Here is a 57,671-nt window from a genome sequence, read left to right on the forward strand (position 1 = left end):
CTGCTCGGGTGCTGCTCGGGTTCGGGGGCGTGCGGTCGGGCGGGTCCGGGGGGCCGGGTGGTCGGGCGGGTCCGCGGCTGTGGGGTCTGGCTCGTGTCCGCCGCCGCGTCCGGGGCGGCCGGCCCCTGCGAGGATGGGGGCGTGACTGTGACGCCCCGTGCAACGCCTGGTACGACCGCCGGAACCCTCGTGCTCGCCGGAACCCCGATCGGTGACGTGGCGGACGCGCCGCCGCGCCTCGCCGAGGAACTCGCCGCGGCCGACGTCGTCGCCGCCGAGGACACCCGGCGGCTGCGCCGGCTCACCCAGGCGCTGGGCGTGACGCCCAAGGGGCGCGTGGTGTCGTACTTCGAGGGCAACGAGGCCGCCCGCACGCCCGAACTGGTCGAGGAACTCCTCGGCGGCGCGCGGGTGCTGCTGGTGACCGACGCGGGGATGCCGTCGGTGTCGGACCCCGGCTTCCGGCTGGTCGCCGCGGCCGTGGAGAAGGACGTGCGGGTCACGGCCGTGCCCGGCCCGTCCGCCGTGCTCACCGCCCTCGCCCTGTCCGGGCTGCCGGTCGACCGCTTCTGCTTCGAGGGGTTCCTGCCGCGCAAGGGGGGCGAACGCCTCTCCCGGCTGCGCGAGGTCGCCGACGAGCGCCGCACGCTCGTCTACTTCGAGGCCCCGCACCGGCTGGACGACACCCTCGCCGCGATGGCGGAGGTCTTCGGCGCGGACCGGCGGGCCGCCGTGTGCCGCGAGCTGACCAAGACGTACGAGGAGGTCAGGCGCGGCCCGCTGGGCGAGCTGGCGGAGTGGGCGGCGCAGGGCGTGCGGGGCGAGATCACCGTGGTGGTGGAGGGCGCCCCCGAGAAGGGCGCGGAGGCGCTCGACGCCGCGGAGCTGGTGCGGCGCGTGCGGGTGCGCGAGGAGGCCGGCGAGCGCCGCAAGGAGGCGATCGCGGCGGTGGCGGCGGAGGCGGGACTGCCGAAGCGGGAAGTGTTCGACGCGGTGGTGGCGGCGAAGAACGCGGGGGCGTAGGGGCGGTCTCGTGCGCGGGTCCGCTGCGCGGGGCGGTCGCTCGGGTCTGTCGCGCGGGGCGGCTGCACGGGGGTGTCGGGCCGTGGGCGCCCGGTCGCGGGCGCCTGGGCGCGAATGCCGGTTCGGGCGCGGGCGTGGAGGGGTGCGTGCGGGCGCGCGCTGTAGTTCGTGCGCCGGGTGGTGCGGACAAGGGCGTGCGCGAGTGATCGAGCGCCCCTACGACGGCGCGCGCGCCGGGGGTCGTGCGCTGGTGGGCGGGCGTGCGCGCCCGGGGGCGGGCGCTGTTGTGCGCGTGGGTGCGCGGCGGCCCGAAAGTGGCGCGCGCCACTTCCGCGAATGCGCCTCTGACCTGCGCTTTATCCCCCTCTGAGCAGGCTGCCTCTCCCATGAGCGCACGCACCATGGCCGAGCAAAGGGGGCTCGCGATCAGGCAAAGCGAAGTGCGTCCGGACGGGTCGATTCGACAAGGAAAGTCCAAATCGGATCCAACACTCGACAGACCGGATGCATTCGGGCCGCGAGCGGCGTCAACTGGGATCCAGGGACGCACCCGTCCCTCGTCTCCGTCGGGTTCCGGGGGGAACCTCTCGTCGGAGGCGCTTGCCCAGCTGACTAGAGGAGCTGGCAGTGAGTGAGATCGCAGGGCGGACCGGCCTCCGCGGCGGCGCGACCGCCGTAGTCAACGAGTCGTACTCCTTCGCATGCATGCGGTGCGGGCACGGCTGGGAACAGGCGTACGAGATCGAGCACCACACCGACGGGGACGGCACCGAGTACGTGGTGTACGTCGCCGACGGAAAGATCGTGCCGTCTCCCCTGAGCCAGCCGACCTGCCAGAACTGCGACAACCACGTCGTGCGGATCATGCGCGCCGGTCAGGTGTCCTCCGTGCAGAGCCATCTGCGCCGGCAGGCGCAGCGCGCCTCGGCGCCCGGCGAGCCGGGCGGGACGGGCGAGCCGGCGGCGCAGGAGGCGACCGCGGTCGGTGCGCAGCACCACTGGCACCTGGCGGACCTGCTGCACCCCTTCCACCGCAAGGTGGGGTGACCCGGCCCCCGTGATCAGGCCGCGGTGATCCAGGCGCGCTGATCCACCCGCGCTGATCCACCCGCGCTGATCCACTCCGCGGTGATCCGCCTCCCCGGCGGCGAGGGCATGCCCCTTTCGTAGGATCGGGGCATGCCTTCCAACGCCGACAAGAACGCGGCGCCGCCGCTCCCGGAGCCCCTGCGGGTGCCGGTCGCCGACTCCCACACCCACCTCGACATGCAGGCCGGCACGGTCGAGGAGGGCCTCGCCAAGGCCGCCTCGGTGGGTGTGACGACGGTCGTCCAGGTCGGCTGCGACATCAAGGGCTCGCGGTGGGCCGCCGAGACGGCCGCGGCGCACGACAGCGTCCACGCCACCGTCGCGCTGCACCCCAACGAGGCCCCGCGGATCGTCCTCGGCGACTCCGACGGATGGTCGCGGCAGGGCGCGCGGGCGGCGGGGGGCGCGGGGGCGCTCGACGAGGCGCTCGCCGAGATCGACCGCCTGGCCGCGCTCCCGCAGGTCAAGGGCGTCGGCGAGACCGGCCTCGACTACTTCCGCACCGGCCCCGAGGGCAAGGAGGCGCAGGAGGCCTCCTTCCGCGCCCACATCGAGATCGCCAAGCGGCACGGCAAGGCGCTCGTCATCCACGACCGCGACGCGCACGACGACGTGCTGCGCGTCCTCAAGGAGGAGGGCGCCCCCGAGCGCACCGTCTTCCACTGCTACTCGGGCGACGCCGAGATGGCCGCGGTGTGCGCCCGCGCCGGGTACTACATGTCGTTCGCCGGAACCGTCACCTTCAAGAACGCGCAGAACCTGCGCGACGCCGTCGCCGTGGCCCCGGCCGAACTGCTCCTGGTGGAGACGGACGCGCCCTACCTCACCCCCGCGCCGTACCGCGGACGGCCCAACGCGCCGTATCTCATTCCCATCACGGTGCGCGCGATGGCCGCCGTGCGCGGGATGGACGAGGACGCGCTGGCGAGCGCCCTGGCGGCGAACACCGCCCGCGCCTTCGGTTACTGAACGTATTGCATTCATAACCGACGGATAACGCTCACCCGGGGTGTGCGCCGACCGCTCGCGCACCCTGGGTAGTCGCGCCGCTTTGGAGAGTGACGAAGGCTCCGCTAGGTTCTGGGCCCGATCCGGACCCCTCTGGCCCACTGGAGCGTGACGGCGTGAGCAACTCGCCCTATGAGACGTACGGCCCTGCCGTCGGCCCGGCACCGGCCCACGACGCCTACGGCGCGCTCGGGGCGCCGGAGGCGCCAGGGGCGCCCTCGGGACCCGGCGCGCCCGACGGGTTCTCCTACGACCTGCACAACGCGCCCACCGTGGCGTTCGGGACGGGCGGGATCGGCGGGACGGGCGGGGCGTACGGCGCCCAGGCCGCTCCCGGCGCGTACGGCGACACCTACCGGCCCGCGTACGAGCCGCAGATACTGGCGCCGACGCTCGTCGAACCGGCGCTCCCGCGCCAGACAGGGAGCGCGACCACGCAAGGGGCGCGTGACACGGGCGCGCGCGCCGGTGGCGGGCGGCGCGCCTCCCGCCGGCGCAAAACGCGATACGCGGAGCGCTCGGACTCGGCCGTGCGCCGTCTGCTCCCGCAGGCGCTGGTCGTCGCCTTCCTCGCCGGCGGCACCACCGCCTTCGTCGCCAAGGACAAGGCCGTCGAGCTGAGCGTCGACGGCACCCCGCGCACCTTGCACACGTTCGCCGACGACGTCACCGAACTCCTCGCCGAGGAGGGCGTCCGGGTGGGGGCGCACGACGTGGTGGCGCCCGCCCCCGGCACGGCGCTCGCCAGCGGCGACGAGGTCGCGGTGCACCACGGCCGCCCCGTACGGCTCACCATCGACGGGGAGCGGCGCGAGGTGTGGACGACGGCGCGCACGGTGGACGGCGCGCTGCGCCAGCTCGGAGTGCGCGCGGAGGGCGCGTACCTCTCCACCTCGCGCTCCCAGTCGATCGGGCGCGCCGGGCTCGCGCTCGACGTGCGCACCGAGCGCGCGCTGACGATCATGGCGGACGGCCGCGCCCGCACCATCCGCACCAACGCCGCGACCGTGGGCCGCGCCCTGGAGGAGGCGGGCGTGACGCTGCACGGGCAGGACACCACCTCCGTCCCGCCCGGGAGCTTCCCGCGCGACGGGCAGACCGTCACCGTGCTGCGGATCACCGGGGCGCGGGAGGTGCGCGAGGAGGCGATCCCGTTCGACGTGCGGCGCACGGACGACCCGTCGCTCTTCAAGGGCACGGAGGTCGTCGAGCGGCCCGGCCGGCCCGGACTGCGGCAGGTCACCTACTTCCTGCGCAGCGTCAACGGCGTGAAGCAGAAGCCGCGGCGGGAGAAGTCCGAGGTGGTCCGGGGACCCCGGACGCAGCTGGTGAAGGTCGGCACGAAGCCGCGGCCGAAGAACGTGCACGGAGCGGACCGGCTGAACTGGCAGGGGCTCGCGGCCTGCGAGTCCGGCGGCCGGCCGGGGGCGGTCGACCCTTCGGGGACCTACGGCGGGCTCTACCAGTTCGACGCGCGGACCTGGCACAGCCTCGGCGGCAGCGGGCGCCCGCAGGACGCCCCCGCGGAGGAGCAGACGTACCGGGCGAAGAAGCTGTACATGCGGCGCGGCGCCAGCCCCTGGCCGCACTGCGGCCTGCGCCTGCACGGCTGAGCGACGGCGGGGGCCCGACCGGTGGCCCCCGCCCGGACCCCCACCCCCGCCGTGGCACCCCCACCGCGGCACCCCCACCGCGGCACCCTCACCCCCGGCCCCCCACCCCCGGCCCCTCCCCGTGCCGCCCCTCACGGTGGACCCCCGCCGTCCCCCGCCCCGTACCCTGGTCCCGTGACTAGCAGCTCCACCCCCGACGCCCTTCTCGGGCCCGCCGACGTCCGCGCGCTGGCGGACGCCCTCGGCGTACGGCCCACCAAGCAGCGCGGGCAGAATTTCGTCATCGACGCCAACACGGTCCGCCGTATCGTGCGTACGGCCGCGGTCCGTGAGGACGACGTCGTCGTCGAGGTCGGCCCGGGGCTCGGGTCGCTCACGCTGGCGCTGCTGGAGGTCGCCGACCGGGTGACCGCCGTCGAGATCGACGACGTGCTGGCATCCGCGCTGCCCGCGACGATCGCCGCGCGGATGCCCGACCGCGCCGACCGCTTCGCGCTGGTGCACTCCGACGCCATGCATGTCGCCGAGCTGCCGGGGCCCGCCCCGACCGCGCTGGTCGCGAACCTGCCGTACAACGTCGCCGTGCCCGTGCTGCTGCACATGCTGGAGACCTTCCCGAGCATCGAGCGCACGCTCGTCATGGTGCAGTCGGAGGTCGCCGACCGGCTCGCCGCCGCGCCCGGTTCGAAGGTGTACGGCGTCCCGTCGGTCAAGGCGTGCTGGTACGCGGAGGTCAAGCGGGCCGGCGCCATCGGCCGGAACGTCTTCTGGCCCGCCCCCAACGTCGACAGCGGCCTGGTCTCCCTGGTCCGCCGCGCCGAGCCGCTGAAGACCACGGCGTCCCGGCGCGAGGTCTTCGCCGTCGTCGACGCGGCCTTCGCGCAGCGCCGCAAGACGCTGCGGGCCGCGCTCGCCGGCTGGGCCGGGTCCGCGGCCGCCGCGGAGACGGCGCTCGTCGCGGCCGGGGTGTCCCCGCAGGCCCGCGGCGAGGCCCTGACCGTGGAGGAGTTCGCCCGCATCGCCGAGCACGGGCCCCGGTCCGGCGGCGAGCACGGCACCCGGTACGACGCCTAGCGGCCGGTCCCGGCCCGCCCCCGCCCCGCGCGGAGCGACCCCCGGTCCGCCCCAGGCCCGCCCCCGCCGAGCAGCCACGAGCAGCCCCCGCCGAGCAGCCCCCGCGCAGCCCCCGAGCCGCGCACCCCACCCCAAGGAGCCCGTCCCCAGTGAGCGCAGCAAGCGTCACGGTCCGCGTCCCGGCCAAGGTCAACGTCCAGCTCGGCGTGGGCGCCGCCCGCCCCGACGGCTTCCACGACCTGGCCAACGTCTTCCTCGCGGTCGGCCTGTACGACGAGGTCACCGTGGCGCCGGCCGACGAGCTGCGCGTCACCTGCTCGGGGCCGGACGCCGCCCAGGTGCCGCTGGACGCCACGAACCTGGCGGCGCGCGCGGCGCTCGCGCTCGCCGAGCGGTACGGCCGCGACCCCGCCGTGCACCTGCACATCGCCAAGGACATCCCGGTGGCGGGCGGCATGGCCGGCGGCAGCGCGGACGGCGCGGCCGCGCTGGTCGCCTGCGACGCGCTGTGGGGCACGCACGCCTCCCGCGAGGAGCTGCTGGAGATCTGCGCCGAGCTCGGCAGCGACGTGCCGTTCAGCCTGGTCGGCGGGGCGGCGCTGGGCGTCGGGCGCGGCGAGCGGCTGACGGTCCTGGAGACCGGCGGGACCTTCCACTGGGTGTTCGCGATGGCCGAGCGCGGGCTGTCGACCCCGGCGGTGTTCCGCGAGTTCGACCGGCTGGCGGCGGGCCGGGACATCCCGGAGCCGGTGGCCTCGGCGGACCTTCTGGAGGCGCTCGCGAAGGGCGATCCGCAGGCGCTGGCGGCGGCCGTCTCCAACGACCTCCAGCCAGCCGCGCTGTCCCTGTTCCCGGAACTGGCCGACACCCTGGAGGCGGGGCGCGGGGCGGGCGCGCTCGCCGCGCTGGTCTCGGGCTCGGGGCCGACGACGGCGTTCCTCACGCGTGACGCGGAGACGGCCGAGAAGGTGGCTGCCACGTTGCGGACGTCCGGCACGTGCAGGGTCGTACGGAGGGCGGCAGGGCCGGTGGCGGGGGCGACGGTGGTCTGAGGGCCGGCCCCTCAGAGCTCGTCGATCGCCGTCAGGTCGATGTCGATGGGGTACGGCTTCTCGATCTTGATGCGGTCGCGATAGTTACCCGTCGACCGGTATGCGCCGGTGTCCTCGCACAGCTCGAAGACGTCGATGGCCGGGTGATGGTCCGGGCCGCTCATCTCGACGAGCCAGTAGTACCGGATGCCCGCAGCGGCGTACTTGTGCGTCTTGGTCAGTCGGTCACGGGCCTCCGACTCCGGTGAGATGACCTCGACGGCGAGCAGGACGTCCTTGCCCTCGAAATACGTCTGCTCCAGCCCTTTCCTTGCGGCCGCCCTGATCACGCAGAGGTCCGGTTCGGGGCCATTGCGCCGGTCGAGCACGACGGTCATCTCGCGCGCCACCTTCAGATCGGAAGGCAGAGTACGGCGCAGCCCATTGGCCAGCAGGTCGATCGCGGCGAAATGGAAATAACGCTGCGGGCTCACGAGGACCAGGCTCCCGTCGATCAGCTCGGTGTGTGGCGGGAGATCCGGCAGTGTCAGCAGGTCGTCGACGGTGTACCCGTCCAAGGGCGGCATTCGCCATCCGGACTGCTCAGCAGGCTGGGCTGTCATGGTTCCTCCCATGGACAAGATCCTGGTGCCTATTCCCTACGGTAGCGGCCCGTTCCCGATCACGTCATCACAATGAGTGACCATCCCCTCGCGCGCCGCCGCCACCCCGCAGGCCCTAGGCTAGAAGGCTGACCGACCCCCCTGCGCAGGAGTGAAATGGCCGTCAACCTGGTCAATGTCGAGAACGTCAGCAAGGTGTACGGCACCCGTGCCCTGCTGGACGGCGTGTCGCTCGGCGTGTCCGAGGGCGACCGGATCGGGGTGGTCGGGCGCAACGGCGACGGCAAGACCACGCTCATCCGGATGCTCGCCAAGCTGGAGGAGGCCGACACCGGACGGGTCACCCACTCCGGCGGGCTGCGCACCGGCGTGCTCACGCAGCACGACTCGCTCGACCCCGCCGCCACCGTCCGCCACGAGGTCATCGGCGACATGGCCGACCACGAGTGGGCCGGCAACGCCAAGGTCAGGGACGTGCTGACGGGCCTGTTCGGCGGGCTCGACCTGCCGGGCTTCCCCAAGGGCCTGGACACCGTGATCGGGCCGCTGTCCGGCGGTGAGCGGCGCCGCATCGCGCTGGCCAAGCTGCTCATCGAGGACCAGGACCTGATCGTCCTCGACGAGCCCACCAACCACCTCGACGTCGAGGGCATCTCCTGGCTGGCGCGGCACCTGCAGAACCGCCGCTCCGCGCTCGTCTGCGTGACCCACGACCGCTGGTTCCTCGACCAGGTCTGCACCCGCATGTGGGACGTGCAGCGCGGCGCCGTCTACGAGTACGAGGGCGGCTACTCCGACTACGTCTTCGCGCGGGCCGAGCGCGAGCGCATCGCCGCCACCGAGGAGACCAAGCGGCAGAACCTGGTCCGCAAGGAGCTGGCCTGGCTGCGCCGCGGGGCACCCGCCCGCACGTCCAAGCCGCGCTTCCGCGTCGAGGCCGCCAACGAGCTGATCGCCGACGTGCCGCCGCCGCGCGACACCTCCGAGCTGATGAAGTTCGCCTCCTCCCGGCTCGGCAAGACGGTGTTCGACCTGGAGGACGTCACCGTGCAGGCCGGGCCCAAGGTGCTGCTGAAGCACATCACCTGGCAGCTCGGCCCCGGCGACCGCGTCGGCCTCGTCGGCGTCAACGGCGCGGGCAAGACCTCGCTGCTGCGCGCGATGGCGGATGCGGCGCGCAGCGAGGGCGAGGCGCAGCCGGCCGCCGGCCGGGTCGCCGTCGGCAGGACCGTGAAGCTCGCCTATCTCTCCCAGGAGGTCGCCGAACTCGACCCCGAGTGGCGGGTCCTGGAGGCCGTCCAGGCGGTGCGCGAGCGCGTCGACCTCGGCAAGGGCCGCGAGATGACGGCCGGTCAGCTCTGCGAGACGTTCGGCTTCACCAAGGAGAAGCAGTGGACGCCGGTCGGCGACCTGTCCGGCGGTGAGCGGCGCCGGCTCCAGCTGCTGCGGCTGCTGATGGACGAGCCCAACGTCCTCTTCCTCGACGAGCCCACCAACGACCTGGACATCGAGACCCTCACCCAGCTGGAGGACCTGCTCGACGGCTGGCCCGGCTCGATGATCGTCATCTCCCACGACCGGTTCTTCGTCGAGCGCACCACCGACCGGGTCTTCGCCCTCCTCGGCGACGCCACGCTGCGGATGCTGCCGCGCGGCATCGACGAGTACCTGGAGCGGCGGGCCCGGATGGAGGAGACGGTGGCCGCGTCGGCCGCCGCCGCGCAGCCCCGGCCCGCGGCAACGGAGCGCAGCGCCGCCGACCAGCGGGCCGCGAAGAAGGAACTCCAGCGGATCGAGCGGCAGTTGGACAAGGTCTCCGAGAAGGAGGCCACGCTGCACGCGCGGATCGCGGAGAACGCGACGGACTTCGCGAAGGTGGCCGAACTCGACGCGGAGCTGCGCGGTCTCGCCGACGAGCGCGACGAGTTGGAGCTGCGCTGGCTGGAACTCGCCGAGGACGCCTGACCGTCACGCACCGGCGCGCGGTGGGGGTGGCGTGCGCCGCGTGAAGGGGGCGTGAAGGCGCATAACGAGGGCATCACGGGCCGGTCCTCCCTTGGGAACAGGGGAGGGCGCGGCCCGCTTCGCTGTCGGTGCCGAGTGATAGAAAGAGCCGTCTGAGAACTGTCTGAGTCGACGCCGAAGCCGTCACGTATCTCAGGGAGTGGCCAAAAATCAGTGAATGAGGGGGAATTGCGCTGATGGCACAGCCGCCCGATCAGCAGCCGCAGCCGGGAGGCGCGGGAGCGCCGCAGGAACAGCCGCCCACGGGCGGCGCGTTCGGGCCGCCACAGCCCACGCCACAGCCCACGCCGCAGCCCGCACCCCAGGGCGCGCCGCCGCCCCCGCAGGGCCTGCCGCAGACCCCGCCGCCCCCGCAGGCCGCTCCGCCGCAGCCGGGTTACGGCTACCCCCAGCAGCCCGGACCGCAGCAGCCCGGCCCCTACGGCGCCCAGCCGGGCCCGTACGGCCAGCCGGGCCAGCCCTACGGCGCCGCCCAGCCCGGTCCCTACGGCGCCCAGCCCGGCCCGTACGCCCAGCCCCAGCCCGGCCACCCGCAGCAGCCCGGCCCGTACGGCGTCCCGCAGCAGCCCGGCCCCTACGGCGTCCCGCCGCAGCCCGGCTACGGCTACCCGCAGCAGCCCGGTCACCCCGGCGCCCCCGGCACCCCGCCGCCCGGCGGCCGCGGTCCCTTCAAGGGCCGTACGGCGGTGATCATCGGTGCCGCGGTCGCGGCCCTGCTGGTCGTCGGCGGCACCGTGTTCGCGTTGCAGGGCAACGGCGACGACGGCAAGAAGACCGCGCAGACCGGCGACGACGGCAAGCGGTCCGCCTCCGCGTCGGACAGCCCGGTCGACCCCGGTGACGGCAGCGGCGACGGCGGCGCGGACCCGGAGAACCTCAACGAGGGCCGCAAGTCCGGCGAGGCGAAGGTGCTCTGGTACAAGTCGGCGCCGGACGCGCCCGGTTCCGGCGCGGACGCCCCCGGCATGTGGATCACGGGGAAGACGGCCGTGAAGGCGGCGTACAAGCAGGTCTTCGGCTACAAGGTGGCGACCGGCGACCCCGCGTGGGACCCGATCACGCTGCCGCAGAAGATCTGCTCGGTCACGCCGGACGCGTCCGCGGACGGCAAGGTCGTGGTGGCGTACGAGAGCGGCACCAGCGACCGCGCCAAGTGCAACCAGCTCCAGCAGATCGACCTCGACACCGGCAAGAAGGGCTGGACCGCCGAGGTCGCCGACGGCGGCCTGTTCGACAGCGCGATCAGCGTCGAGCTGTCGGTCTCCGGCAAGACGCTGATGGTGGGGCGCTCCCAGTCGGGGGTCGCCTACGACATCGGCACCGGCAAGAAGCTCTACGACAAGAAGAAGTACGGCGACGCCTGCTTCCCGACCGCCTTCGCGGGCGGCGCCCGGCTGATCCAGGTCGCCTCCTGCGACGCGAGCGGCGCGAACGAGCACGACGAGATCCAGCAGCTCGACCCGGCGACCGGCAAGGTCCAGTGGACGCAGAAGGTGAAGAAGGGCTGGCAGGTCTCGCGGACGTACTCCGTCGACCCGCTGGTCGTCTACCTCACCAACGAGGACAAGAACGCGTGGAACATCTCCACGTTCACCTCGAAGGGCGCCTTCCGCTCGGAGGTCGTCGTCGACGAGGACTTCGCCCCCGAGTGCGGCTTCGCCATCCTGGAGCGCAATCTCCAGGGCTGCCAGGGCGTGGCCGCCGACGCCGACACCCTCTACCTGCCGACCAAGGCGACCAGCGGCGCCAACGAGATCGTGGCGCTGAGCCTCGCCAACGGCAAGGAGAAGTGGCGGGTGAAGTCCCCCGCCGACGAGTCGATGCTGCCGCTGAAGGTCGAGGGCGGCAAGCTCATCGCCTACGTCGAGCCGTCGTACGACGCGGGCGGCCAGGTCGTGTCCGTCCCGACCACGGGCAGCAGCCACACCACCACCAAGCTGCTCCAGAACCCGTCGGGCACGGCCGAGATCGAGAGCGGGTTCTACTCCCGGGACGTCGACTGGGCCGACGGACGCCTGTACATCTCCACGACCCGGCTGACCGGGAACGACGACACGAAGGAGAAGCTGATGCTCGCCTTCGGCAAGTGAGCCCCCGCCGCGCTTCTCCGCCCCCTGACAGCCCGTCACGCGAAGGTTTCCCCTCATGACCCAGCCGCCCCCTCCGCCCCCGAACCAGCCGCCGAACCAGCCGCCCAACCCGCCGCAGCCCGGGTTCGGCCCGCCGCAGCCCGGCCCGCAGCAGCCGGGCCAGCCGCCGCAGGCTCCGCAGCCGCCGCAGGTTTCCCAGCCGCCCCAGCCCCCGCAGGTCCCGCAGCCTCCGCAGGGCCCCGGCTACGGCTACCCGCAGGCACCGCCGCCCGCGGCCCCCCAGCCCGGCTATGGCTACCCGGGCCAGCAGCCGAACCCGTACGCCCAGCAGCCGGGCCCCTACGGCCAGCAGCCGAACCCGTACGGGCAGCAGCCCGGCCCCTACGGCCAGCCCCAGCCCGGCTACGGCTACCCGACCGCGCCCCAGTTCCCGGGCGCGCCCGGCACCCCGCCGTCCGGCGGCGGCAGGTCCAAGGCGCCGCTGATCATCGTCGTCTCCGCGGTCGTGGCGATCGCGCTGATCGTCGGCGGCGGGCTGTGGTACTCCAAGTCGTCCGGCGGCGGTGACAAGAAGGACACCACGAGCTCCAGCGGCGGCACCGGCAAGGACACCAAGGGCTCCACCGGCGGCACGACCGCGGGCGGCTCGGAGAAGGTGCCCGCCGACCCCGACTCCAAGGTCCTCTTCCAGGTCGCCATGCCCAAGGCGGACGACACCGTCGTCACCTCCGGCTCCTGGCTGACGGACAAGGTGTACGCGAAGAGCGGCGTCGCCGAGATCGTCGGCTACGACCGCGACAAGGGCACCAAGCTGTGGACGGTCAAGCTGCCGGGGCCGGTGTGCGAGGCGAGCGACCACACCACGAAGAACGACGTGACGGCGATCCTCTTCCAGCCGAAGATGCCGGCGAAGAACTCCTCCGCCGGATGCAGCCAGATCGCCGCGATCGACCTCGACGCGGGCAAGAAGCTGTGGACGAAGACCGTCGACTCCGGTGACGAGCCGATCAACTTCGAGAACGTCACGGTCGGCGCGGACACCGTCGCCGTCGGCTCCACCAACGGCGGCGCGGCCTTCGACATCACCACCGGCAAGAACCTGTGGAGCCCGAAGCCGGCCGACACCTGCTACGACGCCGGATACGCGGGCGGCACCAAGCTGGTCGCGGTGCGCAAGTGCGGCGAGTACGGCGACCGCCAGCTGCACATCCAGAACATCGACCCGAAGACCGGGAAGGTGATCGCCGAGTACAAGATGGCCCGGGGCATCGAGTACGCGAGCGTGGTCTCCACCGATCCGCTGGTGGTCGCCGCCGACGTCGGCGACAGCGCGGGCGACGGCAGCGGCATCTCCGACTTCTTCTCGATCGACAACAAGACCGGCGCGCTGCGCGCCCACATCTCGGCGCCGGGCGACAAGTACGCGGCCCGCTGCGACGGCATCACCCGGATCGAGGCGTGCACCGAACTGGCCGTCGGCAACGACCGGTTGTACGTGCCGACCGAGGAGCACGACGGCAGCGGCGACTACAGCAAGACCAACGAGATCGTCGCCTTCGACCTGGCCACCGGCAAGCAGACCGGCCAGCGCGCGGACGCGGGCGACGGCTACTCGATCGTCCCGCTGCGCATGGACGGCTCGAACGTGATCGCGTACAAGACCCCGCCGTACGACAAGGGCGGTCAGATCGTCAGCATCGACGGCTCCTCCTTCAAGGAGACCAAGCTGCTGGAGAACCCCTCGACGGAGTCGGTGCGCGACGCGGAGGCGACGATGCTGCCGGACTTCGCGGAGATCCTCTACGGGCAGGGCCGGCTGTACATGTCGGCGGTGTACGCCCACGCGCCGTCGTCCGGTGGCAGCAAGGAGTACCTGGTGCTCGCCTTCGGCACGGGAAGCTGACCCGAGGGGACTCCCCGGGGAATCTCCTCGGGGAGTCTTCCGAGGGAGATTCCCCAGGAGACTGTCACCGATACCCCCCTCATCACCCTCGAATGCCGGAAATTCCGTCGATCCGGGGCACTTCTCATCAGTAGGGGCAGCGCAACGTCGAACAAGCGTGTAGCTTCCCGGTGCATGAGGGGCGGGGTGCCGGGGGGCCCTCTGTCCTTGGGGGCCAGTGGGCATCCATAGTGGGGCATCCATTGGGGGGACTGGGGGGTCTCTATGGGAGTGCGGCTCATGGTGGTCGACGATCACCGACTGCTCGCCGAGGCGCTGGCCTCCGCGCTGAAGCTGCGCGGGCACCGGGTGCTCGCGGCGGCGGCGCCCGCCGCGGGCGCCGCCGAGCTGGTGATCACGCGCGCCCCCGAGGTGTGCCTGCTGGGTACGGCGACACCCGCCGAGCCGGGCATGTTCGACCCGGTGGTGCGGATCAAGCGGGAGCGTCCTCAGGTGGCGGTGCTGGTCCTGGGGCCGGTGCCGTCGCCACGCGGGATCGCCGCCGCCTTCGCCGCGGGCGCCTCGGGCTACGTACGCCACGACGAGCGCATCGAGGGCGTGGAACGGGCCATCATGAAGGCGCGGGCGGGCGAGGCCGCCGTCGCCCCGCAGCTGCTCCAGGGCGCCTTCAGCGAACTGCTCAACCCGGCCGCCCAGCCCGACGACGAGGGCCAGCGGCTGCTCCAGATGCTCACCCCGCGGGAGATCGAGGTCCTCGTGCGGGTCGCCGACGGGGAGGACACCCGGCTGATCGCGGCCGGCATGGGGATCGCGCCCAGCACGGCCCGTACGCATGTGCAGCGGGTGCTGATGAAGCTGGGCGTGGGCTCCCGTCTCGAGGCGGCCGCGCTGGCCGCCCGCACCGGCCTGCTGGACCGGGCGGGCCCGGTGCCGGGCCCGTCGGCCCCGCTCAACGGAACGGGACCTCAGGCGTAGAGCCGTCAGTCGTCAGTCGTCAGCTGCCAGCCGTCACCCGGCGTCCGGCGTCATCCCGGCGTCCGCGGTCGGCGTCCGCCGTCCGACGGTCCTCAGCCGTCACCCGGCTCCGCGTGCTCCCGCTCGCCCGGCGATCCGTCCTCGGGCAGCGGCGGCGGGGTCGGGCGCAGCTTCAGCCAGGACAGGAAGAACAGGCCGAGCAGCAGCATCCCGATGCCGGTCCACAGGTTGATGTTGACGCCCTGCGCCTTGTCGATCTCGGCGTCGGACGCGGTGATCCCGGCGATCGTGACGATGACGCCGTAGAGCACGAACAGGCCGCCGATGATGCGGCGCAGGTCGAAGATGCGCGCGGCGGTCGCCGACCTGCCCTCCAGCTCGGTGACCTCGCGCCGGACGCTCTCCTCGGAGTAGTCGGACATGGTCCCTCCATCCTTGCGCGGTCAGATCGAGAAGGGGAGGTAGCAGGCGGCGGCCAGGATCACCGCGCCCCATCCCAGCAGGGCCGGACTGCGGTACCAGGCGTCGTCCCCGGCCGCCGGCGGCTCGGACATGCCGGGGGACGTGGTGCCGTGGACGAGGCCCTGGAGGTCGCGTTCGGGCTTCGGCGCGGTGAAGAGCGACACGATCACCATGACGACGGCGCCCGCGACGAAGCCCGCGATCGCCGAGACGAAGTTGGCGCCCTGGTCGGTGGGGACGGCGACGATGTCCCGCTTGTACAGCACGAAGTAGTTGACCATCGCGGTCACGGTGCCCGCGAGCAGCCCCCAGAAGCCCGACCTCGCGGACGCCCGCCTCCAGAACATGCCGACGATGAAGACCACGAACATCGGCACGTTGAAGAAGGAGAACAGCGTCTGGAGGTAGCTCATGATGTTGGAGAACGACGAGGCGAGGAAGGCCGTGCCGATCGACGCGAGCACCCCGACGGCCGTGATGAGGCGGCCGAAGCGCACGTAGTAGGCGTCCTCGCGGCCCCGGACGACGTACTTGGCCCAGATGTCGGTGGTGAAGACCGTGTTGAAGGACGACACGTTGGCCGCCATGCCGGCCATGAACGCCGCCAGCAGGCCGGTCACCGCGATGCCGAGGACGCCGTTGGGCAGCAGTTCCTGCATCAGGTACGGGATCGCGTCGTTGTACTGGAGGTCCGAGCCGGCGGTGCCGATCCCCGGCACGAGCGCCGCCGCGACCAGGCCGGGGATCATCACCAGGAAGACGATGAAGATCTTCGGGTAGGCCGCGATCAGCGGAGTGCGCCGGGCGGCGGAGAGGTTCTTCGCCGACAGGGCGCGCTGCACCTCGGCGAAGTTGGTCGTCCAGTAGCCGAAGGACAGCACGAAGCCCAGACCGAGCACGATGGTCAGCCAGTTGGCGCCGAGCGGGTTGGCGCTGCCGATGCCGGTGCCGCCCCACGCGGTGACGAAGTCGTCCCCGTGGCGCGCGGTGAGCCTGTCGGTCAGCCCGCCCCAGCCGCCGGCCTTCCTCAGGCCGAGCACGGACAGCGGGATGAGCGCGGCCAGGATCACGAAGAACTGGAGCACCTCGTTGTAGATCGCGGAGGAGAGGCCGCCGAGGGTGATGTAGGCGAGCACGAAGAAGCCCGCGACGACGATGGCCACCCACTGCGGCCAGCCGAGCAGCGCCTCGACGACGATCGCGAGGGCGTAGAGGTTCACCCCGGCGATGAGGATCGCGGCGAGGGCGAACAGGATCGAACTCAGCAGGTGCGCCGCCCGGTCGAAGCGCAGCAGCAGCATCTCGGGGACCGAGCGGACCTTGCTGCCGTAGTAGAACGGCATCATCACGAGGCCCAGGAAGACCATGGCGGGGATGGCGCCGATCCAGTACCAGTGCACGGTGTAGGCGCCGTACTGGGCGCTGTTGGCGGCCATGCCGAGGATCTCGGTGGCGGCGAGGTTGGCCGAGACGAACGCGAGGCCGGTGATCCACGCCGGGAGCGAGCGTCCGGACAGGAAGAAGTCCAGACTCGTCCGCACCGATCTGCGGGCGGCGAACCCGATGCCGAGGACGACGACGAAATAGATGGCGAGAATCGTGTAGTCGAGTCCGTTCGTGGGGAGTCGGAGCTCCGTCGCGAGCTCGGTGCGGGCATATGTGGGGGTTTGCACCCGGCAATTCAACACGGCGGGTGAAGCCCTTTGTTTGATTGCGACGAGGGCTGTTGTGGTGAGTTGTGTTTTGGTATGTTCGTTTCTGTTGGAAGGGTGAGGAGCCCGGTACGCATGGCTGTTAGGGAGAGACCGCGGTGAAGAAGACCTCGACCCGGCTGGCCGACGGTCGTGAGCTGATCTACTACGACCTGCGGGACGACGCCGTGCGCGAAGCGGTGGACCTGCGTCCCCTGGAGCGGACGCAGACCACCGCCGAGATCCGCCGCGACCCGCTGCTCGGCGACTCGGTCGCGATCGCCTCGCACCGGCAGGGCCGCACCTACCACCCGCCGGCCGACGAGTGCCCGCTCTGCCCCTCGCGGGACGGCCGGCTCAGCGAGATCCCCGACTCGTCCTACGACGTCGTGGTGTTCGAGAACCGCTTCCCCTCCCTGGCCGGCGACTCGGGCCGCTGCGAGGTCGTCTGCTTCACCTCCGACCACGACGCCTCCTTCGGCAGCCTGTCGCACGAACAGGCCCGGCTCGTCCTCGACGCCTGGACCGACCGCACCTCGGAGCTCTCCCATCTCCCCGCCGTCGAGCAGGTGTTCTGCTTCGAGAACCGGGGCCCGGAGATCGGGGTGACGCTCGGTCACCCGCACGGCCAGATCTACGCCTATCCCTTCACCACCCCTCGCACCGCGCTCATGCTGCGCTCCCTCGCGGCCCACAAGGAGGCCACCGGCGGGGAGAACCTCTTCGACGCCGTACTCGAACGCGAACTCGCCGAAGGGCGGGTCGTCCTTGAGGGTGAACACTGGGTGGCCTTCGTGCCGTACGCGGCGCACTGGCCCTACGAGGTCCACCTGTACCCGCGCCGCCGGGTGCCGGATCTGCTCGCCCTCGACGAGGAGGCGCGCTCAGAGTTTCCCCAGGTTTATCTGGAACTCTTGAAGCGCTTCGACCGGATCTTCGGCGAAGGTGAGCCCCCCACGCCCTATATCGCGGCCTGGCACCAGGCCCCGTTCGGCGCGCTGGCGGAGTTCGACGGTGTCAGCCGCGACGACTTCGCGCTCCACCTCGAGCTTTTCACCATTCGCCGCACTTCCGGCAAGCTGAAGTTTCTCGCGGGTTCCGAGTCCGGCATGAGTGTGTTCATCAACGACGTGCCGCCGGAGCGCGCGGCCGAGCGACTGCGAGAGGTAGCAAGCGAACATGAGCGGTAAGTACCTGGTCACCGGTGGCGCGGGCTATGTCGGCAGCGTGGTGGCCCAGCATCTGCTGGAGGCCGGCCACGAGGTGACGGTCCTCGACAACCTCACCACGGGCTTCCGCGAGGGCGTCCCCGAGGGCGCCGACTTCATCGAGGGCGACATCCGCGACGCCGCCAAGTGGCTCGACCCCTCCTACGACGCCGTCCTGCACTTCGCCGCGTTCTCCCAGGTCGGGGAGTCCGTGGTGAAGCCCGAGAAGTACTGGGAGAACAACGTCGGCGGCTCCATGGCGCTGCTCGGCGCGATGCGCGAGCGGGGCGTGCGCAAGCTGGTGTTCTCCTCCACCGCCGCCACCTACGGCGAGCCCGAGCAGGTCCCGATCGTCGAGACCGCCCCGGCCCGCCCGACCAACCCCTACGGCGCCTCCAAGCTCGCCGTCGACCACATGATCACCGGCGAGGCGATCGCCCACGGCCTGGCCGCGGTGTCCCTGCGCTACTTCAACGTGGCGGGCGCCTACGGCTCCTGCGGCGAGCGGCACGACCCCGAGTCGCACCTGATCCCGCTCGTCCTCCAGGTCGCCCAGGGCCGCCGCGATGTGATCTCCGTCTTCGGCGACGACTACCCGACGCCCGACGGCACCTGCGTGCGCGACTACATCCACGTGGCCGACCTCGCCGAGGCGCACCTGCTGGCGCTGCGCGCCGCGACCCCCGGCGAGCACCTGATCTGCAACCTCGGCAACGGCAACGGCTTCTCGGTCCGCGAGGTCATCGAGACGGTCCGGCAGGTCACCGGCCACCCGATCCCCGAGATCCTCGCGCCGCGCCGCGGCGGCGACCCGGCGGTCCTGGTCGCCTCGGCGGACACCGCGCGCGAGCGGCTCGGCTGGAATCCGACCCGCGCGGACCTCGCGGGAATCGTCGCGGACGCCTGGGAGTTCGCGCAGAGTGTGGCGAAGGGATGATCTGTGGGCGTACGTGAGGACTTCGGGGCTCTCTACGGCGAGGCCCCCGACGGTGTGTGGGCCGCGCCGGGCCGGGTCAACCTGATCGGCGAACACACCGACTACAACGACGGCTTCGTGATGCCGTTCGCGCTGCCGCACCGGGCGACCGCGGCGGTGTCCCGGCGCACGGACGGGGTGCTGCGTCTGCACTCCGCCGACATGGCGGGCGGCGTCGTGGAACTGGCCCTGGACGCCCTCGAACCCGAGAGCGACCGCACCTGGACGGCCTACCCGGCCGGCGTGGTCTGGGCACTGCGCGAGGCGGGCCACGCCGTGACCGGCGCGGACATCCACCTCTCCTCGACGGTCCCGACGGGCGCCGGGCTGTCCTCGTCCGCCGCGCTGGAGGTCGTCGTCGCCCTGGCCCTCGACGAGCTGTACGGCCTCGGCCTGCCGCGCGCGCAGCTGGCCCGTCTGTGCCAGCGCGCCGAGAACGCCTACGTGGGCGCGCCCACCGGCATCATGGACCAGACCGCGTCGGCCTGCTGCGAGCAGGGCCACGCGCTGTTCCTCGACACCCGCGACCTCTCGCACCGCCAGATCCCCTTCGACCTGGCGGCCGAGGGCCTGCGCCTGCTTGTCGTGGACACCCAGGTCAAGCACGCCCACAGCGGCGGCGAGTACGGCAAGCGCCGGGCCGGCTGCGAGAAGGGCGCGGCCCTGCTCGGCGTCGACGCGCTGCGCGACGTCCCGCACGACACGCTGGACGCGGACCTGGCCCGGCTCGGCGACGACGAGGAGGTCGTCCGCCTGGTCCGCCACGTCGTCACCGAGAACCACCGGGTCGAACGGGTCGTGGACCTGCTGCGCGCCGGGGAGACCCGCGCGATCGGGCCGGTCCTCACCGAGGGCCACGCCTCCCTGCGCGACGACTTCCGCGTCTCCTGCCCGGAACTGGACCTGACCGTGGAGACCGCGAACGCGGCGGGCGCCCTGGGCGCGCGGATGACCGGCGGCGGCTTCGGCGGCTCGGCGATCGTCCTGGCGGAGGCCACCGACACGGACACGATCACCAAGGCGGTCGGGGAAGCCTTCACCGCGGCCGGGTACACCGCCCCACGCGTCTTCGAGGCGGTGCCCTCGGCGGGAGCCCAGCGCCTGTCCTGACGACCCTGCTCCTGCCCCTGCTGCTCCCTGCCTCTGCCCCCTGCGACGCGGGAGGCAGGGGCGGGGAGCGCTCAGGGGAGTTGCTTGGTCATCAGGTACTCCGTCAGGCCCGGTGGGTAGTCGGGGATCACGCAGGCCACCTCGTAGCCCTGCTTGCGGTAGAAGTCCGGGGCCTGGAAGTCCCAGGTCTCCAGGCGTACGGCCGCGCACGCGCGCTCCTCGCGGGCGATCCGCTCCGCCTCGGCGAGCAGCCGCGAGCCGAGGCCGGTGCCCCGGTGGCGGTCGTCCACCCAGAGGTAGGTCACGTGCAGCCACGCCGTCCAGGTGTGGCCGACCAGCCCGCCCGCCAGCGCGCCGGCGTCGTCGGACGCCCACACGTGCAGCGGCACTTCACGCTCGGCCGGGGTGCCGCGCAGCGCGCGCAGCACCGGGGAGGCCGCGGTGTTCGTGTCGAGCAGGCGGGAGCGGAGCAGATCCCGCCGCTCTCTGTCGACTTCTGCCTCGATACGAAACATGCGCCACACCCTAAACGGGCCGGGCGGTCAGTTCTGTGAATTGCCTTCCGCTCCTGGCCCCCGGCCGTACCCTGATGAGCAGCACCGGTGGGGGCCGGTGCCGATCAGGGGGCGAGACAGTCGGGTACGACGCCCGATGTGGGGGTAGAAGCAATGCCTGCGCGGCGGCGGCCGTGCGGCTGCGGCGTCCCCTGGGCGTCGTACCCGCGGCAGTCGTCGTTTCCCGGACGATGGGGTTTCCCCTGCTCCTGTCGGAGCCTGGGGAAGGGGGTTTCATGGTTCGCATCCGAGTCCTGGTCGTCGACGACCATCGCATCTTCGCCGAGTCGCTCGCCGCGGCACTGGCCGCGGAGCCGGACGTCGACGTCTCCGCCGCGGGCAGCGGTCCCGCCGCGGTGCGCTGCCTGGAGCGCGCGGCCGCCGAGGGCCGCCGCTTCGACGTGCTGCTCGTCGACGCCGACCTGGGCGGCGGGGTGCCGGGCGTACGGCCCGCCGTGCCCGTCCAGGAGGTCGGCGAGGACGGCCTCGTCGACGGGATCTCGCTGGTCGCGGGGGTGCGCTCGGCGCAGCCCGGGGTGCGGACGGTGGTGCTCGCCGAGAAGGACGACCCCCGGCGCGCGGCGCTCGCGCTCCAGGCCGGCGCCTCCGGGTGGGTCGCCAAGGACTGCTCGCTGTCGCGGCTGCTCACCGTCATCCGGGGGGTGCTGCGCGACGAGACGCATCTGCCGCCCGCCCTGCTCACCGGGGTGCTGCGCGAGCTGACCGCGGCCCGCAAGCACCGCACCGAGAGCGAGCGGCTGGTGGAGTCGCTGACCCCGCGCGAGCGCGAGGTGCTGCGCTGCATGGTGGCCGGGCTCGGCCGCAAGGCCGTCGCCGAGCGGCTGTTCCTCTCCCCGCACACCGTGCGCACCCACATGCAGAACGTCCTCGGCAAGCTCGGCGTGCACTCCACCCTCGCCGCCGTCGCGCTCGCCCGGCGGGCCGGGGTCGGGCCGGTGGACCTAGCCGGGGATGTTGTCGAACGGGGCGGTCAGCTGGCGTAGCAGCCCGGCCAGTTCACCGCGCTGCGCCCGGGACAGCTCGGCCAGCAGCGCGCGTTCCTGCTCCAGCAGCCCGGCGAGCGACTGGTCGGCGCGGTCGCGGCCCTCGTCGGTGAGCCGGACCAGCACCCCGCGCCGGTCGCTGGGGTCGGGCAGGCGCTCGACCAGGCCCTTCTTCGCCAGCCGGTCGATGCGGTTGGTCATGGTGCCCGAGGTGACCAGGGTCTGCGTCAGCAACTGCCCGGGGGAGAGCTGGTAGGGCGCGCCCGCGCGCCGCAGCGCGGTCAGCACGTCGAACTCCCAGGGCTCCAGGCTGTGCTCGGAGAAGGCCAGCCGGCGCGCACGGTCCAGATGCCGGGCGAGCCTGCTCACCCGGCTGAGCACCTCGAGCGGTTCCACGTCGAGGTCGGGGCGCTCCCTGCGCCACGCCGCGACCAGCCGATCGACCTCGTCCTCCATGACGATCAGTGTAGTGGTTGTGTCGATGTGAAGTCTCTTGAGGCCGAACCTCGCGACTGTAAATATCTTGATATCGAGCTTCTTCTCGACAAGGTCTCTTGACGTCGAGATAAATGCGGGGGAAGACTGAGGCCATGACCTCGCCGACCTGGGACCCCGCCCAGTACCTTCGTCATGCCGGCCACCGGGCCCGCCCCTTCGCCGACCTGCTCGCCCGCGTCCCCGACCTGCCCGGCGACCCGCCCCGCGTCGCCGACCTCGGCTGCGGCCCCGGCAATGTCACCGCCGTCCTCGCCGAGCGCTGGCCGGCCGCGCACATCACCGGCTACGACAACTCGCCCGCCATGCTCGACCAGGCGCTCACCGAGTTCGCGGGCCCGACCCCGGGCGGCGGCAGCCTGCACTTCGCCCACGCCGACCTGCGCGGCTGGACACCGCCCGAGCCGTACGGCCTGATCGTCTCCAACGCCGCCCTCCAGTGGGTCGACGGCCACCTGGACGCCTTCCCCGCCTGGCTGGACGCGCTCACGCCCGGCGGCACCTTCGCCTTCCAGGTGCCCGACAACATCGACGCGCCCCTGCACGCCCTCATGCGCGAACTCGCCGCCACCCCCCGCTGGAAGGGCCTGCTCGGCGACGTACTGCGCCACGAGACGTCCGTGCACACCCCCGGCGTCTACCTGGACCGGCTGGCCCGGCTCGGCTGCGAGGCCGACGTCTGGCAGACGACGTACCAGCACATCCTGACCGGCCAGGACCCCGTCCTCGACTGGGTCAAGGGCACCGGCCTGCGCCCGGTCCTCACCGTGCTCGGCGGCGACCCCGAGGCCCGCGACGCGTTCCTCGCCGCCTACCGCGACCTGCTGCGCGAGGCCTACCCGGCCACGCCCTACGGCACCGTGCTGCCCTTCCGCCGGCTGTTCGCCGTCGCCCGCAAGGGAGGCCGGCGATGATCGCCGCCGTGGACCATGTGCAGCTGGCCGCGCCGCCCGGCAGCGAGGACCTGCTGCGGGCCTTCTACGTCGACGTGCTCGGCATGACCGAGGTCGCCAAGCCCCCGGTGCTCGCCGCCCGCGGCGGCTGCTGGTTCCGGGCCGGGGCCGCGCACCTGCACCTCGGGATCGAGGAGGACTTCCGGCCGTCCGCCAAGGCCCACCCCGGGCTGCGCGTCACCGGCATCGAGGAGTACGCCGCCCGGCTCACGGCCCGCGGCGCGACCCCGGCCTGGGACGGCGACCTGCCCGGACACCGGCGCTTCTACTGCCTCGACCCGGTCGGCAACCGGCTGGAGTTCCTCGAACCCGAGAAGTGAGGGGTTTGCCCCGGCCCGTCCCGGTAACCCGCAGAAGTGACCACCGAAGTCCGAGCGACCTGGAGTGATTCACTGTGGCTCATGACCAGAAGGCCAAGGCCAAGGCGGAACAGGCCAAGGGCAAGGTCAAGGAAGCGGCCGGGCGCGCCGTGGGCAACGAGCGCATGACGGCCGAGGGCCGGGCCGACCAGGCAAAGGGCGACGCCCGCCAGGCCAAGGAGAAGGTGAAGGACGTCTTCAAGGACTGACGCGCCCGCGCAGGCTCGGGGACGAAGACCTGCGCAGCCTCGGGGGCGGACCCGCGCAGGCTCGGGGACAGAGAACTGCGCGGGCGCGGGGCCCGGAACCCCGCAGCCCCGGGGCAGATGACAGGAGTCCCGCACCCACCGCGGAAGCGGCAGGTGCGGGACTCCTCGTCGTCCCCTGCCGGGCGGGGCTCCTCGTCGTCCGTCGCCGGACGGGACTCCTCGTCGTCCCCTGCCGGGCGGGGCTCCGCCCGGGCTCCGGGCCCCGCCTCAGCTCTTGCGATGCCCTATCAGCCGCGGCTTCGCCTCCAGGCCGTCCAGGCCGTGCCACGCCAGGTTCACCAGATGCGCCGCGACCTCGGCCTTCTTCGGGCGGCGCACGTCCAGCCACCACTGGCCGGTCAGCGCGACCATGCCGACCAGCGCCTGGGCGTACAGCGGCGCCAGCTTCGGGTCGAAACCGCGGCTCTTGAACTCGCGCCCCAGGATGTCCTCCACCTGGGTGGCGATGTCCGAGATCAGCGAGGCGAACGACCCCGTCGACTGCGGGATGGGCGAGTCACGGACCAGGATGCGGAAACCGTCCGTGTACTCCTCGATGTAGTCCAGCAGCGCGAAGGCCGCCTGCTCGCACAGCTCCCGGGGATGCCCCGCCGTCAGCGAGCCGGTCACCATGTCGAGCAGCCGGCGCATCTCCCGGTCCACCACGACGGCGTACAGGCCCTCCTTGCCGCCGAAGTGCTCGTAGACCACCGGCTTGGACACCCCGGCCTTCGCCGCGATCTCCTCCACCGACGTGCCCTCGAAGCCCTTCGCGGCGAACAGCGTCCGACCGATCTCCAACAGCTGCTGACGGCGCTCGGCACCGGTCATCCGGGTGCGGCGCGCACGCCGCGGCTTGTCGGGGCTCGGGGTGCTTGAGTCGGTCGCCACGGCGTCAATCATGCCGCGTCGGCCGTCTCCGTCCGGCGCCGGGCGCCGTCTTCACCGGTGTTGCGGCGGGAATCGATACGCGAGCGTGACGGCCAGCGCACGTCGTACGCCCAGCCGAGCATCTCGCACCAGCGGATGATGCGGGCCGAGGAGTCCACCTGCCCGCGCTCCACACCGTGCCGCGCGGAAGTCGGATCGGCGTGGTGCAGGTTGTGCCAGGACTCGCCACACGACAGCACCGCCAGCCACCACACGTTGCCCGAACGGTCCCGCGACCTGAACGGCCGCTTGCCGACGGCGTGACAGATCGAGTTGATCGACCACGTCACATGGTGCAGCAACGCCACCCGGACGAGGGACCCCCAGAAGAACGCGGTGAACGCCCCCCACCACGACATCGTGACCAGCCCGCCGATCAGCGGCGGCAGCGCCAGCGACAACGCCGTCCACAGCACGAACTGACGGGAGATCGCCCGGATGACCGGGTCCTTGACCAGGTCCGGCGCGTACTTCTCCTGCGGCGTCTGCTCCTCGTCGAACATCCACGCGATGTGGGCCCACCACAGGCCCTTCAACAGCGCGGGCACCGTCTCGCCGAACCGCCAGGGCGAGTGGGGGTCACCCTCCGCGTCGGAGAACTTGTGGTGCCTGCGGTGGTCGGCGACCCAGCGCACCAGCGGCCCCTCCACCGCCAGCGAACCCGCGATCGCCAGCGCGATCCGCAGCGGCCGTTTGGCCTTGAACGAACCATGGGTGAAATAGCGGTGGAAACCGATCGTGATGCCATGACAGCCCAGGAAATAGAAGAACACCAGCAGACCGAGGTCCAGCCAGCTCACTCCCCAGCCCCACGCCAGCGGCACCGCGGCCAGCAGCGCGAGGAACGGAACGATGATGAAGAGAAGAAGGGTGATCTGCTCGACGGAGCGCTTCTGCTCGCCGCCCAGAGTGGCGCGGGGCAGGGGAGCGCCGTCGGTCGCCCGCGGTTCGTCGGCGATCACATCGGAGCTCGTGGTCATGGGGCGTCCCCTGTGGGGTCGAGGGTGGAGGCAGATACCGCGGTCGGCGGGATCGCACCGAACGGACACAGGCCGGGTGACCCGTTCCTACGGTTCCGTAACCTACGGCGACGTAAGTATGGCAGTGCGTCGCCTCGCGGCAAGGGCCCGAGAGCCTGCGCGTCCGCGCGGACACCTATCCTTGGAGTCGGTCGGACAGCGCGGTCCGCTCTGTTACTTCCCGGATGTCCGTCCCCTAAGCGGCACCCGCCGCGGCCCGGACGCCCGGTTCCCTCCAGACGAGCTTCACCACTGCAAGGAGCCGCACCTGTGAGCAGTGCCGACGACCAGACCACGACGACCAGCACCGAGCTGCGCGCCGACATCCGGCGACTGGGCGACCTTCTCGGCGAGACCCTCGTCCGCCAGGAGGGCCCCGAACTGCTCGAACTCGTCGAGAAGGTCCGCCGCCTCACCCGCGAGGACGGCGAGGCCGCCGCCGAGCTGCTGCGAGGCACCGAACTCGAGACCGCCGCCAAGCTGGTCCGCGCCTTCTCCACCTACTTCCACCTGGCCAACGTCACCGAGCAGGTGCACCGCGGCCGCGAACTGCGGGCCCGGCGCGCCGCCGAGGGCGGACTCCTCGCCCGCACCGCCGACCGGCTCAAGGACGCCGACCCCGAGCACGTACGCCAGACGGTCGAACACCTCAACGTCCGCCCCGTCTTCACGGCCCACCCCACCGAGGCCGCGCGCCGCTCCGTCCTCAACAAGCTCCGGCGCATCGCAGCGCTCCTGGAGACCCCCGTCATCGAGTCCGACCGCCGGCGCCACGACACCCGGCTGGCCGAGAACATCGACCTCGTCTGGCAGACCGACGAGCTCCGCGTGGTCCGCCCGGAACCCGCCGACGAGGCCCGCAACGCCATCTACTACCTCGACGAACTGCACGCCGGCGCCGTCGGCGACGTCCTGGAGGACCTCACCGCCGAACTCGAACGGGTCGGCGTGCGCATCCCCGACGCCACCCGCCCCCTCACCTTCGGCACCTGGATCGGCGGCGACCGCGACGGCAACCCCAACGTCACCCCGCAGGTCACCTGGGACGTGCTGATCCTCCAGCACGAACACGGCATCAACGACGCCCTCGACACCATCGACGAACTGCGCGGACTGCTGTCCAACTCCATCCGCTACGCCGGCGCCACCGAGGAACTCCTCGAATCCCTGCGCGCCGACCTCGACGTGCTGCCCGGCATCAGCCCCCGCTACAAGCGGCTCAACGCCGAGGAGCCCTACCGGCTCAAGGCCACCTGCATCCGGCAGAAGCTCGTCAACACCAAGCAGCGCCTGGCCACCGGCACCCCCCACGAGCCCCGAGCCGACTACCTCGGCACCGCCGAACTCCTCGCCGACCTGCGCCTCATCCAGAACTCGCTGCGCGAACACCGCGGCGGCCTGTTCGCCGACGGGCGCCTGGACCGCACCATCCGCACCCTCGCCGCGTTCGGCCTCCAGCTCGCCACCATGGACGTACGCGAACACGCCGACGCCCACCACCACGCCCTCGGCCAGCTCTTCGACCGGCTCGGCGAGGAGTCCTGGCGCTACACCGACATGCCCCGCGACTACCGCGCCAAGCTGCTCGCCAAGGAGCTCCGCTCGCGCCGGCCCCTCGCCGGCACCCCGGCCCCGCTGGACGCCGCCGGCGAGAAGACCCTCGGCGTCTTCCTCACCGTCAAGAAGGCCCTGGAGGTCTTCGGCCCCGAGGTCATCGAGTCGTACATCATCTCCATGTGCCAGGGCGCCGACGACGTCTTCGCCGCCGCCGTCCTCGCCCGCGAGGCCGGCCTGCTCGACCTGCACGGCGGCTGGGCCCGGATCGGCATCGTGCCGCTCCTGGAGACCACCGACGAGCTCAAGGCCGCCGACACCATCCTCGAGGAGATGCTCTCCGACCCGTCCTACCGCCGCCTCGTGGCACTGCGCGGCGACGTCCAGGAGGTCATGCTCGGCTACTCCGACTCCTCCAAGTTCGGCGGCATCACCACCTCCCAGTGGGAGATCCACCGCGCCCAGCGCCGGCTGCGCGACGTCGCCCACCGCTACGGCGTCCGGCTGCGCCTCTTCCACGGCCGCGGCGGCACCGTCGGCCGCGGCGGCGGCCCCTCGCACGACGCGATCCTCGCCCAGCCCTGGGGCACCCTGGAGGGCGAGATCAAGGTCACCGAGCAGGGCGAGGTCATCTCCGACAAGTACCTCGTGCCCTCCCTCGCCCGGGAGAACCTGGAACTGACCGTCGCCGCGACGCTCCAGGCGTCCGCCCTGCACACCGCGCCCCGCCAGTCCGACGAGGCGCTCGCCCGCTGGGACGCGGCGATGGACGTCGTCTCCGACGCCGCCCACTCCGCCTACCGCAGGCTCGTCGAGGACCCCGACCTGCCGACGTACTTCCTCGCCTCCACGCCGGTCGACCAGCTGGCCGACCTGCACCTCGGCTCGCGGCCCTCCCGCCGCCCCGGCTCGGGCGTCTCGCTCGACGGACTGCGCGCCATCCCCTGGGTCTTCGGCTGGACCCAGTCCCGGCAGATCGTGCCCGGCTGGTTCGGCGTCGGCTCCGGCCTCAAGGCGCTGCGCGAGGCGGGCCTCGACACCGTGCTCGACGAGATGCACGAGCACTGGCACTTCTTCCGCAACTTCATCTCCAACGTCGAGATGACGCTCGCCAAGACCGACCTGCGGATCGCCCAGCACTACGTCGACACCCTGGTCCCGGACGAGCTCAAGCACGTCTTCGACGCCATCCGCGCCGAACACGACCTCACCGTGCGCGAGGTCCTGCGGGTCACCGGGGAGAGCGAACTCCTCGACGCGCAGCCGGTGCTGAAGCAGACGTTCAGCATCCGCGACGCCTACCTGGACCCGATCTCCTACCTCCAGGTGGCCCTGCTCAAGCGGCAGCGCGACGCGGCCGCCGCGGGCGAGGAGCCCGACCCGCTGCTCGCCCGCGCCCTCCTGCTCACTGTCAACGGCGTGGCGGCGGGCCTGCGCAACACCGGCTGACCGGACACGGCGACACGACGCGCGGGTGCCCCGAGCAGGCGGGGGCGCCCGCACGCGGCGTTCGGGGGGAGAGAGATCAGGCGGGAGAGGCGCGGCGCGGTCAGTCGACGAGGGCGAAGGCCGCCGTCAGCAGGGCCACGCCCGAGCCGCACAGCGCCCACGCGATCCGGGTCCGGCGCAGGCCGCCCGCGACGACCAGCGAGGCCAGCAGCAGCGCACCGCCCAGCGGCACCCACGCGTACAGGACGCCGGCCGCACCCGAGCGGACCACCTGGTCGCTGTCCGGCTTCACGATCACGGTGTACGTACGCCCCTTGCGCACCGCGACACCCTTGTCGATCACGACCTGCCTGCGGGCCGTCGACCCCGCCGTCATCGGCGTGTACGGGCCGGTGCAGGTGTCCTCGGCGCACGCCGTGACCGCGAGCGTGCCCTGCTCGCGCCCCTTGGTGAGCATCACGTACTGGGCGGTGCCCCAGGACCCCCACACCCCGGCGACCAGGATCAGCACCGCGATCGCGCCCATCGCCGCGGCACGGCCGAACCGCAGCGCGGGGTGGACGCCCGGACGGGACCCGGCGGAGGCAGCAGCAGGCATGGCCGGGATCATTGGCCATGCCTTGGCGCCCGGTCAACTCGGCCGGGGTCCGACGGGCGACAAGTCAGGAGTTGTACGCGCTTTGCGCCCGCTCCAGGCCCTCCGTCACCAGACACTCCACCGCGTCCGCGGCCCGGTCGACGAAGTAGTCGAGCTCCTTGCGCTCGCCCGACGAGAAGTCCTTGAGCACGAAGTCCGCGACCTGCATCCGGCCCGGCGGCCGCCCGATCCCGAAGCGCACCCGGTGATAGTCGGGGCCCATCGCCTTCGTGATCGACTTCAGGCCGTTGTGCCCGTTGTCCCCGCCGCCGAGCTTCACCCGCAGCGTGCCGTAGTCGATGTCCAGCTCGTCGTGGACGGCCACGACCTGCGCGGCGGACACCTTGTAGAAGTCGCGCAGCGCGTTCACCGGCCCGCCGGAGAGATTCATGTACGACATCGGCTTTGCGAGGATCACGCGGCGGTTCGCGGGGCCCGGCGGGCCGATGCGGCCCTCCACCACCTGGGCCTGCGCCTTGCCCGCCCGCTTGAACTTCCCGCCGATCCGCTCGGCGAGCAGATCGGCCACCATGAAGCCCACGTTGTGCCGGTTCATCGCGTACTCCGGGCCCGGGTTGCCGAGCCCGACGACGAGCCAGGGGCCCTCTGCCGGTGTGGTCACGTCCTTGTCTCCTTGATACGGCACCAGCCGCCGCCCCCGGGAAGGAGGCGGCGGCTGGTGCGCGGACTGGCCGGCCGCCGACGGCGGCCGTGGGGCCGTACCGAGGATCACGCCTCGGCGACGGCCTCCTCGCCCTCGGACTCCTCGCCCTCGGGGGCCTCCTCGGCCTGCGCGGCCAGGACCTGCAGGACGACCGCGTCGTCCTCGACGGCCAGGGTCACGCCGGACGGCAGGGCGATGTCCTTGGCGAGGACCGAGGCACCGGCCTCGAGGCCCTCGACGGAGACGGTGAAGCCCTCGGGGATGTGGGTGGCCTCGGCCTCGACCGGCAGCGCGTTCAGGACGTGCTCGAGCAGGTTGCCGCCCGGGGCCAGCTCGCCCTCGGCGTGCACGGGGATCTCGACCGTGACCTTCTCGCCACGCTTGACCAGCAGCAGGTCGACGTGCTCCAGGTGACCGCGCACCGCGTCGCGCTGCACGGACTTCGGGATCGCCAGCTCGTTGGCCTTGCCGTCGATGTCCAGGGAGATCAGGACGTTCGGCGTACGCAGCGCGAGCAGCAGGTCGTGGCCCGGGAGGGTCAGGTGCTTCGGGTCCGTGCCGTGGCCGTAGAGGACGACCGGCACCTTGTGCGCGCGGCGGATGCGGCGGGCGGCACCCTTGCCGAACTCGGTGCGGGTCTCGGCGGCGAGCTTCACCTCGGACATGTTCACTCCTCGTAGATACGTGGGAATCGGATGGGTCACCCGGCCACGAACGGCCTGCTACGAAGAGCGCGTCGATAACGGACAACCGGTTCCGCGCAAACGGAAACGGCCTCCCTCGCCGAGCAACTTCAGCAGTCTACTCGGAGAGGGAGGCCGTCCCCAAAAGGATCAAGCGCGAGCGGTCCTGCGACCGCTCACGAGCGGAGGTTGCAGAAACCTCACTGCTCGTCGAAGAGGCTGGTCACCGAACCATCCTCGAAGACCTCACGCACCGCGCTCGCGATCGTCGGCGCGATCGACAGCACCGTGATCTTGTCCAGACCCTGACCCAGCTCCGCCGGCGTCGGCAGCGTGTTCGTGAACACGAACTCGCTCACCCGCGAATTCTTCAGCCGGTCCGCCGCCGGACCCGACAGCACACCGTGCGTCGCCGTCACGATGACGTCCTCCGCACCGTGCGCGAACAGCGCGTCCGCCGCCGCGCAGATCGTGCCACCGGTGTCGATCATGTCGTCCACCAGCACACAGACCCGGCCCTTGACCTCACCCACGACCTCGTGGACGGTCACCTGGTTCGCCACGTCCTTGTCACGCCGCTTGTGCACGATCGCCAGCGGCGCGCCCAGACGGTCGCACCAGCGGTCCGCCACCCGCACCCGGCCCGCGTCCGGCGACACGACCGTCAGCTTGTCGCTGTGCACCTTGCCGCCCACGTAGTCCGCCAGCAGCGGCAGCGCGAACAGGTGGTCCACCGGACCGTCGAAGAAGCCCTGGATCTGATCCGTGTGCAGATCCACCGTCAGAATCCGGTCCGCACCCGCCGTCTTCATCAGATCGGCGACCAGACGGGCCGAGATCGGTTCACGTCCACGGTGCTTCTTGTCCTGCCGCGCGTAACCGTAGAACGGCACGATCACGGTGATGGAGCGAGCCGACGCACGCTTCAGCGCGTCGATCATGATCAGCTGCTCCATGATCCACTTGTTGATCGGAGCCGTGTGGCTCTGGATCAGGAAGCAGTCCGCGCCACGCGCCGACTCCTGGTAACGGACGTAGATCTCGCCGTTCGCGAAGTCGAAGGCCTTCGTCGGGACAACCCCGACACCCAGCTCGTGGGCGACCTCCTCGGCAAGCTCGGGGTGGGCGCGGCCGGAGAAGAACATCATCTTCTTCTCGCCGGTCGTCTTGATCCCGGTCACAGCACAGTCTCCTCAGAGGGTGTCTCAGCTGGGTGCATCTATCACGGTACGCCCACTTGGGCGCACTCGTTTTCCCGGGGGTTCCGGTCAGTCCTGGCCCTCGCGACGCCCGTCCGCCGCCTCGGCGGCCTGCGCCGCCGCGCTGCCCGGACGCTTGCGCGCCACCCAGCCCTCGATATTGCGCTGCTGGCCGCGGGCCACCGCCAGCGAACCGGGCGGAACGTCCTTCGTGATCACGGAGCCCGCCGCGGTGTACGCACCGTCCCCGACCGTGACAGGCGCCACAAACATATTGTCCGACCCGGTACGGCAGTGCGACCCGACCGTCGTGTGGTGCTTGTCCTGACCGTCGTAGTTCACGAACACACTCGCCGCACCGATGTTCGAGTACTCGCCGATCGTCGCGTCACCCACATACGACAGATGCGGGATCTTCGTCCCCTCACCGACCGTGGCGTTCTTCGTCTCGACATACGTGCCGATCTTCGACTTCAGCCCCAGCCGCGTACCCGGCCGCAGATACGCGAACGGCCCCACACTCGCCTGCGGCCCCACATGCGCGCTCACCGCGACCGTGTTGTCCACCCGCGCACCCGCGTCCACCCGCGTGTCCGTCAGCCGCGTGTTCGGACCCACCTCCGCGCCCTCACCGATGTGCGTGACACCGTGCAGCTGCGTACCCGGGTGAATCAGCGCATCCCGCTCGAACGTGACCGTCACATCGACCCACGTCGACGCCGGATCCACCACCGTCACGCCGTCCATCATCGCCGCCGTCAACAGACGGTCGTTGAGAATCCGACGCGCCTCGGCGAGCTGCACACGGTTGTTGATGCCGGCGATCTCCCGGTGGTCCGCCGCCACCGACGCACCCACCCGGTGCCCCGCCTCACGCAGGATCCCGAGCACGTCCGTCAGGTACTCCTCACCCTGACTGTTGTCCGTCCGCACCTTCTTCAACGCGTCCGCCAACAACGGCCCGTCGAACGCGAACACACCGGAATTGATCTCCCGGATCGCCCGCTGCTCCTCGGTCGCGTCCTTGTGCTCCACGATCTCCGTCACCGCACCCGACGCCCCGTCACGCACGATACGGCCGTAGCCCGTCGCGTCCGGGACCTCCGCCGTCAGCACGGTCACCGCGTTGCCGTCGCCGCGATGCGTGTCCGCGAGCGCCCGCAGGGTCGCACCGGTCAGCAGCGGAGTGTCACCGCAGACCACCACCACGGTGCCGTCCACGTCACCGCCGAGCTGCTCCAGGCCGATGCGCACCGCGTGGCCCGTGCCGTTCTGCTCCTCCTGCACGGCCGTACGCGCCTCGGGGTCCGCCTCGGCGAGGTGCGCGCGCACCTGCTCCCTGCCGTGCCCGACGACGACGACCAGGTTCTCCGGGTCCAACTCGCGGGCTGCGGCGAGCACGTGGCCCACCAGGGAGCGGCCGCACAGCTCGTGCAGGACCTTGGGTGTGGCCGACTTCATACGGGTGCCCTCACCCGCTGCGAGAACGACGACGGCTGCCGGGCGCATGGAGCTCACGGGGTTGCCCTTCGGCTGGTGGTGCGGGGACGGACTACCGCAGAATACCGGGGCGTTTTGTGCGGGACATGCGAGTGGGCCCTGACAGTGCTGTCGGGGCCCACTCACGTCCGCGCTCCCGGGGAAGGATTCGAACCTCCATATGTGACACCAAAAGACACCGTCCTGCCCTTAGACGACCCGGGATCGCCTTTATGTCCGGTTCGATAGATCGCCCGGACGGACAGCCCCTACTATGCCGTACCACCAGCCCTCGATGCGACGGTATAGCTCGGCTCCGTCCCGCACGTCGACGCGCAGACATCCGTGATAGGCCTCGCCGGTGTTCTTCCGATTGGTGCTGGGCCTGTGTTTCTTCAGGGTCGTCTTCAGGAGTTCGGTGGGCTCGATGCCGACGTGTGACGCCCAGAACTGCTCGGCGGCCGCCACGTTCGCGGTCTCGTGGATGTGTACGGCGAACCTGAGCTTTTCTGGTTCCACCTGGAGCAGCCTCAGCCAGGCCAGGAAGACCGTCACCATGTCCGGGTCGCTGTTCACGAACGTCACGCGTTCCCTGCGGCTGTAGGACTTGCTCTTCGCTCCCTCGGCCCAGTACAGGCCCACGCCGAGCAGGAAGAGTTCGCGTTCACTCAGCCGCTCCACTTCGGCCATCGCGCATTGTTTCGTGCGCTGACGCTCTTCTTCGCGCAGCCGCATCTTGGCTTCCCAGCCCCGCTTCGCGATCGCCGAGGACTCCTCGCGGGTGCGCGTTTGCTTTGCGGGCTTCGGCAGGTCCCGTACCCACAGTGAGATCGAGCTCTTGGAGCAGCCCAGCTCCGCCTGGATCCGGTCGTACGTCCAGCCCTGGAGCCGTAGCTCCCGCGCCCGTTCCCGCATGTCGTCCTTCGCTCGTGGGCGCTTCGTCCACTCCGGGGGTGGTTCCCCCTTCACCAGGCGGTTGAGGAGGTCGTTGTTGAAGACCTTCAGCTCGTCGCAGATCTGGCGGCGGCTCTTGCCCGCCCGGCGCAGTGCGAGTGCCTGTTCGCGGAGGTTCTCGTAGTCGGCGTACCTGTCGTGGGGATGTGCCATGGGCATATCGTTCGAGCGGAATTGTGGCTTCCGGGGTCGAACGGGAGTGATTCACCAGTTCGAGGGATTTCGAAAGGTTTCGGGGCTGTTCCGTGGGGGTGTGGGGCCTGTACAGGGCGGTGAAACTCACCGGAAAAGACACACCCGGCGCCCGTAGGCTGGACGCATGACCACGACGGGGGAAGCCCGCTCCACGGCCCGGCACGGCCCGTGGTGGTGGGACAGGTGGCGCAGTGCGGCGCTGGACGGGAGTCTGGCGCTGGTGTCCGCGGTGGAGTGTGCCGCGGAGGGTGTTCCGTTCGCTCGGGACGCGGGGATTCCGCTCGCGGCGGGGGTCGTCTTCGGTGTGGTGGCGGGCTCGGTCCTGCTGGTGCGCCGTAAGTGGCCGATCGCCGTGGTGCTCGTGTCGATCGCGATCACGCCGGCCCAGATGGGCTTTCTGATGGGCATCGTCGGGCTGTACACGCTGGCGGCGGCGGAGCTGCCGCGGCGGATCATCGTGGCGCTGGCCGGGATGTCGATGGTCGGCACGATGATCGTGACGTTCGTGCGGGCCCGGCAGGACATCGCGAGCGGTACGTGGACGCTGGGGGACTGGTTCGTCCCGTTCGCGTCGATCACGACGTCGCTGGGGCTGACCGCTCCGCCGGTGCTGCTGGGGTTGTACGTCGGTGCGCGGCGGCGGTTGATGGAGAGTCTGCGGGAGCGTGCGGATTCGCTGGAGCGTGAGTTGCAGTTGCTCGCGGAGCGGGCGGAGGAGCGCGCGGAGTGGGCGCGGGGCGAGGAGCGGACGCGGATCGCGCGGGAGATGCACGATGTGGTGGCGCACCGGGTGAGTCTGATGGTGGTGCATGCGGCGGCGCTTCAGGCGGTGGCGCGCAAGGATCCGGACAAGGCGGTGAAGAACGCGGCGCTGGTCGGGGACATGGGGCGGCAGGCGCTGACGGAGCTGCGGGAGATGTTGGGTGTGCTGCGCAGCGGGAGCGGTGTTCTGGGGGACAAGGGTGTGCGGCCGGGTGAGATGCCGGCGATTCCGTTGGCGGCGGTGGGTGCGGCGGCGGCCGCGGCGGCGGATTCGGCTCGTGAGGACGGTCCGGATCTGGGGGAGCTGGACGAGTTGGTGGGGCAGTCCGCGGCGGCGGGGATGACGGTGGCGCTGTCGGTCGAGGGGGTGGCGCGGTCGTACGCGCGGGAGATCGAGCAGACGGCGTACCGGGTGGTGCAGGAGGCGTTGACGAACGTGCACAAGCACGCGGCGGGCGCGAAGACGTATGTGCGGCTGGCGCATCGGGTGTCGGAGATCGCGATGCAGGTGGAGAACGAGCCGCCGCCTGAGCCTGCGTCGGCGTCCGCGGTCCGTCTGCCGTCGGGTGGGAACGGTCTGGTGGGGATGCGGGAGCGGGTGCTGGCTCTGGGCGGGGTGTTCGTGTCGGGGCCGACGGATGCGGGTGGGTTCCGGGTGTCGGCGGTGATTCCTTCGCCTTAGGCGGGGCCCTGCGTGTGTGGGGGCGTGGGGGGTGTCAGCCTGTGGTGAGGCGGACGGGTTCGATGCCGGAGACGAGGGTGGCGAGGGCTTGGTCGATGTCGGGGCCGAGGTACCAGTCGCCGGTGTGGTCGAGGGTGTAGACGCGTCCTTCGGCGTCGATGGCGAGGAGGGCCTGGGTGTCGGTCTCGGCGCCGAGGGGGCAGACCTCGGTGTCGAGTGCGTCGCCGAGGTCGCCGAGGGTGCGGGCGAGGTGGAGGCCGTGCAGGGGGTCGAGGTGGAGGGTGGTGGGGGCGATCTGGCGGCCGGTTCCGCCGGGTTCGAGGTGGAGTCCGCCGAACTCGGCCCATGCCTCGACGGCCGCGGGGAAGACGGTGTGCCGGTGTCCGGCGGGTGTGGTGTGGTCGCGCAGGGTGTCGGCCCAGTATTCGGCCTGCTTTATGTCCCATCGGCCGGGTTGCCAGCCGGCGGCGCGCAGGGTGGCGTCGACGGGTACGGGGAAGCGGGTCGTGGAGGTGCGGTCGGTGTGCATCTGCCCTTCGTTCGTCGTGCGTGCGTGCGTGCGGGTGCGGGTGCGGGTGCGGGTGCGGGTGCGTGCGAGTGGGTGCGGGTGGGGGTGTGGGGGTCAGTCGTCGCTCGTGGCGGGGTCGACGATGCGTACGCCGAAGTGGTCGCTGAGCGCGGTGCAGGCGCGGCACGGGGTGGCGAAGCTGCCGTGCAGGGGGTCGCCGTCCTCGCGGATGCGGCGGGTGGTGAGTTTGGCCTGGCGCAGGAGTCTGCGGGCCTCGCCGCTGGTCATGGGTTTGCGGGCGGCGCGTTTGCTGCGGGCGGCGTCGGCTGCGGCTATGTGGCGTGAGATGAGGATGGTCTCGGCGCAGCGGCCGGTGAACCGGTCGCGTTGGCCGCTGGTGAGGGTGTCCAGGAAGTCCTGGACGAGGGGGTGCAGGGAGGGTGCCTGGTCGCCGCGGGCGGCGGTGCCGGTGAGGGTGGCGCCGCGTACGGAGAGGGCGGCGGCGACGGTGGGCAGGATGCCGTCCCTGCGGTGTTGGAGGACGGGTGCGTCCGGTGTGTCGTCGGCGCTCCAGCCGACGCGCGGGTCGCCGGCTCCGGGGGCTGTCCGGTCGCCGGGTGTGGCTGGTCGTGAGACGCCGAAGAAGCCGTCCCGTAGCGGCTGCTGACCTCCCGTTCGGGTTCCGGTCTCTGTCGCGCTCATGATCGTTTTCCCTCCCTGTGCATCCCCCCGGAGGACACAGACTGCCAAATGCCGTGGCCGGTGCGGAAGCTGGGGCGTGAGACACGCCAGCGTCCCGACGGCCCGTCACGAGGGGGTGACGGCTGGTCACGCAAGTGGAGGGCCGGTGACCCGTGTCGCCGTACCGCATAGGCTGTCGGCACCGCGATCCATGCGGTCAACGCGTTGGAGACAGTCGATACGGCCCGAACTACGCCAGAGGTGGTCATCGCGGATGGCGCACACGGTCCGTACAGAGTGCCGCAGGGGGCAACCGTCATGACGTCAGGTCGGCTCGGGCTGGGAACGCCTCCCGGCGGCCAGGCCGGGGGGCAAGCCGCGCCGCCGAACGCGGCGTACTCGGGGCAGGTCGTGCACTTCCCGGACCCGGTCCGGGCGGCCAGGCATCCCAGGGGGGTGCGGGTCGACGAGCGCGGGTATCCCGATTTCTCGCCGTACGCGCGTGCGGCGGCGGAGATCGCGGAGCCGCCGGAGGGTTTCGGGGTCGACGAGCTGCGGCTGACGGACTACGTGTCGGCGAACGCGGCGCTCGCGGCGGCCGGTCACGAGTTGTGGGACACGATCGCGAGTGTGGCGACGCCGCACGGCTGGACGTGGCATCACGTGGTCGGTTCGCGGCGTCTGGAGCTGGTGCCGGTCGAGGTGAAGGCGTTGCTGCGGCATCACGGTGGCATCGCGTCCGCGAACGTCGATCAGGCCAAGCGGGGGACCCGGCCGCTGCAGGAGACGCGGCCGGCGCACTTCGGGCTGCCGAAGTCGGCGGTGGCGGTGACCGAGCAGCAGATTCTGGGGGTCGAGGAGGATCTCGGCTACCGGCTGCCGGGTGCCTACCGTTCCTTCCTGAAGGCCGCCGGTGGTTGCGCGCCCGTCGGGACGGCGTTGTACGCGGAGTTGGGGCTGTTGCTGGACCAGCCGTTCTTCACGGTGCGTGAGGAGGCGGCGGTCAACGACCTCGTCTATGTCAACAAGTGTCTGCGCGACCATCTGACCAAGGACTATCTGGGCATCGGTTTCGTGCAGGGCGGTCTGCTCGCGGTGAAGGTGCGGGGCGAGGGCGCCGGTTCGGTGTGGTTCTGTGCCTATGACGACGTGCGGGACGCGGATCCGGCGTTGCCGCAGGCGGAGCGCGTGGCGCGGCTGTTGTTGCCGTGCGGCGAGGACTTCGACGTCTTTCTGTCCCGGCTGGCCGGTTCTCCGCCGGAGTTGGAGACGGTGGCGAATCTGATGGTGGACGGCGGCTTCGCCCGGTCCGTCCCGGTCACCGCGGTGGGGGAGTGAGCTGAGCATGGTGACGTTCGCGCAGGCGCAGGAGCGCGCCGAGGAGTGGATCAACGGTGACGTGCCCTCGTACCAGCACCGTGAGGTGCGGGTGCGGGAGTTCGATCTGGGTTTCGTCGTGTGGGCCGAGGACCGGGCGGACGGGCCGCGGTCGGACGGGGGCGGTCAGCGGCTGGTGATCGCGCGGGACAGCGGTGAGGCGACGCTGTGGCCCGCGCTGCCGGTGGGTGAGGTGATCCGCCGGTACGAGGAGGAGTACGGCCGTCCCGACGATGTCGACGACGCGGTGGCCGCGCCGGCGCCGGTGCGGGTGGATCTGAATCAGACGTCCTTCCTGTTGTCGCCGCCGGAGTGGTTGCAGGAGGCGGCGGACAAGCTGGGTATTCCGGATCGGCGGGGCGGGGAGCGTACGTCGGGGGGTTCGGCGGGTGTGTCCGCCGGGGCTTCCGCCGGGGGTTCCGGGGCTGCTGGGGCTTCGGGGTCTTCCGCGGCTTCCGCGGGGGGTGCTTCCGGGGCCGGTGTTTCCGACGGGGCCGTGGTGCAGGGCGGGTCGGGGGCCGGTGAGCCGGCAGCCGGCGGGCTTGCGGCCGGCGGGCTCGCGGAGACGCGGGCGGGGGTGCCGTTCGGGGCCGAGGAGATCGCGGACGCGGTGCCGGCCGGTGTGCCGTCGCCGGGGTCGCCCGGGAGCGGCACGGCGTGGCCGCCCGCCGCGGCGGGGGTTCCGGAGGGGGCGACTCCGTGGACGGGTACGGACACCAGCGGGGACGCGGGTGACGACCGTTCGGTGCCGCTGCCCGCGACCGTGTTCGCGCCGCCGCTGAGCGACGCGGGCGACGGTCCCTCCGACGCGTTGTCGGACGCCAAGACGGCGCTGATCTCGGGCGGGAGCCAGCTGCCGCCGACGGCGTTCGCGCCGGCGCTCGACGACTCGCGCACGCCGGGCGTGCAGGGTGCGCCCGGGGCGCACGGCGTCCCGAACGCGCCTGGGGCGCAGGGTGTGCCTGGCGCGCCGGGCGTGCAGGGTGGTGCGCCGGGGGCGCCCGGAGTTCCGGGTGCGCCGGGTGGTCCTGGCATGCCCGGTGGTCCTGGTACGCCGCCGCACGGCGCGTACCAGAGCAGCACGCCCCCTCCCGCGCCGTCAGCGCCGCAGGGGCACACGCCCCCGCCCCCGCCGCCGTACGGCTACCCGCCGGCGCCCGGCCCGCAGCAGGCGCCGTCCTACGGCTACCCGCACGCCCCGGGCGACCCCGGTACGCCGGGCGCGCCGGGCGGTCCTTCCGCCGAGCGCCGGCTGTCGCCGCACGCCGAGGACATCGCCGACGCCGCGACGAGCAAGGCCCCGCCGCCTCCGCGCGCGCGGCGCGGTGGTGCGGGCGCGCCGCCCCCGCCGCCTCCGCCGGTGCCCGGCGTGCCCGGCGCGCCCCAGGGGAGTGCGCCCCCGGCGCCTCCCGTACCGGGTGCGCCCGCGGGGGGCTATGTGCCGACCCAGATGGTGTCGTCGCTCGGTCCCGACGGGCCGCTTGTGCAGGGTGGCCCCGGCGCGCCGCAGCCTCCGCACGCCCCCGGGATGCCGGGTGCGCCCGGTGTGCCGAACCCGCCCGGCGGCGCGGGCAACGACCACTACGCCGCCACGATGCTCGCGAACCCGGGCCCGGTGGGACCGCCCGGCGCGCCGCAGCCTCCGGGCGCCCCCGGAGTGCCGGGTGCGCCGGGGGCGCCCATGGCTCCGGGCGCGCCCCTGCCGCCCGGGATGCCGGGCGCGCAAGGTCCCGCGGGCGGCGCGCCGGGCGCCGTGCACCACGCGGAGACCATGCTGGCCGGGCCCCCGGTGGGCGCCCCCGGCGCGTTCCCGCAGGCCCCGAACATGCCCGGAGCGCCTGGTGCGCCCGTGTATCCGGGTGCTCCCCAGCCCGCGCCGCCCGGCCCGGTGCCGATGGGGGCCGTGCCTCCGGGTGCGATGCCGCCGCCCGGGCAGCAGATGCCCGGTGCGCCGTCGGCGTACGGCTATCCGCAGCCGGGGCAGCCGACCGTCGGCCCGGGGTATCAGGCCGTGCTGCGCTACCGCGCGCAGGACGGTTCGGAGCAGCAGCTGATCCGGCGCTCGGCGCCGGGCACGCCGCACCCGGAGTGGCAGATCTTCCACGAGCTGCGCGGCATGAACGTGCCGCCGGACCAGGTGCTGGAGCTGCACACTGAGCTGGAGTCGTGCGCGCTGCCGGGCGCGTACTGCGCGCGGATGATCCGTGAGCAGTGGCCCCAGGCGCGCATCGCGAGCATCGCGCCGTACGGCACGGACCACGCGAGCCGGCAGCAGGGGATGCAGCAGCTGCTGGCCCACCAGGGCGAGTTGCACCAGGTCGCGGACGGCCCGGCCCGGCAGGCGCCGGTGCGCGCGCCGCTGCAGCCGGTGCACCCCGCCCCGCCGATCCCCCCGGAGGGCATCGCGCAGGAGCTGGCGGCGGCGTTCGGGCCGGGCGTGTTCCGGTTCGAGCAGGCGGCGGTGTCCCGGCAGGGCGTGCCGCCGGTCGTCGCGCACATCCTGGTCGCGGCGGGTCTGCCGGTGGACATGGGGCCGTTCTTCTGGGCGCAGGCCCAGCCCGGCCGCCCGGTGCCGACGCTGGCGGAGCTGGCGCAGGAACGCGGGGTGCAGCCGTCCGCGGACGCGGGCTCCTACCTCGTCATGGGCACCGACTTCGGCAAGGCGCTCTGCGTGCAGTACGGCACGGCGAACATCGTCGCGGTGCCGGTGGAGGCGGGGCCGGGCGGTGCCGCGGTGCCGCCGCAGTTCGTCAACACCGGGCTGCCCGAGTTCGCCCGCTGCCTGGCGCTGCTGGGCCGGATGTGGCGGCTGCGCTACGGCCTGAACCAGGAGCAGGCCGGCCGCTGGACGGTGGACTTCCAGGCGCAGCTCGCCGCCCTCGACCCGGCGGCGCTCGGTTCGCCGGAGAGCTGGTGGTCGGTGCTGCTGGAGCAGATGTGGGACGGCCTGCTGTGAGCCGTCCCTGACGGCTCCTCGCGGCGGCCGTGCCCGACCGCCGCCGACATGTGCGACGAGGGCCGCGTCCGGTCACCCGACCGGGCGCGGCCCTTTCGTATGCCCGCTCGCGCGCCTGAACGGCCGCGTGGGCCGTGACCTTCCTGCGGAGTGTCGCGTCATGAACACTTACGTCCTATCCATCAAGATGTGCGCGAGATCATCCTATGCATCATCATTTCGTGCTTTTCGCGTCTTTCGATGGAGAGGGGTCCCAGGATGAGTGGCGCACCGGTGTCTCCGTACGGCTTCCGCGTGGTGCGTGGGCGCGGTTACCACCCCGGCCGGGTGGACGCGTTCGCCGCGGCGCTCTGCGAGGACCGCGACGCCGCCTGGGAGCGGGCCGCGCGGCTGACCGTGCTGGCCAAGGAGATGGAGGCCGAGGCGGACCGGCTGCGCGCGGCCGTCGCGCGGCTCGCGCCGCAGTCGTACGACACCCTCGGTGAGCGCGCGCAGCGGTTCTTCGGCCTCTGTCAGGAGGAGGCGCAGGCGCTCGAGGAGGGCGCGCGGCAGCAGGCGCAGCGCTGTGTGGAGGGGGCGCGTGAGCGTGCGGAGAGCGTGCGGAGTGCCGCGCAGGCGCACGCGGACGGCGTGCGCGCCGAGGCGGAGGAGCGCGCCCGGCAGCGCCTGCTCGCGGCGCGCGCCGAGGCCGACGAGGTGCGCGTCAGCGCCCGGCGCGCGGTGAAGGAAGGGCGCGGGGAGGCCTTGGCCGCGCTCCGTGAAGTGCGCCTGCGCACCGGTGCGATGCTCGACGAGCAGCAGAACGAGCACGCGCGGCGGTGGGCGGAGGCGGAGCGTGAGGCCGCCGAGCGCGCCGCCGCCCTGGAGGCGCACCACACCGAGCGCGCGGCGCGCGCCGAGGCCGCCCTCGCCGACGCCGGGCGCGCCCTGGCCGAGGCGGAGACGTCGGGCCGCCGTCGTCAGGAGGAGGCTCGCGCGCGTGCCGCGGAGATCCTCGCGGACGCCCGGCTGCGCCAGGACCGCATCGCCCGGGAGACCGAGCGGGTGCTGCGCGAGCACGGCGAGACCTGGGACGTCGTACGCGCGCAGATGGACGACGTACGCGACGACCTGTCTGCTCTCACCGGCGGCGCGGTCGTCGAGTGACCCCCGGCGGCGCTGCCGTCGAGTGCCCCCTGGCGGGATCACCCCGCGGCCCCGGACCGGCCGGTGGGTGACCCGGCCGGCTGTCATCCGCCCCTGTGCAGGGCCCCCGCGAGGATCCGGCCCTCCACCGCCTCGTACTGGCGGCGCTGTTCGCGGGCCTTGCGGCGGCCGGAGGCCAGGGTCCCGAGCCAGCCGCAGGCGAAGCCGAACGGGATGGAGACGATGCCGGTCGTGGTGAACGGGAACCAGTTGAAGTCGGCGTGCGGGAAGGCCGCGGCCGCGGAGCCGGAGACCAGTTTCGTGCCCGGCATCAGCGCCAGCACCGCGAGCGTGCCGCCGATGAGCGTGCACATGAGGCCCGCCCGGGTGTAGCGGCGCCAGAAGAGGCCGTAGACGAGTGCCGGGGCGAGGGCGGAGGCGCCCAGGCAGAAGGACAGGGTGATCAGCGGCTGGAGGCTGCGGTGCTGCACCAGGGTGGCCAGCAGGATCGCGGGTGCGCCCACCGCCAGGGAGGACAGCCGGGCGACGGTCATCTCGCGGCGCGGGGTCATGGGCGTGGCGCGGGCCGTGAAGACGTCGTGGGCGAGGGAGTTGGCGCAGGCGAGGATCATGCCGGCGACCGAGGCGAGCAGGGTCAGGAAGATGGCGGTGGTGACGGTGGTGAAGAGGAAGGTCTCGCCGGCCGACACGTCGGTGCCGAACGCGGCCCGTGAGCCCAGAAGGTAGGCGGTGTTGCCCTGCGGGTCGGCCCGCGCGATCGCCGCCCGTCCGATCAGCGCCGTGGCGCCGAACCCGATCACGGTGATGACCAGTACGAACAGGGCGACGCAGGACACCGCCCAGGACATCGAGCGGCGGACCTGGCGGGCGTGCGAGGCCGTGTACATGCGCATGGTGACGTGCGGCAGGCAGGCGCCGCCGAGGACCACCGTCAGCTCCGAGCTGATCATGTCCAGCCGGGACCAGGGGCCGCCGCCGAACTGGAGCCCCGAGTGCAGGAACGCGGACCCCGCTCCGCTGCGGCCGGCCGCGGCGGCGAAGAGGGCGCCCGGGTTCCAGTCGTAGCGCCGGAGGATCAGGGCCGCGACGACCGCGCCCGACCCGAGCAGCATCACGATCTTCAGGATCTGGATGACGGCGGTGCCCTTCATGCCGCCGATCGCCGCGTACCCGATCATGAGGGTGCCGAGGCCGACGATGCAGCCCGTCTCCAGCGAGTCGCCGGAGAAGCCGAGGATGAAGCCCATCAGCTGCCCGGTGCCCGCGAGTTGCACCAGCATCAGCGGGAGCAGCGCCGCGATGGTCACGACGCTCGTGGTGACGCGTACGCAACGGCCGGGCATACGGCGGGCCAGTACGTCCCCCATCGTGAACCGGCCCGCGTTGCGCAGGGGTTCGGCCAGCAGGAACATCAGCAGCATCAGCGACAGCGCGGTGCTCAGCGCCAGGACGATGCCGTCGTAGCCGCACAGGGCGACGACGCCGCTGGTGGCGAGGACAGTGGCGGCGGAGATGTAGTCGCCCGCGATGGCCAGGCCGTTGCGCAGCGGGGAAAGGGAGCCGAAGCCGGTGTAGTACGCGTCGAGGTCGTCGCGGTCGGGCCCGGTCAGTACGCACAGCAGCAGCGTGACGGTGGCCACGGCGCAGAACGCGATCAGGGACATGGCCTGCGCCGACCCGCTGAAGGCGGTCATCGGGCGGCCCGCCGTTTCGCGTCGACCTCGGACTGTCTGCGGATGCGGTCCGCGAGCGGGTCGACGCGGCGGCGCGCGGTGCGTTCGTAGCGGGCGATCGCCAGGCAGGTGACGGGGACCTGGAGCAGGGCGAGCAGCAGGCCGGTGGGCAGGCCGTCGGTGACCTCGCCGGTCATCAGGTCCGGCGCGAACGCGGACAGGACCAGGAACAGCGTGAAGTAGCCGAGCGCGGCGAGGGTGGCCGTGCGGCGCTGGCGGCGGTAGGCGCGGCGCAGGATCCGCAGGTCGCTGTGGTTGCCGAGGGGTGCCGGGCGGGGCTGCCGCCGTCGTTCCGGCCGCGGCGGCGGGGCCTGCGGGCGCCAGGGGTAGGTCAGTGTCTCGGGGACCGCCTCGGGTCGCGGCGGATACGGCGGTGGCGGGTACGGCGGTGGCGAGTGCGGGTTCGGCGGGTTCGGCGGTGGCGGGTACGGGTTCGTCGCGTATGGCGGTGACGCGTCGTGGTGCATCCCGGTGCTCCTTGCGTGGCTCGGGTCCGGTGCGGACCGCAAGGGAGTTTGGGGGGGGTGTGCGAGCACGCAGGCTACTCGCAGGTATCCGGAATGCGCCGGGATTTCCCCAAACTGGCCGGTCGGTACGCGCTTACCGCGGCATTCCGGCACCGATCCGGACGGTTACCGCGATTAACTCGGACCTTTCGGGGGCCGGTCGGGGAGGTGCCGTACCGGGGTGGCGTGGTGAAGGGGCGCCGACGGCCGCCCCGCGGCGGCGAGTTCGGGGGTGCCGGGGCGCCGGTCCCGGTCACGCGGTGTCAGCAGCGCTGCTCCGCCTTCTGCTTCAGCTCGACGAGCTGGACCCGCGCGTGGTCGAGGTCGCCGCGCCGCACGGTGTTCCGCGCGAACAGGAAGACGTACATCAGCTTGGGCCGGTGCGGGACCTGGGTCCACACCGTGCCGATCAGCTCCAGCGACTCCTGGAGCGAATCGCCGTCGTCCAGCGCGCTCTTCGGGTAGGCCGCGCGCACCTGGGCGAAGGTCGAGCCCGCGCCGATGCCCTCCGGGGTGTGCACGTTGTCCGCGGTGAGATAGGTGATGCCGAGCTTGCCGGACCAGCCGACGGTGATGCCGTTCGTGCCGGTGTCCGACATGCACGAGCCCACCGACTCCTCGCGGCGCTTCCACTCGCCCGTCGCCTCGGCCTGGTCGAGGGTCATCCCCACCCTCAGCTTCGAGAGTCCGTCGGGTCCGAGCACGCGCGGGGGCGGTGTGCTGTGCACGACGCTGATGCCGGGCAGGCTCCCGCCGGCGTCGTCCCCCGAGCCGATCGCGGGCGCGCAGCCCGCGAGCAGGACGGCGGCCGCGGCACCGGCCGTGGCGGTGAGGACGCGGGTGCGGGCGGCGTGTGCGTTCATGTGTTCCCCCTGTGAGACCGCTGGGATCCTAGGGGAGCCGGAGGAGGCGCGGTGGGGGATTTCCGGGCGACGGGCCGCTGATCAGTCCGTCAGCACCGGAAACCGCCGGGGTGCCACGAACAGCAGCACCAGGAAGGCGACCACGGCCGCGCAGGACGCCCCCAGGTACACCGCGTGCACGGCGTCCGCGACGGCGTGCCGGGTCGCCTCGGGCACGGTGCCCGCGTCGAGCGCGCGCGTGACGGAGTCCAGGTCGCTCGCCCCGCCCAGCCGCGCGGCCAGCACGCTGTTGGCGACGGCGCCGAAGACGGCCGCGCCGAGGGTCTGTCCGGTCTGCCGGCAGAACAGCACGGAGGCGGTGGTGGTGCCGCGTTCCGACCAGCCGACGGTCGACTGGACGCCGACGATGAGCGGCAGCTGGAACAGGCCGAGCGCCGCGCCCAGGAGCAGCATCAGCAGCATCGGCTGCCAGGCCTGCCCCGGATACGGCAGCAGCGGGAACGCGGACAGGATCAGCGCGGCCGCGCCGATGCCGGTCAGGGCGGTGTTGCGGAAGCCGATGCGGCGGTAGACGTGCTGGCTCAGGGCCGCCGCGATCGGCCAGGTCAGCGTCCACACCGAGAGCACGAACCCGGCGGCCACGGGCGCGAGTCCGAGGACGGACTGGGCGTAAGTGGGCAGGAAGACGGTCGGCGCCACCATCAGCAGGCCCAGCGCGCCGAGGGCGAGGTTGACCGCGGCGATGGTGCGTCGCCGCCAGACCCAGCCGGGGATGATCGGCTCCGCCGCCCGCCGCTCCACGAACACCACCACGCCCACCAGCGCGAACCCGGCCGCGAACAGGGCGAGCGACGGCGCGGACAGCCACGGCCAGGCCACCCCGCCCTGCACGAGCGCGGTGAGCAGCACGCCGCCGGCCGCGAACACGGCGAGCGCGCCCGCCCAGTCGATCCGGGCCCGGGTGCCGTTCTCGTGGCGGCGCGGCTCGTGGCGGCGCGGCTCGTGGAGGTGGCGCACGATCAGCCAGAGGGCGACCGTGCCGATGGGCAGGTTGACGAGGAAGATCCAGCGCCAGTCGGCGTACGCGGCGAGGACCCCGCCGATGCCCGGACCGGCGATCGCGGAGACCGCCCACACCGTGGACAGCTTCGACTGGATCTTCGGGCGTTCCTTCAGCGGGTACAGGTCGGCGGCCAGGGTCTGCACGGTGCCCTGGAGGGCGCCGCCGCCGAGCCCCTGCACCACGCGGAAGGCGATCAGCGCGGTCATGCTCCACGCGCCCGCGCACAGCAGCGACCCGAGCAGGAACACGATCGCGCCCGCGACCAGCACCGGCTTGCGGCCGAAGGTGTCGGAGAGCTTGCCGTAGACCGGCAGGGTGACGGTGACGGCGAGGAGATAGCCGGAGAACAGCCAGGAGAAGGTCGAGAAGCCGCCGAGGTCGCCGACGATCTGCGGGACGGCCGTGGAGACCACGGTGGAGTCCAGCGCGGACAGCGCCATCGCCAGCATCAGGGCGGCGACGACCGCGCCGCGCCGCTCGGTTCCCAGGGCCCTGGTGCCGGCCTCGTCTCGTGTCGCCGGACTCGTACCGCCCACCGTCGTCCCCTCCCCGTGCCCCCTGCATCCATCTGCCGCGGACAGCTTCCCACTTGACCGTGACGCGACGGGAGGGTGGAGGCTCGTCCGGTCGCCGGGTGGACACGACCCCGAGAAGGACTCCACCCGACGGTGGACAGCCCCTAGGGGTTGCTCCGTACCAGGGCCGGGGGAGGGTTCGTCCCGGCGGAGGACGAGCCGCGGCGATCGCTTCCTTAACCTGGCTTTATGCCGCTGGGGGGCGGTTCACCGAACCGCCGGGGGTGGGGTTTTCCCCCGGGAAAGACGGGGCTTCGCACCAGCGCGCCGGACCCCTTCGCACCGACAGACTCGATGACGAAGCGGTTCGCACGGCACCACCGCACACCCACCGGAACGCACGCCGGCGGACCACTTCATCCCACACGATGACCGACATAGGAGATACACCGTGACTTCGGCTGTGACCATTCCCAGGCACGGGGGCACTGGAGGGCGTACGGCCGTCGCCGCGCGGGCGCGGCAGGTCGTCAAGGCATACGGCTCCGGCGAGACCCGCGTCGTCGCCCTCGACCACGTCGACGTGGACATCGCCCGCGGCCAGTTCACCGCGATCATGGGCCCCTCGGGGTCCGGCAAGTCCACCCTGATGCACTGCCTCGCCGGCCTCGACACGGTGTCCTCCGGGCAGATCTACCTGGACGAGACCGAGATCACCGGCCTCAAGGACAAGAAGCTCACGCAGCTGCGCCGGGACCGGATCGGCTTCATCTTCCAGGCGTTCAACCTGCTGCCGACGCTGAACGCGATCGAGAACATCACGCTGCCCATGGACATCGCCGGGCGCAAGCCCGACCGCGAGTGGATGGACCGCGTGGTCACGACCGTGGGCCTCGCCGACCGGCTCAGGCACCGCCCGACGCAGCTGTCCGGCGGTCAGCAGCAGCGCGTCGCCGTGGCCCGCGCGCTGGCGGCCCGGCCGGAGATCATCTTCGGTGACGAGCCGACCGGCAACCTCGACTCGCGGGCCGGCGCCGAGGTGCTGGGCTTCCTGCGGCGCTCGGTCGACGAGCTCGGCCAGACCATCGTGATGGTCACCCACGACCCGGTCGCCGCGTCGTACGCGGACCGAGTGCTCTACCTCGCCGACGGCCGGATCGTCGACGAGATGCAGCAGCCGACCGCCGAGCAGGTCCTCGACCGCATGAAGGACTTCGACGCCCGGGGGCGTACGTCATGACCGTCCTGAAGACCTCGCTGCGCAACTTCCTCGCGCACAAGGGACGCATGGCCCTGTCCGCGATCGCGGTGCTGCTGTCGGTGGCGTTCGTGTGCGGCACGCTGGTGTTCACCGACACCATGAACACCACCTTCGACAAGCTGTTCGCGGCCACCTCCTCGGACGTGACGGTGAGCGCGAAGAGCGCCTCCGACACCGGTGAGACCACGTCCGACAACGGCCGCCCGCCGGTCATGCCGGCCTCGGTGGTCGCCACCGTGCGCGGCGCCGACGGTGTCGCCCGGGCGGAGGGGACGGTGTTCTCCACCTCGGTGACCGTCGTCGACTCGCAGAAGGACAACCTCTCGCCGAAGTCCGGCGCGCCGACCATCGTCGGCAGCTGGAACGGCAACGACGCCCGCACCATGAAGATCACCTCTGGTACGGCGCCGCACGGCTCCTCCCAGGTGATGGTCGACGCCGACACCGCCGACAAGCACCACCTGAAGCTCGGCGACGAGATCGACGTGATCAGCGCGGTCGGCACGCACACCGCGCGGATCTCCGGCATCGCCACCTTCACCGTCACCAACCCCGGCGCTGCGATCTTCTACCTGGACACCCGGACCGCCCAGGAGACCCTGGTCGGCCGGACCGGCGTGTACACGAACGTCAACGTCACCGCCGCCAAGGGCGTCACCGACCCGCAGTTGAAGCGGAACGTGAGCGCGGCCATCGGCGGCACCTACAAGGTGCAGACCGCCAAGGAGACCGCCGACGCCAACCAGAAGGACGTCGAGGGCTTCCTGAACGTCATGAAGTACGCGATGCTCGGCTTCGCCGGGGTCGCCTTCCTCGTCGGCATCTTCCTGATCATCAACACCTTCTCGATGCTGGTCGCCCAGCGCACCCGCGAGATCGGCCTGATGCGGGCCATCGGCTCCTCGCGCAAGCAGGTCAACCGCTCGGTGCTCACCGAGGCGCTGCTGCTCGGCGTCACCGGATCGATCCTCGGGGTCGGCGCGGGCGTCGGCATCGCGGTCGGCCTGATGAAGCTCATGGGCCAGATGGGCATGCACCTGTCGACGGACGATCTGACGGTCGCCTGGACCACCCCGGTGGTCGGCCTGGTCCTGGGCGTCGTCGTCACGATCCTGGCGGCCTACCTGCCGGCCCGCCGCGCGGGGAAGATCTCCCCGATGGCCGCCCTGCGCGACGCGGGCGCCCCGGCGGACGCCAGGGCCGGCCGCATCCGGGCGGCGGTGGGCCTGCTGCTGACGGCGGGCGGCGGCTTCGCGCTCTACCTCGCCTCCGCCGCGGCCAAGGCGACGGGCGGCTCGCTCTGGCTGGGTCTCGGCGTGGTGCTGTCCCTGCTCGGCTTCGTGGTCGTCGGACCGCTGCTCGCCGGCGGCGTGGTCCGCGTCCTCGGCACCGTCGTCCTGCGGGTCTTCGGCCCGGTCGGCCGCATGGCGGAGCGCAACGCGCTGCGCAACCCGCGCCGCACCGGCGCCACGGGTGCCGCCCTGATGATCGGCCTGGCGCTGGTCGCCTGCCTGTCCGTGGTCGGCTCCTCCATGGTCGCCTCCGCGACCGACCAGCTCGACAAGACCGTCGGCACGGACTTCATCATCCAGAACGACGGCGGCCAGCCCCTGGTCCCGCAGGCGGTCAAGGCCGTCAAGGACACCCCGGGCCTGAAGCGGGTCACCGAGTACAAGTCGACCACGGCCGACTACACGACCCCCGACGGCAAGACGCTCAAGGACACCGACATCACGGCGGCCGACCCGACGTACGCGATCGACCTGCGCACGAAGACCGTCGCCGGCCGGCTGAAGGACGCCTACCTGCCGAACTCGATGTCGGTTCACGACAAGTTCGCCAAGGCCCACGACATCCACCTCGGGTCGAAGATCAAGGTCGCGTTCAAGGACGGCGGCACGGCCGAGCTGACCGTGCGGGCGATCACCAGCAGCGACGGCCTGATCGACCAGGGCGCCAAGTACACGTCCATCGCGACGCTGGCCAGGTACGTGCCGGCCGACAAGATGCCGCTCGACGAGCTGGTCTTCGCCAGCGCCAAGGACGGGCAGCAGGACACCGCGTACAAGGCGCTGAAGTCGGCGCTGCACGACTACCCGCAGTACACCGTGCGCGACCAGACCGACTACAAGCAGGCGCTGAAGGACCAGATCGGCCAGCTGCTCAACATGATCTACGGCCTGCTGGCGCTCGCGATCATCGTCGCGATCCTGGGCGTGGTGAACACCCTGGCCCTCTCGGTGGTCGAGCGGACCCGTGAGATCGGCCTGATGCGGGCGATCGGCCTCTCCCGCCGCCAGCTGCGCCGCATGATCCGCCTGGAGTCGGTGGTGATCGCCCTGTTCGGCGCGCTGCTCGGCCTCGGCCTCGGCATGGCCTGGGGCGCCACCGCGCAGCAGCTGCTCGCCCTGGAGGGCCTGAAGGTCCTGGAGATCCCCTGGTCGACGATCGTCTCGGTGTTCATCGGCTCGGCGTTCGTCGGACTGTTCGCGGCACTCGTGCCGGCGTTCCGGGCGGGCCGGATGAACGTACTGAACGCGATCGCCACGGAGTAGCCGCGGCGTGATCGCCACGGTGCGGCCGCGGCGCGATCGCCACGGAGGAGCCGCGACGTGATCGCCACGGTGCGGCCGCGGCGCGATCGCCACGATGGAGCCGCGTGAGCGTCACGGAGCGGTCGCGCGGCGGCCGGTGACCACCGCACACGGGGGTTGCGGGGGACGGACCCGGTGCCGGGGAGCTTGGGGGCTCCTCGGCACCGGGTTCTTTTTCGCGTGTGAGCCCCTCGTGTGCGCGGCGCGGGCGGCGTTGTCCACAGGCTCCGGCGCGCCCCCGCACGGCGACGTAGGCTGGGAAACCCCCGGCCCGCCCGTCGCGTCGGGTGATTCGCGTTGCCCACCCCCTGGACGGAAAGCCTCCTCCATGAGCCTGCACGGTCTGCTCGACGCCGTCGTCAAGGACACCGCCCTCGCGGAAGCGATCAAGGCGGCCGCTGACGGCAACCGTATGCACGTCGACCTGGTCGGGCCGCCCGCGGCCCGCCCCTTCGCGGTCGCCGCGCTGGCCCGCGAGGCCGGACGCCCCGTGCTGGCGGTGACCGCGACGGGCCGGGAGGCCGAGGACCTCGCGGCGGCCCTGCGCACGCTGCTGCCGCCCGAGACGGTCGTGGACTACCCCTCCTGGGAGACCCTCCCGCACGAGCGCCTCAGCCCCCGCAGCGACACCGTCGGACGCCGTCTCGCCGTGCTGCGCCGCCTTGCCCACCCGCGCCCCGACGACCCCGAGACCGGGCCGGTCTCCGTCGTCGTCGCGCCCGTGCGCTCCGTGCTCCAGCCGCAGGTCAAGGGGCTCGGCGACCTGGAGCCGGTGGCGCTGCGCACCGGCACGAACGCCGACCTCGGCGCCGTCGTGGAAGCGCTCGCCGCGGCGGCGTACGCCCGCGTCGAACTGGTCGAGAAGCGCGGCGAGTTCGCCGTCCGCGGCGGCATCCTCGACGTCTTCCCGCCGACCGAGGAACACCCGCTGCGGGTGGAGTTCTGGGGCGACGACGTCGAGGAGATCCGCTACTTCAAGGTCGCCGACCAGCGCTCCCTTGAGGTCGCCGAGCACGGACTGTGGGCGCCGCCCTGCCGCGAACTGCTGCTCACCGACGACGTCCGCGCCCGCGCGCGGGCCCTCGCCGAGGAGCACCCCGAACTCGGCGAGCTGCTCGGGAAGATCGCCGAGGGCATCGCCGTCGAGGGCATGGAGTCGCTCGCGCCCGTCCTCGTCGACGACATGGAACTGCTCCTCGACGTGCTGCCCAAGGGCGCCATGGCGATCGTGTGCGACCCGGAGCGGGTGCGCACGCGCGCGGCGGACCTGGTGGCGACCTCGCAGGAGTTCCTCCAGGCGTCCTGGGCGGCCACCGCGGGCGGCGGCGACGCCCCGATCGACGTCGGCGCGGCCTCCCTGTGGTCCATCGCGGACGTACGGGGCCGGGCGCGCGAGCTGGACATGATGTGGTGGTCCGTCTCGCCGTTCGCCGCCGACGAGGAACTCGCGCAGACACTGGCCGCCGACGCGGCGGGCGACACCCTCAAGCTCGGCATGCACGCCACCGAGACCTACCGCGGCGACACCGCCAAGGCGCTCGCCGACACCAAGGGCTGGCTCGCCGACGGCTGGCGCACGGTCTACGTCACCGAGGGCCACGGCACCGCCTCCCGCACCGCCGAGGTGCTCGGCACCGAGGGCATCGCCGCCCGCCTCGACATCGACCTCGCCGACCTGGCGCCCTCCGTGGTGCACGTGGCGTGCGGCTCGATCGACTACGGCTTCGTCGACCCGGCGCTGAGACTCGCCGTGCTCACCGAGACCGACCTGTCCGGGCAGAAGGCGGCCGGCCGCGACGGTGCCCGGATGCCCGCCCGCCGCCGCAAGACCATCGACCCGCTCACCCTGGAGCCGGGCGACTACATCGTCCACGAACAGCACGGCGTCGGCCGCTACATCGAGATGGTGCAGCGCACCGTCCAGGGCGCCACCCGCGAGTACCTGGTCGTCGAGTACGCCCCCGCCAAGCGCGGCCAGCCCGGCGACCGGCTCTACATCCCCACCGACCAGCTGGAGCAGATCACCAAGTACGTCGGCGGCGAGGCCCCCACCCTGCACCGCCTCGGCGGCGCCGACTGGACGAAGACCAAGGCGCGCGCCAAGAAGGCCGTCAAGGAGATCGCGGCCGACCTCATCAAGCTCTACAGCGCGCGCATGGCCGCGCCCGGCCACACCTTCGGCGCCGACACCCCCTGGCAGCGCGAGCTGGAGGACGCCTTCCCCTACGCGGAGACCCCCGACCAGCTGACCACCATCGCCGAGGTCAAGGAGGACATGGAGAAGTCGGTCCCCATGGACCGCCTGATCTGCGGCGACGTCGGCTACGGCAAGACGGAGATCGCGGTGCGCGCCGCGTTCAAGGCCGTCCAGGACGGCAAGCAGGTCGCCGTCCTGGTGCCGACGACGCTGCTGGTGCAGCAGCACTTCGGGACGTTCAGCGAGCGGTACGCGCAGTTCCCGGTGAGCGTGAAGGCGCTCTCCCGCTTCCAGACCGACACCGAGGCGAAGGCCGTCCTGGAGGGCCTGCGCGAGGGCTCCGTCGACGTCGTCATCGGCACCCACCGGCTGTTCTCCTCCGAGACCAAGTTCAAGGACCTCGGCCTGGTCATCGTCGACGAGGAGCAGCGCTTCGGCGTCGAGCACAAGGAGCAGCTGAAGAAGCTGCGCGCCAACGTCGACGTCCTGACGATGTCCGCCACGCCCATCCCGCGCACCCTGGAGATGGCGGTCACCGGCATCCGCGAGATGTCCACCATCACCACCCCGCCCGAGGAGCGGCACCCGGTCCTCACCTTCGTCGGGCCGTACGAGGAGAAGCAGATCGGCGCCGCCATCCGCCGCGAACTGCTGCGCGAGGGCCAGGTCTTCTACATCCACAACCGCGTCGAGTCCATCGACCGGGCGGCCGCCCGGCTGCGCGAGATCGTGCCCGAGGCGCGCATCGCCACCGCGCACGGCCAGATGTCGGAGTCCGCGCTGGAACAGGTCGTCGTCGACTTCTGGGAGAAGAAGTCCGACGTGCTGGTCTCCACCACGATCGTGGAGTCCGGCATCGACATCTCCAACGCCAACACCCTCATCGTCGAGCGCGGCGACACCTTCGGCCTCTCCCAGCTGCACCAGCTGCGCGGCCGCGTCGGCCGTGGCCGCGAGCGCGGGTACGCCTACTTCCTGTACCCGCCGGAGAAGCCGCTCACCGAGACCGCGCACGAACGGCTCGCCACCATCGCCCAGCACACCGAGATGGGCGCGGGCATGTACGTGGCGATGAAGGACCTGGAGATCCGCGGCGCGGGCAACCTGCTCGGCGGCGAGCAGTCCGGCCACATCGCGGGCGTCGGCTTCGACCTGTACGTCCGCATGGTCGGCGAGGCGGTGGCCGACTACCGGCGGCAGCTGGAGACCGGCGAGATCGAGGAGGAGCCGCCGCTCGAGGTCAAGATCGAACTGCCCGTCGACGCGCACGTCCCGCACGACTACGCGCCCGGCGAACGGCTGCGGCTGCAGGCGTACCGGTCCATCGCCTCCGCCAACACCGAGGCCGACATCACGGCCGTACGCGAGGAACTCGTCGACCGCTACGGCAAGTTGCCCGAGCCGGTGGAGAACCTGCTGCTGGTCGCGGGCCTGAGGATGCTGGCGCGGGCCTGCGGGGTCGGCGAGATCGTCCTCCAGGGCACCAACATCCGCTTCGCGCCGGTGGAGTTGCGGGAGTCGCAGGAGCTGCGGGTCAAGCGCCTGTACCCGGGCACGGTCATCAAGCCCGCCGCCCACCAGCTGCTGGTGCCCCGCCCGAAGACCGCCAAGGTCGGCGGCAAGCCGCTCGTCGGACGTGAACTCCTCGGCTGGGTGGGGGAGTTCCTCGCGTCGATCCTCGGGTCGTAGGCCCGCGGCGGCCTCGCGGGGCCGCCGCGACGGCCCCGCGAAGCCGCCACGGCCCCGTACAACGTGAGGCCGTCCTCGGGAAGGCGTCGTGCTCCCGTGGACGGCCTGTGAGTCGATGTGCGTGCTGTGGTCAGTCTCCGGTCCTATGGCTGGTCGGGCCGGTCGCGGTCCATGCCGAGCTGCCCCTCGACGCGCTGCTGCGCGCTGTCGACCTGGTCCTCGTACTTGTTGCCCGTCCTCTCGTTGGCTTTCTTCTCCGCGGCGTCGGACATGTCCTTGGCCTTGTCCTGCCCTTGATGCCTGAACCTGTCGAAGATGCCCATCCAGAGCTCCTTCCGTCTCTCCGGAGGTGACTCACCACCGACGATACGCCCGGATGGGTGCTATGCCCATTTATGGACGGTTGCGGCCGGAACCTCTCCGGACCCTTCCGGACCTCTCCGCATTTCACCGGTTCTGCCTGCCAGTACCGTGAGCCCGAGCAATTCCGCACGTTCGAGGATGTCAAGGCGGCGAGCGGGGGAAGACGGCCCACAGAAGGGCCGGACAGGGGATTCAGGGGGAGGGACGCAGGTGAGGCGTGTGAGGGGCGGGGTCGTCGCTGTGACGGAGACGGTGGCACACGAGGGGCCGGGCGCCGGGCGGGCGGCCGGCCGGGGCGGAAGGGGCGCGCGGCGTACGCGGCGGGCCCTCGCCGGATCGGCGGCGCTGCTCGGGGTCGCGCTGCTGGCGACCGGGTGCAAGGACGTCGATCTGCCGGCCGCGGGCTCGGCCTCCGGGTCCGCCGCGCCGGCCTCCGGCGACGGCCACGCGGTGAGCCCGCTGGACAACCCCGACGGCACCAAGCCGGGGCTGGCGGCCATCACCTCGGCCGCCGACAAGGAGCGGGCCCGGGCGCTGATCAAGAAGGTGACCACCAAGGGCCGCGGCCCCAAGACCGGTTACTCGCGCGACCAGTTCGGCTACGCCTGGATGGACTCGGCCCCCGGGAACGTCCCCTTCGCCCACAACGGCTGCGACTCGCGCAACGACCTGCTCAAGCGCGACGGCGAGGACGTCCGCTTCCGCAGCGGATCCGACTGCGTCGTCGTCTCGATGACGCTCCACGACCCGTACACCGGCCAGACCATCGCGTTCACCAAGGCCCACGCCATCAAGGTCCAGATCGACCACGTGATGCCGCTCTCCTACGACTGGCAGATGGGCGCCGCGCACTGGTCGAAGGACAAGCGCGAGGACATCGCCAACGACCCGCTCAACCTCATCCCGGTGGACGGTCCCACCAACGGCGCCAAGAGCGACTCCGGACCGGCCTCCTGGCTCCCCCCGAACAAGACGATCCGGTGCTCGTACGCGGTCCGGGTCGCGCAGGTCTCCCTGAAGTACGACCTTCCGGTGACGACGGCCGACAAGGACGCGATGCTCCAGCAGTGCGGGGGGTGAGGGGCCCGGGGGACCCCTCGGCGGGGGCTGGGGTCAGCCGCTCAGCGCGTCGAGGTCGAGGATCTTCCCCGCCGGCTTCCTCGCGGCGACCGGCTTGTCGAACTCGCTGAAGGTGAGCGTGCCCGGGTCCTTCGGGGTCTCGCTGACCACCTTCAGCAGGTACGGCTTGCCCTCGGTGGCGACGTAGAGCGTGTAGCTCTCCTTGCCGTCCTTCTCGCGCACCACGATCGCCGGGGTGCCGTCGACCGTCGTGGTGGCGCCCCGGGTGGCACCGGCGTTCCCGCCCTTGGCCTCGGTGCCCGAGGCGCCGCTCAGCACGGTGTCCAGGTCGCAGAAACCGGCGATGTCCTTGGCGTCCTTGCCGGTCGCCGCCATCTTGGTCCACTTGCCGGCGAGCAGGTCCACGGCGGCGTCGGTGTCGGCCTTCGACTCGCCGTCGCTCTGCGCCCGCAGGAAGGCCTCGTCGTACTTCATGTAGATCGTGTCGCCGGTCTTGATCAGGTCGGCCTTGCCCTGGCCGCCCATGCTCATCGTGCCGGCGCACTCGCCCTTCTTGTTCAGGGCCATGTCGATGCGGATCGTGCCGGAGCTCTCGTCGTCGGCGACGTCGCCCGCCATGCGCAACGACGAGGCGCCGGTGGTGGCGTCGAGGGCCCGGTCGGCGATCTGGGCGCCGGTCAGGCCCGCGAAGGGCTCCTTCGGCTTGGTGGCGTTGATGTCCTTGCCCGTCGTGCTGCCGTCCGCCGAGTCCTTGCCGCAGCCGGTGAGCACGGTGGTCAGGGCGGCGGACAGGCACAGGGCGGCGAGTGCGGTGCGACGCATGGTGATTCCTCGGTGGTGTGTCGGGTGGTGTGGTGGTGGGGCACGGTCGCCGCGCGGCGGGGCCCCGGTCCCGGGTGGGTCAGGCCGTCTTCTTCCAGTCGCCGCAGCCGGACGTCTTGAAGTAGGCGTCCTTGGGGCCGATGGTCACGACGGCCGTCCCGGTCACGTTGTCGTTCGCGATGATCGAGTCGAGGCCGTGCTCGGCGTCCTTGGTGCGCTCCCAGTAGCAGCCGTCGTCCTTGTTGCCGGTGGAGCGGTAGGTGCCGGGGGCGATGTCGGTGCCGACCTCGAACATCCCGCCGTCCCCGGCCATACGGGTCCCGGGAGTGCCCTTCGCCTTCGCGTCGACGGTCTCCCAGTCGTTGCAGCCGCTCGACTTGAAGATCTTGTCGGTGGCCTTGACGGTGACGTAACTGGTGCCGGTGACGTTGTCGTTGGCCAGCAGCGAGTCCATCTCGCCGGAGGCGTCCTTGGCCCGCTCCCAGTAGCACATGTCGTCGGTGTTGCCGGTGGTGCGGTAGGTGCCCGGCTTGATGTCCTTGCCGACCCGGAAGTCGCCGTCGCCGCTGAACGCGGCCTTCTTCTTGGCGGAGTCC

The 57,671-nt window shown here is 72.0% G+C and carries 48 protein-coding genes and 1 tRNA gene (1 of these 49 running past the window's edge); 26 read left to right on the forward strand and 23 right to left on the reverse strand.

Annotated elements, in window-relative coordinates:
* Positions 1 to 141: 141 nt before the first annotated feature.
* From rsmI to WN71_RS36290, 6 genes are all read left to right on the forward strand, one after another.
* Positions 142 to 1,023, forward strand: a complete 882-nt coding sequence (rsmI, locus tag WN71_RS36265; protein WP_240529887.1) for a 16S rRNA (cytidine(1402)-2'-O)-methyltransferase — start codon at positions 142 to 144, stop codon at positions 1,021 to 1,023.
* A 627-nt stretch (positions 1,024 to 1,650) separates the two neighbouring features.
* Positions 1,651 to 2,070, forward strand: a complete 420-nt coding sequence (locus WN71_RS36270; protein ID WP_046588564.1) for a hypothetical protein — start codon at positions 1,651 to 1,653, stop codon at positions 2,068 to 2,070.
* Positions 2,071 to 2,202: 132 nt separating this feature from the next.
* Complete coding sequence (locus tag WN71_RS36275) at positions 2,203 to 3,081, forward strand: TatD family hydrolase (RefSeq protein ID WP_046588562.1); 879 nt, start codon at positions 2,203 to 2,205, stop codon at positions 3,079 to 3,081.
* Positions 3,082 to 3,236: 155 nt separating this feature from the next.
* The gene (locus WN71_RS36280; RefSeq protein ID WP_046588560.1) at positions 3,237 to 4,733 is read left to right on the forward strand and encodes a resuscitation-promoting factor; all 1,497 of its coding nucleotides are present in this window, start codon (positions 3,237 to 3,239) and stop codon (positions 4,731 to 4,733) included.
* Positions 4,734 to 4,907: 174 nt separating this feature from the next.
* A complete protein-coding gene (gene rsmA, locus WN71_RS36285; RefSeq protein ID WP_046591774.1) occupies positions 4,908 to 5,807 on the forward strand; it encodes a 16S rRNA (adenine(1518)-N(6)/adenine(1519)-N(6))-dimethyltransferase RsmA in 900 nt (299 codons plus the stop codon).
* A 149-nt stretch (positions 5,808 to 5,956) separates the two neighbouring features.
* The gene (locus tag WN71_RS36290; RefSeq protein WP_046591773.1) at positions 5,957 to 6,859 is read left to right on the forward strand and encodes a 4-(cytidine 5'-diphospho)-2-C-methyl-D-erythritol kinase; all 903 of its coding nucleotides are present in this window, start codon (positions 5,957 to 5,959) and stop codon (positions 6,857 to 6,859) included.
* Positions 6,860 to 6,870: 11 nt separating this feature from the next.
* Here WN71_RS36290 and WN71_RS36295 read toward each other — a convergent pair whose 3' ends face one another.
* Positions 6,871 to 7,461 (reverse strand): Uma2 family endonuclease, encoded by a 591-nt coding sequence (locus tag WN71_RS36295; protein ID WP_046591772.1) that lies wholly within the window; start codon positions 7,459 to 7,461, stop codon positions 6,871 to 6,873.
* A 156-nt stretch (positions 7,462 to 7,617) separates the two neighbouring features.
* On the opposite strand from WN71_RS36295, the gene WN71_RS36300 reads away from it, so the two are divergent.
* The 4 genes from WN71_RS36300 to WN71_RS36315 all read left to right on the forward strand — a co-directional run bounded on the left by WN71_RS36300 (position 7,618) and on the right by WN71_RS36315 (position 14,454).
* Complete coding sequence (locus tag WN71_RS36300; protein ID WP_046591771.1) at positions 7,618 to 9,426, forward strand: ABC-F family ATP-binding cassette domain-containing protein; 1,809 nt, start codon at positions 7,618 to 7,620, stop codon at positions 9,424 to 9,426.
* 236 nt (positions 9,427 to 9,662) lie between these two features.
* Positions 9,663 to 11,576, forward strand: a complete 1,914-nt coding sequence (locus tag WN71_RS36305; RefSeq protein ID WP_046591770.1) for an outer membrane protein assembly factor BamB family protein — start codon at positions 9,663 to 9,665, stop codon at positions 11,574 to 11,576.
* Between the two features lie 55 nt (positions 11,577 to 11,631).
* On the forward strand, positions 11,632 to 13,479 hold the full coding sequence (locus WN71_RS36310) for an outer membrane protein assembly factor BamB family protein (RefSeq protein ID WP_046591769.1): 1,848 nt from the start codon (positions 11,632 to 11,634) through the stop codon (positions 13,477 to 13,479).
* A gap of 264 nt (positions 13,480 to 13,743) precedes the next feature.
* Positions 13,744 to 14,454 (forward strand): helix-turn-helix transcriptional regulator, encoded by a 711-nt coding sequence (locus WN71_RS36315; RefSeq protein WP_079178389.1) that lies wholly within the window; start codon positions 13,744 to 13,746, stop codon positions 14,452 to 14,454.
* 92 nt (positions 14,455 to 14,546) lie between these two features.
* On the opposite strand, the gene WN71_RS36320 is transcribed toward WN71_RS36315, so the two are convergent.
* Positions 14,547 to 14,876, reverse strand: coding sequence for a hypothetical protein (locus WN71_RS36320; protein ID WP_046591767.1), 330 nt, complete (start codon positions 14,874 to 14,876; stop codon positions 14,547 to 14,549).
* Between the two features lie 21 nt (positions 14,877 to 14,897).
* Positions 14,898 to 16,589 (reverse strand): sodium:solute symporter family protein, encoded by a 1,692-nt coding sequence (locus tag WN71_RS36325; RefSeq protein ID WP_046591766.1) that lies wholly within the window; start codon positions 16,587 to 16,589, stop codon positions 14,898 to 14,900.
* Between the two features lie 137 nt (positions 16,590 to 16,726).
* On the opposite strand from WN71_RS36325, the gene galT reads away from it, so the two are divergent.
* Genes galT through galK form a run of 3 tightly spaced genes read left to right on the forward strand, consistent with a single transcriptional unit; the run spans position 16,727 to position 19,901 of the window.
* Positions 16,727 to 17,797 carry a galactose-1-phosphate uridylyltransferase gene (galT, locus tag WN71_RS36330; protein WP_046591765.1) on the forward strand — a complete coding sequence of 357 codons (1,071 nt, stop codon included), beginning with the start codon at positions 16,727 to 16,729 and terminating at the stop codon, positions 17,795 to 17,797.
* On the forward strand, positions 17,787 to 18,752 hold the full coding sequence (gene galE, locus WN71_RS36335) for a UDP-glucose 4-epimerase GalE (protein WP_046591764.1): 966 nt from the start codon (positions 17,787 to 17,789) through the stop codon (positions 18,750 to 18,752). The genes galT and galE overlap by 11 nt, the downstream gene beginning before the upstream one ends.
* A gap of 3 nt (positions 18,753 to 18,755) precedes the next feature.
* Positions 18,756 to 19,901 (forward strand): galactokinase, encoded by a 1,146-nt coding sequence (gene galK / locus WN71_RS36340; RefSeq protein ID WP_046591763.1) that lies wholly within the window; start codon positions 18,756 to 18,758, stop codon positions 19,899 to 19,901.
* Positions 19,902 to 19,972: 71 nt separating this feature from the next.
* On the opposite strand, the gene WN71_RS36345 is transcribed toward galK, so the two are convergent.
* Positions 19,973 to 20,416 (reverse strand): GNAT family N-acetyltransferase, encoded by a 444-nt coding sequence (locus tag WN71_RS36345; RefSeq protein WP_046591762.1) that lies wholly within the window; start codon positions 20,414 to 20,416, stop codon positions 19,973 to 19,975.
* 275 nt (positions 20,417 to 20,691) lie between these two features.
* On the opposite strand from WN71_RS36345, the gene WN71_RS36350 reads away from it, so the two are divergent.
* Entirely contained in the window at positions 20,692 to 21,459 is a 768-nt protein-coding gene (locus WN71_RS36350; RefSeq protein ID WP_046591761.1) for a LuxR C-terminal-related transcriptional regulator, read from the forward strand.
* On the opposite strand, the gene tamR is transcribed toward WN71_RS36350, so the two are convergent.
* Entirely contained in the window at positions 21,418 to 21,915 is a 498-nt protein-coding gene (tamR, locus tag WN71_RS36355; RefSeq protein ID WP_046591760.1) for a MarR family transcriptional regulator TamR, read from the reverse strand. The genes WN71_RS36350 and tamR overlap by 42 nt on opposite strands.
* A 134-nt stretch (positions 21,916 to 22,049) precedes the next feature.
* On the opposite strand from tamR, the gene WN71_RS36360 reads away from it, so the two are divergent.
* From WN71_RS36360 to WN71_RS36370, 3 genes are all read left to right on the forward strand, one after another.
* A complete protein-coding gene (locus tag WN71_RS36360) occupies positions 22,050 to 22,868 on the forward strand; it encodes a trans-aconitate 2-methyltransferase (protein ID WP_046591759.1) in 819 nt (272 codons plus the stop codon).
* Positions 22,865 to 23,227 (forward strand): VOC family protein, encoded by a 363-nt coding sequence (locus tag WN71_RS36365; RefSeq protein WP_046591758.1) that lies wholly within the window; start codon positions 22,865 to 22,867, stop codon positions 23,225 to 23,227. Before WN71_RS36360 ends, WN71_RS36365 begins: the two co-directional genes overlap by 4 nt.
* A gap of 74 nt (positions 23,228 to 23,301) precedes the next feature.
* Positions 23,302 to 23,475, forward strand: coding sequence for a CsbD family protein (locus tag WN71_RS36370; RefSeq protein WP_071369925.1), 174 nt, complete (start codon positions 23,302 to 23,304; stop codon positions 23,473 to 23,475).
* Between the two features lie 267 nt (positions 23,476 to 23,742).
* Here the strand turns inward: WN71_RS36370 and WN71_RS36375 are convergent, their stop codons facing one another.
* Together WN71_RS36375 and WN71_RS36380 are read right to left on the reverse strand one after the other, a co-directional pair.
* Positions 23,743 to 24,417: a TetR/AcrR family transcriptional regulator gene (locus WN71_RS36375; protein WP_046591757.1), complete on the reverse strand. Its 675-nt coding sequence runs from the start codon at positions 24,415 to 24,417 to the stop codon at positions 23,743 to 23,745.
* Positions 24,414 to 25,424, reverse strand: a complete 1,011-nt coding sequence (locus WN71_RS36380; RefSeq protein WP_046591756.1) for an acyl-CoA desaturase — start codon at positions 25,422 to 25,424, stop codon at positions 24,414 to 24,416. The genes WN71_RS36375 and WN71_RS36380 overlap by 4 nt, the downstream gene beginning before the upstream one ends.
* Before the next feature lie 309 nt (positions 25,425 to 25,733).
* Here WN71_RS36380 and ppc point away from each other — a divergent pair, with 309 nt between their 5' ends.
* The gene (ppc, locus tag WN71_RS36385) at positions 25,734 to 28,466 is read left to right on the forward strand and encodes a phosphoenolpyruvate carboxylase (RefSeq protein WP_046591755.1); all 2,733 of its coding nucleotides are present in this window, start codon (positions 25,734 to 25,736) and stop codon (positions 28,464 to 28,466) included.
* Between the two features lie 100 nt (positions 28,467 to 28,566).
* Here ppc and WN71_RS36390 read toward each other — a convergent pair whose 3' ends face one another.
* The 7 genes from WN71_RS36390 to WN71_RS36415 form a co-directional block, all read right to left on the reverse strand.
* A complete protein-coding gene (locus WN71_RS36390) occupies positions 28,567 to 29,076 on the reverse strand; it encodes a hypothetical protein (protein WP_046591754.1) in 510 nt (169 codons plus the stop codon).
* 52 nt (positions 29,077 to 29,128) lie between these two features.
* Positions 29,129 to 29,725 (reverse strand): aminoacyl-tRNA hydrolase, encoded by a 597-nt coding sequence (gene pth / locus WN71_RS36395; protein ID WP_046591753.1) that lies wholly within the window; start codon positions 29,723 to 29,725, stop codon positions 29,129 to 29,131.
* A gap of 107 nt (positions 29,726 to 29,832) precedes the next feature.
* A complete protein-coding gene (locus tag WN71_RS36400) occupies positions 29,833 to 30,432 on the reverse strand; it encodes a 50S ribosomal protein L25/general stress protein Ctc (RefSeq protein ID WP_046591752.1) in 600 nt (199 codons plus the stop codon).
* Between the two features lie 218 nt (positions 30,433 to 30,650).
* The gene (locus WN71_RS36405) at positions 30,651 to 31,631 is read right to left on the reverse strand and encodes a ribose-phosphate diphosphokinase (protein WP_046591751.1); all 981 of its coding nucleotides are present in this window, start codon (positions 31,629 to 31,631) and stop codon (positions 30,651 to 30,653) included.
* Positions 31,632 to 31,718: 87 nt separating this feature from the next.
* The gene (gene glmU / locus WN71_RS36410; protein ID WP_079178390.1) at positions 31,719 to 33,167 is read right to left on the reverse strand and encodes a bifunctional UDP-N-acetylglucosamine diphosphorylase/glucosamine-1-phosphate N-acetyltransferase GlmU; all 1,449 of its coding nucleotides are present in this window, start codon (positions 33,165 to 33,167) and stop codon (positions 31,719 to 31,721) included.
* Positions 33,168 to 33,282: 115 nt separating this feature from the next.
* Positions 33,283 to 33,353, reverse strand: a tRNA-Gln gene (locus tag WN71_RS42110).
* Positions 33,354 to 33,359: 6 nt separating this feature from the next.
* Positions 33,360 to 34,235 (reverse strand): hypothetical protein, encoded by an 876-nt coding sequence (locus WN71_RS36415; protein WP_046591749.1) that lies wholly within the window; start codon positions 34,233 to 34,235, stop codon positions 33,360 to 33,362.
* 166 nt (positions 34,236 to 34,401) lie between these two features.
* On the opposite strand from WN71_RS36415, the gene WN71_RS36420 reads away from it, so the two are divergent.
* Positions 34,402 to 35,721 (forward strand): sensor histidine kinase, encoded by a 1,320-nt coding sequence (locus tag WN71_RS36420; protein WP_046591748.1) that lies wholly within the window; start codon positions 34,402 to 34,404, stop codon positions 35,719 to 35,721.
* A gap of 34 nt (positions 35,722 to 35,755) precedes the next feature.
* Here the strand turns inward: WN71_RS36420 and WN71_RS36425 are convergent, their stop codons facing one another.
* The gene (locus WN71_RS36425) at positions 35,756 to 36,250 is read right to left on the reverse strand and encodes an SUKH-3 domain-containing protein (RefSeq protein ID WP_046591747.1); all 495 of its coding nucleotides are present in this window, start codon (positions 36,248 to 36,250) and stop codon (positions 35,756 to 35,758) included.
* A gap of 93 nt (positions 36,251 to 36,343) precedes the next feature.
* Positions 36,344 to 36,931, reverse strand: coding sequence for a YwqJ-related putative deaminase (locus WN71_RS36430; RefSeq protein ID WP_046591746.1), 588 nt, complete (start codon positions 36,929 to 36,931; stop codon positions 36,344 to 36,346).
* A 297-nt stretch (positions 36,932 to 37,228) separates the two neighbouring features.
* Between WN71_RS36430 and WN71_RS36435 the strand changes: the two genes are divergently transcribed.
* From WN71_RS36435 to WN71_RS36445, 3 genes are all read left to right on the forward strand, one after another.
* Entirely contained in the window at positions 37,229 to 38,248 is a 1,020-nt protein-coding gene (locus WN71_RS36435; RefSeq protein ID WP_079178391.1) for an SMI1/KNR4 family protein, read from the forward strand.
* A gap of 7 nt (positions 38,249 to 38,255) precedes the next feature.
* Positions 38,256 to 41,243 (forward strand): SUKH-4 family immunity protein, encoded by a 2,988-nt coding sequence (locus WN71_RS36440; RefSeq protein WP_046591744.1) that lies wholly within the window; start codon positions 38,256 to 38,258, stop codon positions 41,241 to 41,243.
* Between the two features lie 258 nt (positions 41,244 to 41,501).
* On the forward strand, positions 41,502 to 42,389 hold the full coding sequence (locus tag WN71_RS36445) for a coiled-coil domain-containing protein (RefSeq protein ID WP_046591743.1): 888 nt from the start codon (positions 41,502 to 41,504) through the stop codon (positions 42,387 to 42,389).
* A gap of 83 nt (positions 42,390 to 42,472) precedes the next feature.
* Here WN71_RS36445 and WN71_RS36450 read toward each other — a convergent pair whose 3' ends face one another.
* From WN71_RS36450 to WN71_RS36465, 4 genes are all read right to left on the reverse strand, one after another.
* Positions 42,473 to 44,083: a sodium/solute symporter gene (locus WN71_RS36450; protein ID WP_046591742.1), complete on the reverse strand. Its 1,611-nt coding sequence runs from the start codon at positions 44,081 to 44,083 to the stop codon at positions 42,473 to 42,475.
* On the reverse strand, positions 44,080 to 44,589 hold the full coding sequence (locus WN71_RS36455) for a DUF485 domain-containing protein (protein ID WP_071369926.1): 510 nt from the start codon (positions 44,587 to 44,589) through the stop codon (positions 44,080 to 44,082). Before WN71_RS36455 ends, WN71_RS36450 begins: the two co-directional genes overlap by 4 nt.
* Positions 44,590 to 44,891: 302 nt before the next feature.
* Positions 44,892 to 45,491 carry a hypothetical protein gene (locus tag WN71_RS36460; protein ID WP_052743149.1) on the reverse strand — a complete coding sequence of 200 codons (600 nt, stop codon included), beginning with the start codon at positions 45,489 to 45,491 and terminating at the stop codon, positions 44,892 to 44,894.
* An 81-nt stretch (positions 45,492 to 45,572) separates the two neighbouring features.
* The gene (locus tag WN71_RS36465; protein WP_046589871.1) at positions 45,573 to 47,090 is read right to left on the reverse strand and encodes an MFS transporter; all 1,518 of its coding nucleotides are present in this window, start codon (positions 47,088 to 47,090) and stop codon (positions 45,573 to 45,575) included.
* A 430-nt stretch (positions 47,091 to 47,520) separates the two neighbouring features.
* Between WN71_RS36465 and WN71_RS36470 the strand changes: the two genes are divergently transcribed.
* The 3 genes from WN71_RS36470 (at position 47,521) to mfd (ending at position 54,810) form a co-directional block, all read left to right on the forward strand.
* Positions 47,521 to 48,309, forward strand: coding sequence for an ABC transporter ATP-binding protein (locus WN71_RS36470; RefSeq protein WP_046589873.1), 789 nt, complete (start codon positions 47,521 to 47,523; stop codon positions 48,307 to 48,309).
* Positions 48,306 to 50,885, forward strand: a complete 2,580-nt coding sequence (locus WN71_RS36475) for an ABC transporter permease (RefSeq protein ID WP_046589875.1) — start codon at positions 48,306 to 48,308, stop codon at positions 50,883 to 50,885. Before WN71_RS36470 ends, WN71_RS36475 begins: the two co-directional genes overlap by 4 nt.
* Before the next feature lie 367 nt (positions 50,886 to 51,252).
* The gene (gene mfd / locus WN71_RS36480; RefSeq protein ID WP_046589877.1) at positions 51,253 to 54,810 is read left to right on the forward strand and encodes a transcription-repair coupling factor; all 3,558 of its coding nucleotides are present in this window, start codon (positions 51,253 to 51,255) and stop codon (positions 54,808 to 54,810) included.
* 143 nt (positions 54,811 to 54,953) lie between these two features.
* On the opposite strand, the gene WN71_RS36485 is transcribed toward mfd, so the two are convergent.
* The gene (locus tag WN71_RS36485; protein ID WP_046589879.1) at positions 54,954 to 55,133 is read right to left on the reverse strand and encodes an antitoxin; all 180 of its coding nucleotides are present in this window, start codon (positions 55,131 to 55,133) and stop codon (positions 54,954 to 54,956) included.
* Positions 55,134 to 55,518: 385 nt separating this feature from the next.
* On the opposite strand from WN71_RS36485, the gene WN71_RS36490 reads away from it, so the two are divergent.
* A complete protein-coding gene (locus tag WN71_RS36490; protein WP_046589896.1) occupies positions 55,519 to 56,253 on the forward strand; it encodes an HNH endonuclease family protein in 735 nt (244 codons plus the stop codon).
* A gap of 33 nt (positions 56,254 to 56,286) precedes the next feature.
* Here WN71_RS36490 and WN71_RS36495 read toward each other — a convergent pair whose 3' ends face one another.
* Positions 56,287 to 57,075, reverse strand: a complete 789-nt coding sequence (locus WN71_RS36495) for a hypothetical protein (protein WP_046589881.1) — start codon at positions 57,073 to 57,075, stop codon at positions 56,287 to 56,289.
* A 79-nt stretch (positions 57,076 to 57,154) separates the two neighbouring features.
* Positions 57,155 to 57,671, reverse strand: partial view of a hypothetical protein gene (locus WN71_RS36500; RefSeq protein WP_046589883.1) — the 3' portion only. 194 nt of this gene lie beyond the right edge of the window; 517 of the gene's 711 nt are visible here — the last part of the coding sequence; its start codon lies beyond the right edge, outside the window; the stop codon is at positions 57,155 to 57,157.

The organism is Streptomyces mangrovisoli, from assembly GCF_000974985.2.
Classification (GTDB): domain Bacteria; phylum Actinomycetota; class Actinomycetes; order Streptomycetales; family Streptomycetaceae; genus Streptomyces; species Streptomyces mangrovisoli.

Coding starts and splice junctions, on each gene's coding strand:
- WN71_RS36275 (WP_046588562.1), top strand. CDS start 2,203: ATGCCTTCCAACGCCGACAAGAACGCGGCGCCGCCGCTCCCGGAGCCC.
- WN71_RS36295 (WP_046591772.1), bottom strand. CDS start 7,461: ATGACAGCCCAGCCTGCTGAGCAGTCCGGATGGCGAATGCCGCCCTTG.
- WN71_RS36300 (WP_046591771.1), top strand. CDS start 7,618: ATGGCCGTCAACCTGGTCAATGTCGAGAACGTCAGCAAGGTGTACGGC.
- WN71_RS36305 (WP_046591770.1), top strand. CDS start 9,663: ATGGCACAGCCGCCCGATCAGCAGCCGCAGCCGGGAGGCGCGGGAGCG.
- WN71_RS36310 (WP_046591769.1), top strand. CDS start 11,632: ATGACCCAGCCGCCCCCTCCGCCCCCGAACCAGCCGCCGAACCAGCCG.
- WN71_RS36315 (WP_079178389.1), top strand. CDS start 13,744: ATGGGAGTGCGGCTCATGGTGGTCGACGATCACCGACTGCTCGCCGAG.
- WN71_RS36320 (WP_046591767.1), bottom strand. CDS start 14,876: ATGTCCGACTACTCCGAGGAGAGCGTCCGGCGCGAGGTCACCGAGCTG.
- galE (WP_046591764.1), top strand. CDS start 17,787: ATGAGCGGTAAGTACCTGGTCACCGGTGGCGCGGGCTATGTCGGCAGC.
- WN71_RS36345 (WP_046591762.1), bottom strand. CDS start 20,416: ATGTTTCGTATCGAGGCAGAAGTCGACAGAGAGCGGCGGGATCTGCTC.
- WN71_RS36350 (WP_046591761.1), top strand. CDS start 20,692: ATGGTTCGCATCCGAGTCCTGGTCGTCGACGACCATCGCATCTTCGCC.
- tamR (WP_046591760.1), bottom strand. CDS start 21,915: ATGGAGGACGAGGTCGATCGGCTGGTCGCGGCGTGGCGCAGGGAGCGC.
- WN71_RS36360 (WP_046591759.1), top strand. CDS start 22,050: ATGACCTCGCCGACCTGGGACCCCGCCCAGTACCTTCGTCATGCCGGC.
- WN71_RS36365 (WP_046591758.1), top strand. CDS start 22,865: ATGATCGCCGCCGTGGACCATGTGCAGCTGGCCGCGCCGCCCGGCAGC.
- WN71_RS36375 (WP_046591757.1), bottom strand. CDS start 24,417: ATGATTGACGCCGTGGCGACCGACTCAAGCACCCCGAGCCCCGACAAG.
- WN71_RS36380 (WP_046591756.1), bottom strand. CDS start 25,424: ATGACCACGAGCTCCGATGTGATCGCCGACGAACCGCGGGCGACCGAC.
- WN71_RS36390 (WP_046591754.1), bottom strand. CDS start 29,076: ATGATCCCGGCCATGCCTGCTGCTGCCTCCGCCGGGTCCCGTCCGGGC.
- WN71_RS36400 (WP_046591752.1), bottom strand. CDS start 30,432: ATGTCCGAGGTGAAGCTCGCCGCCGAGACCCGCACCGAGTTCGGCAAG.
- WN71_RS36415 (WP_046591749.1), bottom strand. CDS start 34,235: ATGGCACATCCCCACGACAGGTACGCCGACTACGAGAACCTCCGCGAA.
- WN71_RS36420 (WP_046591748.1), top strand. CDS start 34,402: ATGACCACGACGGGGGAAGCCCGCTCCACGGCCCGGCACGGCCCGTGG.
- WN71_RS36425 (WP_046591747.1), bottom strand. CDS start 36,250: ATGCACACCGACCGCACCTCCACGACCCGCTTCCCCGTACCCGTCGAC.
- WN71_RS36430 (WP_046591746.1), bottom strand. CDS start 36,931: ATGAGCGCGACAGAGACCGGAACCCGAACGGGAGGTCAGCAGCCGCTA.
- WN71_RS36435 (WP_079178391.1), top strand. CDS start 37,229: ATGACGTCAGGTCGGCTCGGGCTGGGAACGCCTCCCGGCGGCCAGGCC.
- WN71_RS36440 (WP_046591744.1), top strand. CDS start 38,256: ATGGTGACGTTCGCGCAGGCGCAGGAGCGCGCCGAGGAGTGGATCAAC.
- WN71_RS36445 (WP_046591743.1), top strand. CDS start 41,502: ATGAGTGGCGCACCGGTGTCTCCGTACGGCTTCCGCGTGGTGCGTGGG.
- WN71_RS36450 (WP_046591742.1), bottom strand. CDS start 44,083: ATGACCGCCTTCAGCGGGTCGGCGCAGGCCATGTCCCTGATCGCGTTC.
- WN71_RS36455 (WP_071369926.1), bottom strand. CDS start 44,589: ATGCACCACGACGCGTCACCGCCATACGCGACGAACCCGTACCCGCCA.
- WN71_RS36460 (WP_052743149.1), bottom strand. CDS start 45,491: ATGAACGCACACGCCGCCCGCACCCGCGTCCTCACCGCCACGGCCGGT.
- WN71_RS36475 (WP_046589875.1), top strand. CDS start 48,306: ATGACCGTCCTGAAGACCTCGCTGCGCAACTTCCTCGCGCACAAGGGA.
- mfd (WP_046589877.1), top strand. CDS start 51,253: ATGAGCCTGCACGGTCTGCTCGACGCCGTCGTCAAGGACACCGCCCTC.
- WN71_RS36485 (WP_046589879.1), bottom strand. CDS start 55,133: ATGGGCATCTTCGACAGGTTCAGGCATCAAGGGCAGGACAAGGCCAAG.
- WN71_RS36495 (WP_046589881.1), bottom strand. CDS start 57,075: ATGCGTCGCACCGCACTCGCCGCCCTGTGCCTGTCCGCCGCCCTGACC.